Origin of the sequence: Winogradskyella psychrotolerans (assembly GCF_018860565.1) — a bacterium.
GTDB classification, from domain to species: Bacteria; Bacteroidota; Bacteroidia; order Flavobacteriales; family Flavobacteriaceae; genus Winogradskyella; species Winogradskyella damuponensis.
Genome location: NZ_JAHKPS010000028.1, coordinates 288,356 through 346,026 on the forward strand (window position 1 = coordinate 288,356; position 57,671 = coordinate 346,026).

48 protein-coding genes (2 of these 48 running past the window's edge) are annotated in these 57,671 nt (G+C 33.2%); 28 read left to right on the forward strand and 20 right to left on the reverse strand.

Annotated features, from left to right (window positions below; translation table 11 throughout):
* The 6 genes from KO504_RS15035 to KO504_RS15060 all read right to left on the reverse strand — a co-directional run.
* Positions 1–723: the 5' portion of a VWA domain-containing protein gene (locus KO504_RS15035; protein WP_215928185.1), read on the reverse strand. 318 nt of this gene lie to the left of the window's left edge; only the first 723 of its 1,041 coding nucleotides appear in the window; it begins with the start codon at positions 721–723; its stop codon lies beyond the left edge, outside the window.
* The gene (locus KO504_RS15040; protein ID WP_215928301.1) at positions 716–1,720 is read right to left on the reverse strand and encodes a vWA domain-containing protein; all 1,005 of its coding nucleotides are present in this window, start codon (positions 1,718–1,720) and stop codon (positions 716–718) included. The genes KO504_RS15035 and KO504_RS15040 overlap by 8 nt, the downstream gene beginning before the upstream one ends.
* Before the next feature lie 2 nt (positions 1,721–1,722).
* Positions 1,723–3,372, reverse strand: coding sequence for a hypothetical protein (locus KO504_RS15045; RefSeq protein ID WP_436840200.1), 1,650 nt, complete (start codon positions 3,370–3,372; stop codon positions 1,723–1,725).
* Positions 3,373–3,464: 92 nt separating this feature from the next.
* The gene (locus tag KO504_RS15050; protein WP_215928187.1) at positions 3,465–4,331 is read right to left on the reverse strand and encodes a DUF58 domain-containing protein; all 867 of its coding nucleotides are present in this window, start codon (positions 4,329–4,331) and stop codon (positions 3,465–3,467) included.
* A gap of 98 nt (positions 4,332–4,429) precedes the next feature.
* Positions 4,430–5,431, reverse strand: coding sequence for an AAA family ATPase (locus KO504_RS15055; RefSeq protein WP_215928189.1), 1,002 nt, complete (start codon positions 5,429–5,431; stop codon positions 4,430–4,432).
* Between the two features lie 195 nt (positions 5,432–5,626).
* Positions 5,627–6,184 carry a DUF4382 domain-containing protein gene (locus KO504_RS15060; RefSeq protein ID WP_215928191.1) on the reverse strand — a complete coding sequence of 186 codons (558 nt, stop codon included), beginning with the start codon at positions 6,182–6,184 and terminating at the stop codon, positions 5,627–5,629.
* A 104-nt stretch (positions 6,185–6,288) separates the two neighbouring features.
* Between KO504_RS15060 and KO504_RS15065 the strand changes: the two genes are divergently transcribed.
* The 4 genes from KO504_RS15065 to KO504_RS15080 all read left to right on the forward strand — a co-directional run bounded on the left by KO504_RS15065 (position 6,289) and on the right by KO504_RS15080 (position 9,776).
* Complete coding sequence (locus tag KO504_RS15065; protein ID WP_354667405.1) at positions 6,289–7,152, forward strand: aldo/keto reductase; 864 nt, start codon at positions 6,289–6,291, stop codon at positions 7,150–7,152.
* 89 nt (positions 7,153–7,241) lie between these two features.
* The gene (locus KO504_RS15070; protein ID WP_215928197.1) at positions 7,242–7,994 is read left to right on the forward strand and encodes an SDR family NAD(P)-dependent oxidoreductase; all 753 of its coding nucleotides are present in this window, start codon (positions 7,242–7,244) and stop codon (positions 7,992–7,994) included.
* Positions 7,991–8,608 carry an HD domain-containing protein gene (locus KO504_RS15075; RefSeq protein WP_215928199.1) on the forward strand — a complete coding sequence of 206 codons (618 nt, stop codon included), beginning with the start codon at positions 7,991–7,993 and terminating at the stop codon, positions 8,606–8,608. The genes KO504_RS15070 and KO504_RS15075 overlap by 4 nt, the downstream gene beginning before the upstream one ends.
* Positions 8,609–8,642: 34 nt before the next feature.
* Entirely contained in the window at positions 8,643–9,776 is a 1,134-nt protein-coding gene (locus KO504_RS15080) for an ATP-binding protein (protein ID WP_215928200.1), read from the forward strand.
* 215 nt (positions 9,777–9,991) lie between these two features.
* Here KO504_RS15080 and KO504_RS15085 read toward each other — a convergent pair whose 3' ends face one another.
* The 3 genes from KO504_RS15085 to amaB all read right to left on the reverse strand — a co-directional run bounded on the left by KO504_RS15085 (position 9,992) and on the right by amaB (position 14,212).
* The gene (locus tag KO504_RS15085; protein ID WP_215928202.1) at positions 9,992–11,179 is read right to left on the reverse strand and encodes a DUF1501 domain-containing protein; all 1,188 of its coding nucleotides are present in this window, start codon (positions 11,177–11,179) and stop codon (positions 9,992–9,994) included.
* A gap of 2 nt (positions 11,180–11,181) precedes the next feature.
* Positions 11,182–12,543, reverse strand: coding sequence for a DUF1800 domain-containing protein (locus KO504_RS15090; RefSeq protein ID WP_215928203.1), 1,362 nt, complete (start codon positions 12,541–12,543; stop codon positions 11,182–11,184).
* Between the two features lie 115 nt (positions 12,544–12,658).
* Positions 12,659–14,212: an L-piperidine-6-carboxylate dehydrogenase gene (amaB, locus tag KO504_RS15095; protein WP_215928205.1), complete on the reverse strand. Its 1,554-nt coding sequence runs from the start codon at positions 14,210–14,212 to the stop codon at positions 12,659–12,661.
* A gap of 431 nt (positions 14,213–14,643) precedes the next feature.
* Here amaB and KO504_RS15100 point away from each other — a divergent pair, with 431 nt between their 5' ends.
* The 12 genes from KO504_RS15100 to KO504_RS15155 all read left to right on the forward strand — a co-directional run bounded on the left by KO504_RS15100 (position 14,644) and on the right by KO504_RS15155 (position 30,686).
* Positions 14,644–14,979 (forward strand): hypothetical protein, encoded by a 336-nt coding sequence (locus tag KO504_RS15100; protein ID WP_215928206.1) that lies wholly within the window; start codon positions 14,644–14,646, stop codon positions 14,977–14,979.
* 87 nt (positions 14,980–15,066) lie between these two features.
* Entirely contained in the window at positions 15,067–15,813 is a 747-nt protein-coding gene (locus tag KO504_RS15105; protein WP_215928311.1) for a DUF6090 family protein, read from the forward strand.
* A gap of 102 nt (positions 15,814–15,915) precedes the next feature.
* Entirely contained in the window at positions 15,916–16,626 is a 711-nt protein-coding gene (locus tag KO504_RS15110) for a DUF6090 family protein (RefSeq protein WP_215928313.1), read from the forward strand.
* A 223-nt stretch (positions 16,627–16,849) separates the two neighbouring features.
* The gene (locus KO504_RS15115) at positions 16,850–17,557 is read left to right on the forward strand and encodes a DUF6090 family protein (protein ID WP_215928314.1); all 708 of its coding nucleotides are present in this window, start codon (positions 16,850–16,852) and stop codon (positions 17,555–17,557) included.
* Between the two features lie 22 nt (positions 17,558–17,579).
* Complete coding sequence (locus KO504_RS15120; RefSeq protein ID WP_215928208.1) at positions 17,580–18,287, forward strand: DUF6090 family protein; 708 nt, start codon at positions 17,580–17,582, stop codon at positions 18,285–18,287.
* 88 nt (positions 18,288–18,375) lie between these two features.
* The gene (locus KO504_RS15125; RefSeq protein ID WP_215928316.1) at positions 18,376–18,774 is read left to right on the forward strand and encodes a DUF6090 family protein; all 399 of its coding nucleotides are present in this window, start codon (positions 18,376–18,378) and stop codon (positions 18,772–18,774) included.
* 287 nt (positions 18,775–19,061) lie between these two features.
* Positions 19,062–19,796, forward strand: coding sequence for a DUF6090 family protein (locus KO504_RS15130; protein WP_436840201.1), 735 nt, complete (start codon positions 19,062–19,064; stop codon positions 19,794–19,796).
* 31 nt (positions 19,797–19,827) lie between these two features.
* Positions 19,828–20,526: a DUF6090 family protein gene (locus KO504_RS15135; protein WP_215928212.1), complete on the forward strand. Its 699-nt coding sequence runs from the start codon at positions 19,828–19,830 to the stop codon at positions 20,524–20,526.
* A 466-nt stretch (positions 20,527–20,992) separates the two neighbouring features.
* On the forward strand, positions 20,993–26,566 hold the full coding sequence (locus tag KO504_RS15140) for an Ig-like domain-containing alpha-2-macroglobulin family protein (protein WP_215928214.1): 5,574 nt from the start codon (positions 20,993–20,995) through the stop codon (positions 26,564–26,566).
* A gap of 222 nt (positions 26,567–26,788) precedes the next feature.
* The gene (locus KO504_RS15145) at positions 26,789–27,640 is read left to right on the forward strand and encodes an SH3 domain-containing protein (RefSeq protein ID WP_215928215.1); all 852 of its coding nucleotides are present in this window, start codon (positions 26,789–26,791) and stop codon (positions 27,638–27,640) included.
* A 204-nt stretch (positions 27,641–27,844) separates the two neighbouring features.
* Positions 27,845–30,196 (forward strand): penicillin-binding protein 1C, encoded by a 2,352-nt coding sequence (pbpC, locus tag KO504_RS15150; RefSeq protein ID WP_215928217.1) that lies wholly within the window; start codon positions 27,845–27,847, stop codon positions 30,194–30,196.
* 49 nt (positions 30,197–30,245) lie between these two features.
* Positions 30,246–30,686, forward strand: coding sequence for a hypothetical protein (locus KO504_RS15155; protein WP_215928307.1), 441 nt, complete (start codon positions 30,246–30,248; stop codon positions 30,684–30,686).
* Positions 30,687–30,757: 71 nt separating this feature from the next.
* Here KO504_RS15155 and KO504_RS15160 read toward each other — a convergent pair whose 3' ends face one another.
* Positions 30,758–31,813 carry an endonuclease/exonuclease/phosphatase family protein gene (locus tag KO504_RS15160; protein ID WP_215928219.1) on the reverse strand — a complete coding sequence of 352 codons (1,056 nt, stop codon included), beginning with the start codon at positions 31,811–31,813 and terminating at the stop codon, positions 30,758–30,760.
* Between the two features lie 137 nt (positions 31,814–31,950).
* Between KO504_RS15160 and KO504_RS15165 the strand changes: the two genes are divergently transcribed.
* The 3 genes from KO504_RS15165 to KO504_RS15175 all read left to right on the forward strand — a co-directional run bounded on the left by KO504_RS15165 (position 31,951) and on the right by KO504_RS15175 (position 36,760).
* Positions 31,951–34,725 carry a TonB-dependent receptor gene (locus tag KO504_RS15165; protein ID WP_215928221.1) on the forward strand — a complete coding sequence of 925 codons (2,775 nt, stop codon included), beginning with the start codon at positions 31,951–31,953 and terminating at the stop codon, positions 34,723–34,725.
* A gap of 109 nt (positions 34,726–34,834) precedes the next feature.
* Positions 34,835–36,226 (forward strand): DUF5689 domain-containing protein, encoded by a 1,392-nt coding sequence (locus KO504_RS15170; protein ID WP_252723711.1) that lies wholly within the window; start codon positions 34,835–34,837, stop codon positions 36,224–36,226.
* A gap of 171 nt (positions 36,227–36,397) precedes the next feature.
* Positions 36,398–36,760, forward strand: coding sequence for a hypothetical protein (locus tag KO504_RS15175; protein WP_215928225.1), 363 nt, complete (start codon positions 36,398–36,400; stop codon positions 36,758–36,760).
* A gap of 57 nt (positions 36,761–36,817) precedes the next feature.
* On the opposite strand, the gene KO504_RS15180 is transcribed toward KO504_RS15175, so the two are convergent.
* Positions 36,818–37,333 (reverse strand): cation transporter, encoded by a 516-nt coding sequence (locus tag KO504_RS15180; protein WP_215928227.1) that lies wholly within the window; start codon positions 37,331–37,333, stop codon positions 36,818–36,820.
* Positions 37,334–37,429: 96 nt separating this feature from the next.
* On the opposite strand from KO504_RS15180, the gene KO504_RS15185 reads away from it, so the two are divergent.
* Complete coding sequence (locus KO504_RS15185) at positions 37,430–38,308, forward strand: DMT family transporter (RefSeq protein ID WP_215928232.1); 879 nt, start codon at positions 37,430–37,432, stop codon at positions 38,306–38,308.
* A 53-nt stretch (positions 38,309–38,361) separates the two neighbouring features.
* On the opposite strand, the gene KO504_RS15190 is transcribed toward KO504_RS15185, so the two are convergent.
* Positions 38,362–40,413 (reverse strand): M16 family metallopeptidase, encoded by a 2,052-nt coding sequence (locus KO504_RS15190; RefSeq protein WP_215928233.1) that lies wholly within the window; start codon positions 40,411–40,413, stop codon positions 38,362–38,364.
* Positions 40,414–40,432: 19 nt separating this feature from the next.
* Positions 40,433–41,749, reverse strand: coding sequence for a M16 family metallopeptidase (locus KO504_RS15195; protein ID WP_215928235.1), 1,317 nt, complete (start codon positions 41,747–41,749; stop codon positions 40,433–40,435).
* Positions 41,750–42,048: 299 nt separating this feature from the next.
* On the opposite strand from KO504_RS15195, the gene rplU reads away from it, so the two are divergent.
* Positions 42,049–42,687, forward strand: a complete 639-nt coding sequence (rplU, locus tag KO504_RS15200) for a 50S ribosomal protein L21 (RefSeq protein ID WP_215928236.1) — start codon at positions 42,049–42,051, stop codon at positions 42,685–42,687.
* 41 nt (positions 42,688–42,728) lie between these two features.
* Positions 42,729–42,989, forward strand: coding sequence for a 50S ribosomal protein L27 (rpmA, locus tag KO504_RS15205; protein ID WP_179337340.1), 261 nt, complete (start codon positions 42,729–42,731; stop codon positions 42,987–42,989).
* Between the two features lie 174 nt (positions 42,990–43,163).
* On the opposite strand, the gene KO504_RS15210 is transcribed toward rpmA, so the two are convergent.
* The 4 genes from KO504_RS15210 to KO504_RS15225 all read right to left on the reverse strand — a co-directional run bounded on the left by KO504_RS15210 (position 43,164) and on the right by KO504_RS15225 (position 48,483).
* On the reverse strand, positions 43,164–44,948 hold the full coding sequence (locus KO504_RS15210; protein ID WP_215928237.1) for a MutS-related protein: 1,785 nt from the start codon (positions 44,946–44,948) through the stop codon (positions 43,164–43,166).
* Between the two features lie 80 nt (positions 44,949–45,028).
* Positions 45,029–45,775, reverse strand: coding sequence for a succinate dehydrogenase/fumarate reductase iron-sulfur subunit (locus KO504_RS15215; protein ID WP_215928238.1), 747 nt, complete (start codon positions 45,773–45,775; stop codon positions 45,029–45,031).
* A gap of 7 nt (positions 45,776–45,782) precedes the next feature.
* On the reverse strand, positions 45,783–47,795 hold the full coding sequence (locus tag KO504_RS15220; RefSeq protein ID WP_215928239.1) for a fumarate reductase/succinate dehydrogenase flavoprotein subunit: 2,013 nt from the start codon (positions 47,793–47,795) through the stop codon (positions 45,783–45,785).
* Between the two features lie 13 nt (positions 47,796–47,808).
* Positions 47,809–48,483, reverse strand: coding sequence for a succinate dehydrogenase cytochrome b subunit (locus KO504_RS15225; RefSeq protein ID WP_215928240.1), 675 nt, complete (start codon positions 48,481–48,483; stop codon positions 47,809–47,811).
* A 424-nt stretch (positions 48,484–48,907) separates the two neighbouring features.
* Between KO504_RS15225 and KO504_RS15230 the strand changes: the two genes are divergently transcribed.
* A complete protein-coding gene (locus KO504_RS15230; protein WP_215928241.1) occupies positions 48,908–50,200 on the forward strand; it encodes an aminopeptidase P family protein in 1,293 nt (430 codons plus the stop codon).
* A 66-nt stretch (positions 50,201–50,266) separates the two neighbouring features.
* Here KO504_RS15230 and KO504_RS15235 read toward each other — a convergent pair whose 3' ends face one another.
* A complete protein-coding gene (locus KO504_RS15235; RefSeq protein ID WP_215928242.1) occupies positions 50,267–50,971 on the reverse strand; it encodes a DNA adenine methylase in 705 nt (234 codons plus the stop codon).
* Positions 50,972–50,978: 7 nt separating this feature from the next.
* Positions 50,979–52,529 carry a serine hydrolase gene (locus KO504_RS15240; RefSeq protein ID WP_215928243.1) on the reverse strand — a complete coding sequence of 517 codons (1,551 nt, stop codon included), beginning with the start codon at positions 52,527–52,529 and terminating at the stop codon, positions 50,979–50,981.
* A gap of 94 nt (positions 52,530–52,623) precedes the next feature.
* Here KO504_RS15240 and KO504_RS15245 point away from each other — a divergent pair, with 94 nt between their 5' ends.
* The 3 genes from KO504_RS15245 to KO504_RS15255 all read left to right on the forward strand — a co-directional run bounded on the left by KO504_RS15245 (position 52,624) and on the right by KO504_RS15255 (position 54,033).
* Entirely contained in the window at positions 52,624–53,400 is a 777-nt protein-coding gene (locus KO504_RS15245) for an alpha/beta fold hydrolase (RefSeq protein ID WP_215928244.1), read from the forward strand.
* 78 nt (positions 53,401–53,478) lie between these two features.
* Positions 53,479–53,721, forward strand: coding sequence for a hypothetical protein (locus KO504_RS15250; protein ID WP_215928245.1), 243 nt, complete (start codon positions 53,479–53,481; stop codon positions 53,719–53,721).
* Positions 53,722–53,802: 81 nt separating this feature from the next.
* Complete coding sequence (locus KO504_RS15255; protein ID WP_215928246.1) at positions 53,803–54,033, forward strand: hypothetical protein; 231 nt, start codon at positions 53,803–53,805, stop codon at positions 54,031–54,033.
* Here the strand turns inward: KO504_RS15255 and thiL are convergent.
* Positions 54,017–55,069, reverse strand: coding sequence for a thiamine-phosphate kinase (gene thiL / locus KO504_RS15260; protein ID WP_215928248.1), 1,053 nt, complete (start codon positions 55,067–55,069; stop codon positions 54,017–54,019). The genes KO504_RS15255 and thiL overlap by 17 nt on opposite strands.
* Before the next feature lie 97 nt (positions 55,070–55,166).
* On the opposite strand from thiL, the gene KO504_RS15265 reads away from it, so the two are divergent.
* Together KO504_RS15265 and KO504_RS15270 are read left to right on the forward strand one after the other, a co-directional pair.
* On the forward strand, positions 55,167–56,384 hold the full coding sequence (locus KO504_RS15265; protein WP_252723712.1) for a choice-of-anchor B family protein: 1,218 nt from the start codon (positions 55,167–55,169) through the stop codon (positions 56,382–56,384).
* 1 nt (position 56,385) lies between these two features.
* Positions 56,386–57,671 carry the 5' portion of a hypothetical protein gene (locus KO504_RS15270; protein WP_215928250.1) on the forward strand. Its footprint extends 49 nt past the window's final position, so the window shows 1,286 of its 1,335 coding nt (coding positions 1–1,286); it begins with the start codon at positions 56,386–56,388; its stop codon lies off the right edge, out of view.

A 57,671-nucleotide genomic window follows, 5' to 3' on the forward strand; every position in this document is an offset into this window, starting at 1 on the left:
AATGACTCCATTTCGTTTTATAGGAATTGGACCTCCTTTAGTGTTACCAACACCAACCGTTAATATTCTTATCCCTTGCTCACTAGCTTCTTCTGCAACGTCCAACGCTTCTCCATCGTGATCTTCCCCATCTGAAATAATAATGAGTACACGATTAGATTGCTCTTCGTTATCGTAATATGTTTTTGCCAATTGAATGGCTTCACTGATTGCTGTACCTTGTGAAGACAACATATCTGTATTCATGTTTTGCAAAAACATTTTTGCTGAAGCATAATCTGTTGTGATTGGTAATTGCGGAAATGCTTTGCCTGCATAAGCGATAATACCAACACGATCACTTGCTAGACTATTAATAATTTGCGTGACCAATTGCTTAGATTTTTCTAAACGATTTGGTGCAATATCTTCTGCAAGCATACTTTTAGACACATCTACTGCAAACACAATATCTACACCTTGACTACGCACAGTTTCTAGTTTTGTTCCTATTTTTGGATTAACTAATGCTAAAGATAAACAAGCAAAAGCACCACAAAGTACAAACACTTTTAAAACACTTTTAAACAAAGATTGATTAGGGCTTAAGCGGCTTAATAAATTAGAATCTGCAAATTTTTTCTGCGCAGAACGCCTCCAAATTTGAAGTAATACAAACAGCAGAATAATTACCGGAATAACCAGTAATGTCCAAAACCATATTTTTTCATCGAGTTTAAACAAAGCTTCTAAATATTGTATTTCTTAATAATAATTCTATCAATAATAATAATCCTGCAAATAAGACTAAAGGTCTATATTTTTCTTCGTAATTGTAATATTTCTTTTCTTCAACTTCTGTTTTTTCTAGCTTATTAATCTCCTTATAGATTTCAGCTAATTTCTTATTATTTGTAGCTCTAAAGTACTTTCCTCCTGTAACTTCTGCAATTTCTTTTAATAAGGGTTCGTCAATTTCTACCTGTTGACGACCATATCTAAACGAACCATTGGGATTTATAGCAATAGGTGATAACGCCATGCCATTCGTTCCTAATCCAATAGCATAAACTTTAATACCATATTCCAAAGCCAAAACACTAGCTGTTTTTGGATCTACTGCTCCACTCGTATTAACACCATCTGTAAGCAATATAATGACTTTACTTTTAGCTCTACTGTCTTTTAAACGATTAACAGCAGTTCCTAATCCCATACCTATTGCCGTTCCTCCCTCTATAATAGTATTGTATTTAATATCTCTAAGTGAACGTTGTACAATAGATTTATCGCTAGTAATTGGTGTTTTTGTATAAGCTTCTCCTGCGTACTCTACTAAACCTATTCGATCATTAGGACGACCATCAATAAAATCTGCAGCCACTTCTTTTAAGGCTTCTAAGCGGTTAGGCCGTAAATCTTTTGCTAGCATACTTGCCGAGACATCAATTGCCATAACGATATCTATACCACGAGTAGTCTTCGTTTTTGTGGAAACATCTACAGTTCTTGGTCTTGCTAAAGCTGTAATTAACAATGCAAGCGCAATTAAACGCAAAGCAAAAAGTAGGTGTTTAAATTTTGACCAAAATGTAGACGATCCTTTAAATCCTTTTATACTGGACATTTTTAGCTCAGCCGTTTGTTGGCTATGTTTTAAAACATACCAAACTACAGCTATTGGCAAAAGCAATAACAGCCAGAATAATTCTTTATTTAAAAATTCTATATTATCAAACATCATTATTTCTCTTCTTCTGTCTCTTCCGCTTTAAGTTCTATGGAATCAATAATACGCTCAGCCATTTCATCTGCATAAACATCTTCTTTTGGCCAAGTAATAATAATTTGTTGCAATACGTTTTCATTTGAAAAGCACAATAACATATATTCTGCTTCTACAATATTGTTAGTATTAAGAATATTGATACTCATTGTACCAAATGTTTTTAACCCCTCTGCTCCGTTAGGTGTTACATATTGATCTTGCTTAACTGTAATATTAGTTGCTCCTTTGGCTTCAAAACCTTTAATGCTTTGCTCTGCAACTTTTAACAAATCAAATGTTGGGTTTTCTGTATCTTTTGTTTGTGGTGTTTGTTTTGGCACTTTAAGTGTTGTTGTATTTACGGCAACACTAAACACATCTAACATTGTTCCATAAACAAAAGTGGTCATTGTTAACTTATCCTTGGCCTCATCTGGAATGGGTGAATCTACACGCTTTAAGACCTTAGGCGTCTCTATAAAAACAGGAGGAAAACCATAAGCACTCTCAACCCAATTACCTTCTAATAACTCTTTGCTTTCATGGCCAATAATAGTGTCTTTAACATAGCCAAAGCCATATTTTATACCAAAACCAATAAAAGTAGTAATGATTAGGAATACTGAAATACCAATGGTAATCCAGATTTTTCGGCGTTTCTTTTTACGCTCTTGTGCTTCTTTATATTTTTGATCTAATAGTTTTTCTTCTTCCGAAGGTTCTGGTAAACTTTCTTTTACATGATCTATAGCCTTGTCTATGGTTATTTTATCCATTTCGGCAAGTGCCGTATCAGGTGCAGACTTTGCAAATTTCACTAAATCGGCACGTTTTAAAATGGACTCTATATGTAAAATAGTTTCTTTTGAAAGCGGAATTTGGTTTCCATCTTTCAATAAGTTTAATCTATTAATAAGCTCTGCCGTTGTACTCTCCAAAGCTCTATCATAAACTTTTTCATCTAAATATTTTCTAATGATGAAAGTTAATTCTGAATAATATTCTTTGACTTCAGAACGCATTAAATATTGGCTTTCATCGAGTTTAGACAATGCTAATTTTGCACGATCGTAAGGTGGTAATAACGCTATTTCTTCTGCTTCGGTTAATGGCTTTTTTCTCCAAATAAACCAATATAACAAAAATGCAATTAGAGCAATTGTCACCAATATTCCTAAGATTAATTGCCAACGATTACTTCCGCTTTCCTCAACTTCTATAATTGGTTTTATATCGTAGAGTTTTTGCTTAGTGGTATCTATCTCTATAGTGTTAACATCTATCTTTAAAGAATCTGTAAAGAACGGTTTTTCATCAATAATTATTTTTTGTCTAGGAATGGTATAAACTCCAGAATCAAACTGTGTAAGCTTATAAATTCTAGACAATAAAAACTTAGCGTCTCTTTTAATTGTATCTATTTTTAAGGCTTCAACATTTTCTAAAGGCATAAATGTTTGTCCTTCAGGAAACACAACCAGTGCTAATGAATCTGCCTCAACCTTAATTTTATAATTAATTTGTTCTCCTATTCTGATTTTTGTAGTGTCAATTTCAGAAGTAACTTGTGCTGAAGAGAAAAAAGAACATAGAAAAAATAACATAAAACACGACGCTTGAAACATAAAGCTTGTGGTCTTGTTATCTAAATCTACTATTATTTTATTTCTGTTTTTCATGTTTAATATAACTTCCAACTTCTTAAGCCTTACACTCATTATCCTCTTCGTTTGAAATAACCTAATAATTTCTTAACGTAGCTTTCATCAACTCGACAATCAATAACACCTGCTCCAGATTTTGCAAACGCATCTTTAAAATAGTTTACTTTTTCGTTATAGAACTCACCATAATTAAGTCTTACTTTTTTTGAAGCGGTATTGACCAACATTAATTCACCAGTTTCTTCATCTTCCATTTGCACCATTCCTATATTAGGAATTTCTTCTTCGTGTCTATCGTAAACTCTAATACCTGTAATATCGTGTCTACCTGCTGCTATTTTTAAGGTTTGCTTATAATCATCTGCAATAAAATCAGACAACACAAAAACAATCGCTTTTTTCTTCATAACGTTAGACAAAAACTTAAAAGCTTCTGCAACGTTTGTTTGTTTGCTTTTGGGTTGAAATTCTAATAATTCGCGAATAATTCTAAGCACATGAGAACGTCCTTTTTTTGGTGGAATATAAAGTTCAATATCACCTGAAAATAAAATTAAACCAATTTTATCATTATTCTGAGTAGCTGAAAACGCTAGTGTCGCTGCAATTTCCGTAACAATTTCATCTTTAAACTGATTTTTGGTCCCAAAAAGCGCACTACCAGAAACATCTGCCATGAGCATCATAGTTAACTCTCGTTCTTCTTCAAAAACCTTGATATGTGGCTGATTGGTTCTTGCCGTAACATTCCAATCTATATTTCTAACATCGTCTCCAAATTGGTATTGGCGCACTTCAGAAAACGTCATACCACGACCTTTGAAAGTCGAGTGATATTCGCCTCCAAATATATGATCAGACAAACGACGTGTCTTAATCTCTATTTTTCGTACTTTTTTGAGTAATTCCTTAGTATCCATTTTGTCAGTTTGCAATATGCAGTCTTCAGTTAGTAGTTATTTCAAATCAGAATTTAGATGCGTTATTCCCAACTAAATACTGGTTTGGTGTCTACTATTTATGGCACCTCAATCTCATTTACAATCTTATTAATAATGTCCTCAGAAGTGACATTTTCGGCTTCAGCTTCGTAAGTAATTCCAATTCTATGACGTAAAATATCGTGAACAACAGCACGTACATCTTCTGGTATTACATAACCTCTTCGCTTTATAAAAGCATAACATTTGGCTGCAGTAGCTAAATTAATACTTCCACGAGGCGAAGCGCCAAAAGAAATTAATGGTTTTAAATCCGCTAATCTATATTTTTCAGGATAACGTGTAGCAAAGATGATATCGAGAATGTATTTTTCAATTTTTTCATCCATATAAACTTCTCTAACCGCTTTTTGTGCACTTAGAATTTGAGCTATAGAAACCACAGGATTTACTTTTTCGTAAGCACCTTTTAAGTTGGCTCTTACAATTTGCTGTTCGTCTTCAATTGTAGGATAATCAATAACCGTTTTTAGCATAAAACGATCCACTTGCGCTTCAGGTAAGGCATAAGTTCCTTCTTGCTCAACAGGGTTCATGGTTGCCATTACTAAAAATGGTTTATCTAAAACAAACGTTTCGTCTCCAATAGTAACTTGTTTTTCCTGCATGGCTTCTAGTAAAGCCGATTGCACTTTTGCAGGTGCTCTGTTAATTTCATCTGCTAAAACAAAATTAGCGAAGATTGGTCCTTTTTTAATGGTGAAGTCGTTTTCCTTCATGTTAAAGATTAACGTACCAACCACATCTGCAGGTAATAAATCTGGTGTAAACTGAATTCTACTAAAACTAGCATCAATTGCTTTTGACAAGGTATTAATCGCTAATGTTTTTGCCAAACCAGGAACACCTTCTAATAGTATATGACCCTGACCTAATAAACCGATGAGCAAACGTTCTACCATGTGTTTTTGCCCAACTATAACCTTATTCATTTCTAAGGTTAACAAGTCTACAAATGCACTTTCTCTTTCTATCTTTTCGTTAATTGATTTAATATCAACTGTACTCGTTTCTTCCATTATTTAAGGGTTTAAGAACAAAACTATTTTTATGCCATTTTTAAAATTACACAGAAAAATGGTTTCTTAATATTTTAGAGGATGCAAAGTGTTAAAATTTTTCGTTAGATGCTGTTAACAATTGGTTAAAAAAAATGAGTAATACCGAAGTACTACTCATTTTAAGAATTAATTATGGATTAGAGTTAATTAATACTAAATTTTTCTTATTTCTGTATATAGTTTTGGGTTGAGAATCATCATGTTTTCGTCTTCATTGAATTGAATAGAGTTATCAACATCTATATCTATAACGACTTGGTAAATATGATTTTTTTCAAATTCTCTTTCTATTAAATTTGAAGCCGTCGCATTTTCTGCAATGTCTAAACTTATTAAAGTTTCGTTGCTGTTTATAAAATTATTATTACCAAGAACCAATCTTATTTCATGAATAAATGTTGATTTAATTTCAAAATGATCTACTAGTAATAATTCTGATTCTGTTTTTAAGTCTGAAACATTATGTGTTCCTGCGTTTATTGCATTTAAACTTATCCAAGCATTTGGCAAACTGCCATCCTCCTTTACCCTTACTTGCACATCTTCAATCTCAAGAAAAACATTATTTTGCGCATTAGAATTACTTATAAGACTTACTGTAATTGCTGCCTTTTGCCCATCTATACCCATATCATCTTTAGTACAGCTTGTAAAATTGACTAAGATAATAAGTGATAAAACGATTAATTTAATAGACTGTGAATACTTCATAATTTGGGATATTGAATAATTACACTTCAATAATATCGTATTCTTTATGTTTTCAGTATTTTTATACACCAATTACATAAAAACCACTATAAACTGAAAACTAAGTGACATATTCTCGATTAATTGCAGGAACCATGACTTGGGGAAGTTGGGGAAAACAACTCTCTAAAAAAGAAATGGCAGTCTTAATGAATTTCTGCGTTTCTAACCATATTACAACCTTTGACCATGCCGATATTTATGGCGCTTACACTACTGAAGCAGATTTTGGAAAGGCTTTTGCCGATTCTGGATTACAACGTGAAGCTATTCAGCTGATTTCTAAATGCGGCATTCAATATATAAGTGACAACCGAAACAATAAGGTTAAACACTACAACTACAGCAAAAAATATATTATTTCTTCGGTTGAAGACTCCCTTAAACATCTTAAGACTGACTATTTAGACCTATTACTTTTACACAGACCTAGCCCTTTAATGGTTGCTGAAGAAATAGCAGAAGCAATTAGCCTATTAAAAAAAGACGGAAAAATTAGAGACTTTGGCGTGTCTAATTTTACTCCATCTCAAATGGACTTGATTGGTTTACGTATGGATATAGACGTCAATCAAATTGAATTCTCGCTAACTGAACACACAGCAATGCATGACGGAACTTTAGATTTTATGATGACTAATGGCATAAAACCAATGGCATGGTCTCCTTTAGGTTCTGTGTTTAAAGAAGATAATGAACAATCCAGACGCATCCATAAACAATTAGGTGCATTATTAGACAAATACAATGCAACAGAAGACCAATTATTATTGGCTTGGCTAATGAGACATCCTTCAGGAATTCATCCAGTTATTGGGACTACCACTAAAGAACGTATAAAATTAGCTGTTGAAGCTACTAAAATCGAATTGGAATTAGAAGATTGGTTTTTAATATTAGTGGCTGCTCAAGGACATAAAGTTCCCTAATTAGTTCTCAGTCGCAATAGACAGTAGCCAACTCAAACCGATGACACTATAACTAATAAAGATTGCTACTTTTGCAGGAATAACAGACTATGAAAAAAACAGCGTTAATAACAGGAGCAACAAGCGGAATTGGCAGAGCAACAGCGCACGAATTTGCTAAACACGGCATTAATTTAGTGCTTTGTGGCCGTAGACAAGATCGCTTAGACAGTGTACAAAAAGCCTTATCTAAACAAACTATTGTGCACACATTAAACTTTGATGTACGTGATAAAACACAAACATTTGAAGCCATTGCATCCTCACCTAAAGCATTTCAAAACATAGATATTCTTATTAATAATGCAGGAAATGCCCATGGATTAGACCCCATTCAGACAGGAAATATAGACGATTGGGATGCTATGATGGATATTAATGTAAAAGGACTGCTCTATGTGAGTAAAGCAATCATTCCCGGAATGACCGAACGTAAATCTGGACATATTATTAATATAGGCTCTTCTGCTGGCAAAGAAGTTTATCCAAACGGAAATGTATATTGTGGTAGTAAGCATGCTGTATTAGCCATCACAGAAGGCATGAGAATTGATTTAAATCCTTTCGGAATTAAAGTTGGAGCCATTAATCCTGGTTTGGTGGAAACAGAATTTTCTAAAGTTCGCTTTAAAGGTGGTGCAGCAGCAGATAATGTCTATAAAGGCTATAAAGCTCTACAGCCAGAAGATGTTGCTGATGTCATTTATTTCGCCGTTTCAAGACCTGCTCATGTAAATATTGCAGACGTCCTAATGTTTTGCACTGCGCAAGCGAGTTCTACTATTGTGAAAAAGGAATTATGATAAAGTGGCTAGAAGATAACTGGCAAAATTTATCTTCAGACTATGCTAATGACAGCATAACAAATGCTCTTTGGCAAACTATTAAATTGCAATACACTTCCAAAAACAGATATTACCACAATCTTGCGCACCTCCACAATATGTTTCTTCAATTAGAAGATATTGCAACAGCAATTAACGATTTAGACAGTCTTAAATTTGCTATTTGGTATCACGATATTGCATACAAATCTACCAACAAAGACAACGAAGAACAAAGCGCTCTTTTTGCTGAAAAAGCTTTAAATTATGACGTTTTTAAAGTAGAAAAAGTTAGAAACTTTATTATTTCAACTAAAAATCACGAATTACTACTAGCTAAAAGTAACGATAATGCTTATCTTTTGGATTTAGATTTATCAATCTTAGGGACTAATTGGGAAACTTATAAAGTATACATTCAAAATATTAGAAAGGAATACAAAATCTATCCAAACATGCTATACAAGCCTGGTCGAAAAAAAGTACTCAAACACTTTCTCGAAAGAGACTCACTATTCTTTACAGAAGAATTCAAAACTAAATTTGAAAACCAAGCTAGAGAGAATTTAAAAAAAGAAATAAAAATGCTTTAACTCATAAAATTTTCAAAATTCGTTTTAAGTAATCATGATTAATAAACGTCTTCTCATAAAAAATTTACTCGCTCATAATGACGAGAACAGTTTCTATGACAAAAAGCTTAAAATCAATATTGGTCATAAAGAAGGAAAGGCTAAATTTTTAAAACATGTTTGTGCACTATCTAATAGCAATCCTAAAAACAACTCTTATATAGTAATTGGCGTTAAAGACGAAGACAACAAAATTGTAGGTGTCGATTTTTTTGATGATAGTAAAATTCAGAATCTCATTAATGCCTATCTCACAAATCCACCCATTGTACAATATGAAAACATTCCGTTTCCACATCTACCAGACGACAAAGTAATTGGCTTAGTTACGATTAGACCCATTGACTCGATCACCTCACTAAAAAAAAATATTTGGAAATATTATGGTGGCTCTGTGTTTTTTAGAGACGGAAGCATAAGTATGCCTAAAGTTTTTGATATAGAAATTAAAGATGTTAATTCTAAAATTGTGGCTGCCATAGAAAACCATGCACAAAATAATATTGAATTAACCCTAGAAGGTGTTTTTGATTTTATGAACAAACGCCAAGATTACAATCCGCAATACAAAGTGTTTAAAGAATACTTTGTTTTATGCTGGTCTGGCGCCAAAAAAGTAGTAAAAAACGAAATCTTCTATTCTAGAGTTGATATTGAAATGATAAACGAACAAGTGCGTTTGTTTTATTCTACTTTAGACGAAGTATCCATTTCTTATTCTGAAAACTCGTTTAAAATAGTTGAATATGTAAGATTAGGCTTAAACAAATCTTATAAATACTATAAGCTTGAAGAAAAAACAATTCAGTTTAATGACAATGCTAATTATTCCATTGATGCAAATCTTATTTTTGAACCACCTCAATTTGACAAAAAAGTTTTGCATCATATTTATAATGCTAATAATGCCATTTTAGAAAAGCTTGAAAAAAAACAAGAATTGTCTCAAAATGAAACCGAAGATTTAAAAAATTTAGCGGCAAGCTATCTCATCTGTTACCTCAATGGATTTGAAAATGCCTTATCAAAATTAGAAATTATAAAGCCACACATAAAGAACTATAATTCAAAACTCTATAGCTCTTACAAAGATACCATGCGTATTTTAAGAAAAGTAAGATATAGCTAATTCATCGGAAATAATGAATTTTTCATCCTTATTTTTTGCGTCTTGTCGGAATAAGATTATAAACACGACTGATTATACATTTTTTTTAACCATTCATCAAAAAATTTGCTAACCATTCAATATATTACACATCTTTGTATTGCTATTAATCAATTACTAAACCTTGTTTCTATAAAGCCAAAAGCTCTAATTGAAACAAGGTTTTTTTTATGCGCTTAAATAAAGTTCAATTGTTTTTGTTGACTCGGAATAATTTCTTCTACAGAAACATCCATCCACTTCGAAAGTATTGTAGCGTAAACGGATCTAAAATCTACATTGTATTTTAAATCGCCATTAGTATCCAAATCATTTAAACTCGCCAAATCATTATAAAACCCAGCCTGCTTTAAACCCTTACCAATTACAAATACATTATTAGCAGCTCCATGATCAGTACCATTAGCTGCATTTTGTTTAACGCGTCTTCCAAATTCAGAAAAGGTTAAAATCAGCGTATCTTTAAACGTATCATTTCGTTTTAAATCGTTTACAAATGCCGCTACACTTCCTGCATATTGTGACAACAATTTTGTTTGCTTATTATTTTGATTGGCATGCGTATCAAATCCTCCAAGAGACGCATAAAACACCTTCGTATCTAAATCTGAATTAATAAATTGGGCCACATTTTTGAGTTGTTTTGCAAATGCATTTTGAGGATAGGTTTCTTGTGATGTTTTTACATCTGTATGTTCAAAAATATAATTGGCAGAGGACTTGGCTTCAATCATGGTTTGATACAAATACCCTAAGTTATGCTCACTTAAATGGGCATCGTTATAATGACTTAATACATTTTTGAAATAGGGATCTTTTGCCGAATTATACAATACCCTAAAATCATTAGTGGCAATGCCATTAAAGTGTTCACCTTTCATGGCCAAACTAAGCTGCTCATCAATTTCTATGGCATTGTAGGGTTGTTTTCCATGCTGATCTAAATAACGACCTAACCAACCACTTTGCAGGTATTCATCTGAGCCACTTGCTGTTTGCCAAATATCCATAGACCTAAAATGTGATCGCACAGGATTTGGATAACCGACATTATTAATGATAGATAATTCACCGTTATCAAACAACGCACGTAAAGGACTTAAACTTGGATGAAACCCTAAATCGTCATTTAGTTTTATTATATCTTTAGTAATCGCCAATTTTGGCCTTGCGTTGTAATACAGATCATTGTTGTGCGGAATTATAGTATTTAGTCCATCATTTCCTCCTGCCAATTGCACAATAACCAAACGCTTATATCCCAAACGTTCTGAAGCTACAGATTCAAAGGCTTTTACAAAATTAGGAACAAAAAATAAGCTGCTCGCTAGTGCGGAATTCTTAAGAAATTTTCGTCTATCCATAATTAACACATTTGATATTCTGGTAATGACATGAGCTGAACACAATACGCTTGTTTAGACACTTTTCTTAGTGTTTTTAAATAGTCAGAAGTCCCTTTATTAATAGTGCCTTGCAACATATAATCTTGAAGATCTTTGGTTTCAACAGCTTCAAAATTCTCTAAAAAAGCAGTCCAATTGGGTTGGGTTTTAAACGGTAATTTACCCTTATGCTTTTTCATGAATTTCTTTTTAAATTCATCATGTTCCCCTGAAGCAATTACAGCATTATTCAAAATTACAGAAGGCAATTTTAAACGCACCATAATGGTATTGGCATCAATCCAAGCTTTATCGCCTTTCCAACCTGCCACATTTGGTGGATCTAACAGGGTTTGTCCTAGTAATTTTTGAATCTTAATAAGATCTCTTTCTTTTTCAAATGTAACAGGCACTGTATTAGTTAGGCCTACTAAATATTCTATAGGTGATTTAATTTTTGAGCCAATATTTGATTCATCATAAAACCAGTCTGACAGAAACACAAATCGCATTAAGTTTTCAATATTATAATCTTTAAAAAACACCTCAGCCATAGCCTGGATATGCTTTTTATTCGGCTTTGGATTTACAAAATAACGGTAGATTTTATCTGAAATAAACACCGCACATTGTTTATTTTCGAGAATTATATCGACAATATCATCTCCTGAAAAATTCCCCGTTTTGCCGAAAAAGGTTTTTAGTCCTTCATCATGCTGTTTATTTTTAAAATTGAAATTCCCTTCAAAATCATGATTATACCCTGTAAAGGCACGAGCACTTTCTTTAATAGCTGTTTCAGAATAGTGTCCTTCACCTAATGTAAACAACTCCATTAATTCGCGGGCAAAATTCTCATTTGGTTTTGCTTTTCTATTTTGATTACCATTTAAGTATTTAAGCATGGCTGCCTCTTTTGAAATGGCTTTCACAAACGCTTTAAAATCACCGAGAGCATGCACTCTTAATGTATTATTGAATTGCTGAGCAAAAACCACATTATTAGACTTACATACAAAATGATTCGCCCAAAACAAGGTCATTTTCTCTCTTAAAAGTTCTTTAGGTTGTGCTAATTGATGTATCCAAGCGTAATTAAGATCTCTAAGTTTTTTTCTGCTTTTGTCTCTTATATCTTTAGCAAATTCAGGATTGTCTTTTATTTTTTTTATCGTCACACCTTCCATAAAAGATAAATCTAATTGTAGTGGTGTTGATGATTTGGAGTCGGCAAAAAGTTGCTCAACGACATCGTTTCTTCTTTTAGGCAAAGCATGCATGGTTTCAGGATGAATTCCAAAACCTGCTCGCCAATATAAATGCTGTAATTCTTTTAGTGCCATATTACTTTAGACTCTTATAATTATAAAACGTTTAAAACTAAAATTGATTGTTGTATTAAACAAAAAAAGCCATATCTCACGATACGGCTTTCTTTTAACAATTATAAATTTAATTTTATAAATCAAACTTAATGCCTTGTGCTAATGGCAATTCGTCTGAGTAGTTAACCGTATTGGTTTGTCTTCTCATATACACTTTCCATGCATCAGAACCAGACTCACGTCCACCTCCAGTTTCTTTTTCACCACCGAATGCACCTCCAATCTCAGCACCAGACGTTCCGATGTTGACGTTAGCAATTCCACAGTCAGAACCAGCATAAGATAAGAACTTCTCTGCTTCTTTCATCTCGTTAGTCATAATCGCTGATGACAACCCTTGAGCCACACCGTTTTGTTTCTCTATCGCATTTTCTACGTCTCCAGAATATTTCATTAAGTATAATATTGGAGCAAATGTTTCGTGTTGTACAATTTCAAAATGATTTTCAGCTTCGATGATTGCTGGTTTAACGTAGCAACCACTTTCGTAACCTTCACCTTCTAAAACTCCACCTTCAACTAAAACGTTTCCGCCTTCTGCTTTTGCTTTTTCAATCGCCGCTAAATAGGTATTTACAGACTCTTTATCGATTAATGGTCCAACATGATTATTTTCATCTAACGGATTACCAATTTTAATCTGTCCGTAAGCACCAACAATGGCATCGCGTACTTTATCGTAAACTGATTCGTGAATAATTAATCGGCGTGTCGATGTACAACGTTGTCCACAAGTACCCACAGCACCGAATACAGCACCAGGAACCACCACTTTTAAATCGGCAGTTGGTGTAATAATAATAGCATTATTTCCACCTAATTCTAATAACGACTTACCAAAACGTTCTGCCACTGTTTTACCAACAATACGTCCCATTCTTGTAGAACCTGTAGCAGATACTAAAGGAATTCTATGGTCTGTAGTCATCATTTCACCTACTTTGTAGTCTCCATTAATGATACAAGAAATACCTTCTGGTAAGTTATTTTCTTTTAGAATATCCGCAATAATATTCTGACAAGCTATTGAACACAACAATGATTTTTCAGAGGCTTTCCAAACACAAACATCACCACAAATCCAAGCTAAAGCAGTATTCCAAGCCCAAACAGCCACTGGAAAGTTAAATGCCGAAATAATACCAACCACACCAATTGGGTGCCATTGTTCTCTCATCACGTGACCAGGACGTTCTGAAGGAATGGTTTGTCCGTTTAATTGACGTGATAAACCAACAGCAAAATCACAGATATCAATCATTTCTTGAACCTCACCGTAACCTTCTTGCAAGGATTTACCCATTTCATAAGACACTAATTTCCCTAAAGGTTCTTTTAGGTCTCTTAATTTATTACCAAACTGACGTACAATTTCGCCACGTTGTGGTGCTGGTACATCTCTCCACGTTTTAAATGCGCTAGTGGCAGCATCCATAACTTTGTCGTAGTCTGCTCTTGTGGTTGTTTTTACTTTTCCTATTAATTTGCCATCTACAGGAGAGTAAGACTCTATAATATCTCCATTAGAAAAATTATTTGAACCTGTAGAAGATCCTTCATTTATATCTTTTACGCCTAATTGTTTTAAGGCTTCTTTAATTCCGAAATCGGTAGCTACTGCTTCCATATTTGCTTATTTTTTATGAATTATTAAAATTTTATGCGAAGTTACTAATAAAATGTCAGCTTTTCTCATAGCAACCATGTCAAAAAAGAGAACACTAAAGCGCTTTAAAATTTTATCTCTTAAAAGTGTACGCTACTTTAAATAAAGCCAAGTACTCCTATTTTTTAAAGATTAAAATCAAATGTAAAGACATTATTTGTAACAATTTAATATATTTAAACACAAATAGTTACTCAACCTCAACTACAACCATCAACCTAATTTATTTTCAACCTAAAGAAAATAAATGATTACATTGTTTTGCTCAATTAGGCTATTCATCCTCCCCGAGATTTTTTTCGAAATATTTTCCTATACCATAAACCAAACTCTCCCTATAGTTATCGGTATTATCATAACATATCCAACAAATAGATTATAACCAAAACAGTATGAAAAACAAAAAACCTAACTGGACCAAAACCGAATTACAAATCTACATTATGCTACTCTGTGCTAATGCCGATAAAACCGAAACTGAAGAAGAGTTAGAAATGATACAAAACAAAACATCCAAGAAAACTTTTCTTAAAATGCATAAAAAATTCCATAAGCATTCTGAAAAAAAACGCTTTAAAAAAATAGACAACGTTATCCATAATCATGATTACAGCCAAATGGAACTCGCAGCCTTTAGAAGAGAGATGTATAAAATTTTCTTCTCAGACTCTAGTTTTAGCATGTTAGAAGAGCGACTAGATATAACCTTGGATAATATTCTTTACTAAAAATCAAATAAGATTCCCACTTTCTCAAGAAGTTAAAAGATAAAATAAACAATGATTAAGTTTTTTAGAAAAATAAGATACAACCTTATGGAAACAGGTAAAACAAGCAAGTACTTTAAATACGCAATAGGAGAAATTGTCCTTGTAGTGATTGGTATTCTCATAGCTCTTCAAATTAATAATTGGAACGAAAACAGAAAGAATACCCAATACGAACAAAACTATCTACAAAGAATTCTAAAGGATTTAAACAAAGACCAAGTAGAACTTGAGATGCATTTCAATACAGACACCCTAAAACTAGATGCATTTACCGAGATAATGCGTATACAAAGGACTAATTCAATTACATCAAATCAACAAGCTTACTTAACGGCTCTAAGTAAAGTTCAAGGGACCAACTGGTTTGAAGGCAACGACGTAGTATTTAATGAAATGAAATTTTCTGGTAAGCTAGCGCTAATCGCTTCAGAGGAATTAAGAGAAAGTATACAAAACTATTATAAGCAAGTAGAAGAAGTTATAAAACAAGAAAACATCTACATTGCCTTACAGACAAGTGCATATTACAGGATAAATGATTATACAGACAATGCATTTATAAGAGAGGCTTCAATGGCACCGAGATGGAATTCAAATACTAACGCGGTAACTTATGAAGATATCATTCATTTTTACGATAATTTAAATGAAGTTCAAGAGAAAGAACTACTAAAAGATTTAACAATACTAAAAGAGAATATTTTGTACTGTAACAGAGTTAGAACTACCCTCTACGAAAAAGGTAAAGCAACAATTAAACTCATAAATGACTATTTAGAAAAGAAGACATAATAAAAGTAAAATCTCGTTGACCATTAGTTGAGATAACCGCTTGCGGAAAACATAAAAGTTAAAAACATGATTAAGTTTTTTAGAAAAATACGATACGACCTTATGGAAAAAAACAAAATAGGGAAGTACCTTAAATATGCCATTGGCGAAATTGTGCTTGTGGTTATTGGGATTTTAATTGCATTACAATTAAACAATCTCAATGATGAACGGAAGACTGAAAATTTAAGGCAAGTATATTATAAACAATTACTGCAAGATTTTGAGAACGACAAAGCATATATAAAAGAGCATTCTTCAAAAATAGATTCTAATATGGTAAAATTTAGAGCCTTTAAAGACATCTATAATCAACCAAACTTACCAATAACCAAAATAATTTCTAAAGTTAGAAATTTAGCTTGGCCACTTTATAATGTTCAATTCAAATCTAACACGATACATACTTTGCAGAATACTGGTGACATCAAATTAATGCCACCTATCATTAGAGAACAATTAATCAGTTTAGAAAAATATATAGAAGAAACAGAAAGAGTTTCTAAATACAACAATGATAAATCTGGTAAAGGGACATCTGCGGCAGCTAATAAATTTGGAAGTGAAGAATTTGCCTTTAAAAATATACAAAATCAGCCCAAACTATTGGAATATGTATTTGAAGAAAAAAACTTAATAGAGCTTCTTATTAAATTAGAGTTTAGTCAATATATGAAGGTGGAATCGGAACAAGGAAGTCTTATAAGATTCAAGAAAATTCTAGCTGATATGGAAGAAATTGAAATTCTTATTAATAAGGAATTAAATAAATAATGAAAGCACAACAATGTTTCTACTTCATTATAACCAACAATTAATCAATAAGATTCCCGCTTTCTCGGGAAATGACTATGATAAAATTCTTTAGGTTATCGAAACACAATTTTGCAAAAGCAAAATCAAAGGTCTAGCAGACCTTTGGTGAAGATAGCCGCTTGCGGAAAAAATAGAAACTAAAAATATGATTAAATTTTTCAGATATATTAGAAAAGACCTCATGGAACAAAACAAAACATCCAAATACTTTAAATACGCCATTGGCGAAATTGTGCTTGTGGTTATTGGGATTTTGATTGCACTCTCTATTAACAACTGGAATCAGTCACGGAAAGAAAACATATTAGCGAAAAATTACTACAATCGACTTTTATCAGATTTAAAAGCTGATAAAGCGTATGCCAATAGATATATCTCAAGAGTTGATTCTTCTCTGGTATTATACGATAACTATAGAAAAAGCTATAATAAACCGAATTTAAGCCTTGCAGAAATTATTCAAAATTTAGGGACAAACGACGTTAACACATTTCATATAGAATACAAAACAAAAACTATAGAAACCTTAATTAATACGGGTGATTTACAAATATTAACCCCAAAGATAATAGATGTAATAACTGAATATAATGGTAGTAAAAACCAGATTGAAATACTTGCTAGGGACAACAATGAAGATGTTAATGATTTGTTGAAAAATCTTGCTCTCAAAGGTGGAGTCCTACTTAATATTAAGAACTATCCTAATCAGCCAGAATTATTTAAAAAATTAGATTTTGATGATAGAATTCCAGATATGATAATAGCATTTGAATCCTACGTTATTTGGAAACAAGCTGTGAATAGAACTAGTATTAAAGAGCTTACTAAAATCAATAAAACCGCAGATTCCATTATTGAAATTATTAAACTAGAATTAAAAAAATAATGAAAGTACAAACCATTAACCAATGATAAAATTCTTTAGACACATTAGACAGCAATTACTTTCTGAAAACAAGTTCAGTAAATATTTACTCTATGCCATTGGCGAAATAGTGCTGGTAATAATAGGTATTCTAATTGCATTAGCTATTGACGAAAATGCAAAAGACAAAAACAACTTAGAATTACGCGATTTATATATCATTCAGTTAGAAGATGAAGCCAACCGCAACCTAAATCGATTAAATGAGCTTAAGGAGTTTACAATTGAAATGCTTAATGAAGTTGATACTTTAGGTTACATATTATACACCAAAGATTTCGATAACCCCAAATTGCCACCAAAAGCCTTTAGGCTCATGGATACAGACTACTTTAATCCATCAACGGTAACCTACGAAAATTTGAAGTTTTCTGGAGACCTGAAATTGTTTGATGATTTAAACTTACGTAACGCTATTTCTGAACCTTACGAAACTTTTAATGATATAAAAGTCGTTGAAGATTTGGATTTTGATGGGTTTAATAATTATTATCATGATTTTTTAATTAAAAATGTAAGCTTTTTTGAAATGCAACTAACTGCAAAAAGTTATGCAAAAGAAATCCATTTTCAGAATTATATTCTAGCAAGGAAAACATCTTTAAATTTTAATAAAGAGGCCTATGAGCGATCCATTGAATCCTTAAATCAACTAAAGACCATTTTTGCAGAATTAAAAAAAGACAATTAAACAACTAATATTTAAACCGTTGCACTTTATGACCACCAACCGCTAACCCATGATAAAATTCTTCCGAAAAATCCGTCAAAACCTCATAATGAAAAATAAAACAGGCAAATACTTTAAATATGCCATTGGCGAAATTATACTAGTGGTAATTGGAATTCTCATTGCACTACAAATAAATAATTGGAACGAGAATAGAAAACAAGCTATAGCAGAAAAAGAATTTTATAAAGGCATAAAAAACGATTTAAAGCAAGACTTAGAATTTATAAGTTATGTACAAGGGTATATAGAACCCAAAATGGATGCTTATAATCTTTTAAACAGTAAATATTCCAAAGATTATGTTAGCAACAAAACAGAAATAGATTCTTTATTGTCCATTTATCTCTTTTCTGGACAACGTACATTTTATCCTGTTTCTGGGGCATTTAAATCTGCTGTCGCAGGAAATGAAATTAACAATTACAAACAAAAAAAGTTAATTTAAAATATTATAAAACTATATGGCTCTAATTATGATAGGATAATAGACAACGGTAAAATTGTAGATGATAGATGGAGTACTGTAGGTGAAAAATACATTCATCATAGAAGAACTAATACTTTTGAAACTATTAACAATGAGGTATATATTAAAATGTTAGACGATTTTCACTTTCACTTCATTCAATTAAACTGGTACAATAAGTTATTAGATGAAGCAGAAATAGAAGTTAACGAATTGTTGAAAAAATTAAAATGATAAAATTCTTCCGTCATATCCGCCAAAACCTCATTATGGAAAACAAAACATCCAAGTACTTTAAATACGCCATTGGCGAAATTGTGCTTGTGGTTATTGGTATCCTCATCGCATTACAGATTAACAATTGGAATGAAAATAGAAAACAATACATACAAGAGGAAAAATTATTAGTATCATTAAAATCCGACTTTTTAGAATCTAAAGATCGTTTACAACAAACGATGTACATGCAAAAAAATGTGATTAGAAAAAGTAGTGAACTTATTAAAATGTATGAAGGTAAAATACCTCGTGCAAGTAACGACTCTATAAAGAATTTTATTATTTATGGTGCTCAAAGCTGGTATCGTGCCGAATTTTTAACAGGAGCTTACGATGCCTATATTAGTACCGGAAACGCCGAGTTATTGCGTAATAACCAACTTAGAAAAATGCTTGCCGAGTATTTTTCAATTGTAAAATTAGGATTTGAAGATCAAGACAACAGTATGAATCTTCTAAATAATATGCAAAATATAAGTGCTCCAGTCAGTGCGCATCTAGAATTACCTGTTGCCAGGAAACAAATTGGATTAGACACCCTAAGAAGTCCTAAAGAAGATATGGCTATTGACTTTATTTTTAATCAAGACGCCTATTTTGGCCATCTCATGAATAGAGTTGCTGTTGAACATCTCAGATACGATATACAAAAAGAAATGCTCGATAAGATATCTCAAATATTAGCAATCCTAAACGATGAAATAGAACTGCAAAATGATTAAAATCTTTCGAAAAATTCGTCAAAACCTAATTATGGAAAATAAAACATCCAAATACTTTAAATACGCCATTGGCGAAATTATACTTGTGGTTATTGGTATTCTTATTGCACTTCAGATTAATAATTGGAATGAAGGTAAAAAAGCTAAAGAAAAAGAACATCAAGTATTAACTGAAATTATTTCAGACTTAGACTTTACGCTTCAAGATTTAGACAGAGTTCTCAATAAAAGAACCAACAACTTAAATAGAACCATAAATTCAATTAATACCATAATTGATGTGCTTAAAACCGATAAACCTTATCATGATTCTTTGGCATATCATTTTAGGGCCGTTCACGCTTACGATGAGATAGATTTTAAAACCAGTGGTTATCAATCCTTAGTGTCTATTGGCACTGACCTCGTTGAAAACCCTAAGATTCGTTCAGCGATTGGTAAGTTTCACACCTCTTCTATTAACGATACTCAAGGTAGTTTTGAAGAAGTACATATGGATTTTTATAGCTATATGATGGATTATTACAGAAAGTACTTTACAACAGTTATTATTAGTAATTCTATTGACAAGATGGTTCCTAATGATTTTGAAGGACTAAAAAATGACAGCGAATATATACAATCATTAAATGCCTTTTTAGGTGTTAATATCGCTTACTTCGAAACTTTAAATCAAGTCAATGATGAAGCAGAGCAATTAAAAAAAGATATAGAAAATTATATAGAATAGTAACTTGTCATTCCGAACTTGATGAGGTATCCACAGTGAGCTGAAAGCGTTATTCCGTGTACGAAGGTATGACAAGACAAAACCAAATTTCGTCAGTTCTAGTGAAGTTGCCGGAGCAATTTTGTATCGAGAGACTGTAGAAAATGTAGGTCCAGAACTTCTCGATAAAATTTCAATAAATAGAATCCTCTCAAAGCGGCATTTCTCAACTTAAAGAACAATTTAACAACAACAAAAAGTCTAAACACCTTTTGTCATTCCTGCGAAGGCAGGAATGACAAAACAGAACTATTTATTCATTACAAAAAGAATCCCAATTTCTTTAACTCAATCACTAACAATTCTTAACTTTAAGACCAATTTAACAATTTACCTACGTCTAAAACTAAAAACACAACCGTACTTATTTAACAAGAAAGCACTTACCTTTGCTTGTAAATCAAAACTTTTACTTAAATCCATCATCATGAACATCAAAAAGCACCTCCTCCTACTCTTAATTCTCGCATTTGTAAGTTCTTGTAAAAAGAAACCTGTTGAAACGGATAACATTTTTAAATTTAGAGACTATATTAGTTACACCACTTCTGGATTGGTATCTGTTGCAGATCCTATAAAAATTACGCTTTCAGATACAGTAAGCGGATGGGAAATAGATAAAACACTACCAACTGACCTTATCAAATTAACACCTCACGTTCAAGGCCAATTAAAAGCCATGAACAATCATACACTTTTGTTTACGCCAGATGAATCTTTAGAACCTGCTACAGAATATACTGTAAACGTTAAATTGGGTGAAATTTATAACACCATACCAAAGGATTTTGAAGATTATACGTTTCAATTTAAAACCATTACACCAAGTTTTAATATCACCACCCAAAACCTACAATCGTATAGTAAAGAATGGCAGTATATGTTTGCGCAATTACGATCGGCTGATGTAATTTCACTTAATGAGGCTAAAAAATTAGTCACTGCTGCTCAGAACTCAAAGCCTTTACATTTAGTATGGAATGAAGCTAATGAAACTTCAAAATTCTTCGAGTTTAAAATAGATAGTATCAACCGTTTAGTTGAAGATAGCAAAATTGATATCGCATGGGATGGCTCTGCCATAAAAGCGGAAAATAAAGGTGAAAATTTTATTACTATTCCTGGAAAAAATAATTTTACGATTGTAACGACAGAAGTTGTTCAGAGTCCAGAACAATTCTTATCACTTAACTTTTCAGACCCTTTAGTAAAGCAGCAAAATTTCGCCGGATTGGTATCACTCCAAGGCGTTAAAAATCCTAAATATATTGTTGATGGCAATGTATTGCGTGTGTATCCAGATTCTAAATTGGTTGGGGACATCCAAGTTGATGTCTTTAAAGGCATTAAAAACACCGATGGTTTCAAATTAAAAACACCGTTTTCAGAACTGGTAACTTTTGAAGAATTAAAACCTGAAGTCCGACTTATTAGCAACGGAAGTATTCTTCCAAATTCAAAAGAATTAAAATTCAATTTTGAAGCGGTTAACTTGAGTAAAGTCGATGTCAGAATCATTAAAATATTTGAAGATAACGTCCTTCAATTTTTACAAGATTACAACCTTAATAGTGGAGACCAATATGCTATTAAAAAAGTAGGTAGACGTATTGCAAAGGAGACTATCACTTTAATTCAAGAAGAAAATCAAAACACCGGAAAATGGAAAGCTTACAGTATTGATTTATCAAAATATCTTAAAGCTGATCCTGGTGCGATTTACAGAGTGGAGTTAAGCTTTAAAAAGGAGTATTCGCTTTACAATTGTACCTCGAACGCTGAAACAACAACCATTGATGAAGATGATTACTACGATGATTATTACGAGGAAGATTACTACGCTTCTGAGGAGCTTTCTGAAGAAGAAGAAAACTTGCGCGAAGAACGCTACTGGGACAATTTAACCTATAGCTACAGAAACACCAATTACCGTTGGAGAGATAGAGACAACCCTTGTACAGATTCTTATTATAATTACGGCAATCGTGTGGTGTCTCAGAATTTAATCAGTTCAGATCTTGGTATAATTGCGAAGCAAGGTGCCGATAACACGTACTTATTTGCGGTGACTAATATTTTAACGACTAGTCCAGAAAGCGCTACAAAAATCACCTTATATAATTACCAACAACAAGAATTAGCAAATGGCATTACCAATAAAGACGGTATTATAAAAATCGATGCTAAACACAGAGCCGCTTTTGCCATTGCAACTAAAGGGAGCAACGTGAGCTATATCAAACTACACGATGGTATGTCTTTATCGTTGAGTAAATTCGATGTATCTGGTAACCGATTACAACGTGGTCTAAAAGGGTACATCTATGCAGAACGTGGCGTTTGGCGACCTGGAGACAGTTTGTTTTTAACCTTTATGTTGAATGATGTTGCGAATAAACTACCAAAACGTCATCCTGTAAAATTAGAAATCACAGATCCTGTTGGAAAATTGGTATATAGAAAAATATCGATAGACAACCTTAATAATTTCTATGATTTCACTGTACCAACCTCAACCGATTACAAAACCGGAAATTATAACGCAAAGGTTTCTGTTGGAGGAGCTACATTTTCAAAAGGCTTAAAAATTGAAACCGTAAAACCAAACCGATTAAAAATAAAAATAGATTTTGAAAATGATATTTTAACCAATGACAAACCGCTTCAAGGTGACTTAAACGTGACGTGGTTACACGGCGCACCAGCAAAAAATTTAAAAGCTGAAATAAAAGCAAAATTCACCTCGAGCTACACCAGTTTTAAAGGGTATAAAAACTATGTATTTAACGATCCTACACGCACATTCAATTCTGAAGAAACCAATGTTTTTGAAGGTAATTTAGATGAAGAAGGCCATGCTACAATTGACTCGAAATTAAATATCGGTAAAAATGCTCCTGGTATGTTAACGGCTCAATTTTTAGTGCGAGCGTTTGAAAACGGAGGTGATTTTTCACTAGATGCTTTTACCATGCCTTATGCACCTTACGAGAGTTTTGTTGGATTACAATCACCAAAAGGCAATAACTACGGTTCCTATTTTACAGATGAAAATCACACCTTTGATGTAGCAACCGTAACGGCTAAAGGGAAACCTATTAAAAGAGAAAAGCTAGAAGTAAAAGTTTATAAAGTCGAATGGCGTTGGTGGTGGAATTCCTCTTACGATAACTTATCGAGTTACGTATCGAGCAATTACCACAGACCTGTTCAGTCCTTTTTAGTGAATACAGATGCCAATGGAAAAGCGAATTTCAAATTGAAGATTCCAGAAGATGAACGCGGACGCTACTTAATTAGAGTGGTGGATCCTGTAAGTGGTCATGCTACAGGTAGAACGGCGTATTTCTATAAAAACTGGTGGTCTACAAATCCTTCAAACGATAAGGAAGCGGCTAAAATGTTAGTATTTTCAACCGATAAAGAAAACTATAATGTTGGCGATACGGCAAAATTAACCTTCCCTTCAGGTTCAGAAGGCAGAGCTTTAGTGAGTATAGAAAATGGTTCAGAAGTGCTACAACACCAATGGGTAAAAACCAAGCCAGGTGAAACCACTATTGATATTCCTGTAACTTCCGAAATGGCACCAAACGTGTTTATTAATATCTCGTTATTACAACCGCATGCTATTACCTCTAACGATTTACCAATTCGTTTGTATGGTGTGATTCCTATGATGGTTGAGGATCCTTCAACAAAATTAGAGCCGCAAATTAAAATGCCAGATGTGATTCAGCCAGAGCAATCATACGAGATAAAAGTATCTGAAAAGCATAACAAAGCCATGACCTATACTATTGCTGTTGTAGAAGAAGGCTTGTTAGATTTAACGCGTTTTAAAACCCCAAATGCTTGGGATAGCTTTTATGCACGTGAAGCTTTAGGCGTAAAAACTTGGGACATTTTTGATGATGTTATTGGAGCGTATTCAGGAAGTATTGATCAAGTCTTCGCTATTGGTGGAGATGGCAGTGCTGCTGGTGGAAAAAACAAGAAAGCCAACCGTTTTAAACCTGTGGTGACCTATTTAGGACCTTTCCTTTTAGACAAAGGACAAACAAAAACGCATCAGCTAAAAATGCCAAATTATATTGGTGCGGTTAGAGCCATGGTTGTAGCAGGTAATAATGCCACAGAAGCTTATGGAAGTGCTGAGAAATCGGTTCAAGTTAAAAAACCATTAATGGTGTTAGCAACTTTACCACGCAAATTGAGTCCTGGTGAAAAAGTAACACTTCCTGTAACCGTTTTTGCCATGGAAGACAAAGTGAAGAACGTCAACCTATCCTTAAAATTAAGTGATGGTATTGTCGTAAAAGGCGACGCTTCACAATCATTAAAATTCGATAAACCAGATGAAAAAATGGTCTATTTTGAGTTGGATGTTACCAAAGCAAAAGGCATCAATACCATTGAAGTCATCGCTACAGGAAACGGTGAAAAATCAACCTATAAAGTTGAAATTGATGTAGAGAATCCTAATCCGTATACATCGCGTGTTATTGATAATGAATTAGAGGCAAATGCCAAACAAACAATAGATATCACAACCTTTGGTGTTGCAGGAACAAACTCGGCAACAGTAGAATTTTCAACTTTACCACCAATGGACTTTACGGGTAGATTACAATATTTAATCCGCTATCCACATGGTTGTTTAGAACAAACCACATCTGGTGTGTTCCCACAACTATTCTTAGCTGATATATTTGATTTAACTCCTCAGAAGAAAAAAGAAGTGCAAAGTAATATTGAAAGTGGTATTAAACGTTTAGGTAATTTCCAACAACCTAATGGCGGCATGAGCTATTGGATGGGAGAAAACACGGCTAATGATTGGAGTACAAGTTATGCTGGTCACTTTATGATTGAAGCTGAGAAAAAAGGCTTTGTATTGCCATTAACGTTCAAGAGCAACTGGATTGCGTACCAAAAACAAGCCTCTAGAAACTGGAGACCTAGCTATCGTGTTTATCATTCCGATTTGGCACAAGCCTATCGTTTATACACCTTAGCGTTAGCTGGTAGCCCAGATTTAGCAAGCATGAATAGATTGCGTGAGTTTGAAGAACTATCTAACGAAGCCAAATGGAGATTAGCAGCAGCTTATGCTTTAGCAGGACAACAAGAAGCGAGTGATGCCATTGCCAAAACAGCAAATATTAATTTTCAGCCACCAAAATCTAATTATTACACTTACGGTTCAGTAGATCGAAATAGAGCCATGGCTTTAGAAACCATGATTATTACTGGTAATCCAAAGGCTAAAGAACTTGCAAAAACCATTGCTAAAGATTTGTCTAGTAATCGATGGATGAGCACGCAAACCACTGCTTACAGTTTGTTAGCAATGGGAAAAATGGTGATTAAAAATGGAGGTAAAGATTTAAAACTTAGTTATACCATCAATGGAAAATCCGAAACTATAGACACTAAAAATGCTATTGCGCAACGACAGCTTCCTATAAAAGATGGTAGTAATCAAATTACGATTAACAACGCCAAAGACAATTTGGTTTATGTACGTGTTTTAAACTCAGGCAAATTAAAACTAGGCGAAGAATTATCAGAACAACGTGGCTTTACTATTTCAACAGTATACAAAGATTTACAAGGCAACAAAATTGATGTTAAAACGCTTCAACAAGGACAAGATTTTGTAGCCACAGTAAGTATTTCCAACTTAACTAATGACTATGTACACGATGTGGCCTTAACTCAAATTTTCCCTTCGGGTTGGGATATTGTCAATACAAGATTTACAGCCTTTGGAGATACCACAGTAAGTCAAGCGAGATACACAGATATTAGAGATGACAGAGTGAATTTCTATTTCGATATGAATCCTAAAGGCAAACATGGTACCAAAACGTTTACCGTATTGCTGAATGCCTCTTACCTAGGCACCTATTATTTACCAGGCTCACAAGCTGAAGCTATGTATGATAATGATTATTTGGTGAGAAACAAAGGAGAATGGATTACTGTTGAGAAGTAACACAACAAATTCCTGCGCAGACAGGAATCTCATTCCAGACCTGCAAGGTTTCAAAAATCTTGTAGGTCTAATTAACCTATAAAATTAATACCTACAAGGTCAAAAAAAAAAAAAAAAAAAAGACCTTGCAGGATGAGTAAATAAACTAAATACTCGCCGTCCGGAAGGCAAGAATCCTAGAAACAAAACCGCTAAAAATGTTTAACCTTAAATCACAAAATTATGAGAAATTTAAAGCAGATTTTAGCGATCGGAATGCTCTTCACTGTCGCATTAGTAACAGCACAACAAAATGCTTACGTAGCAGCAGAAAGCGGATTATCTCTTAGAGACCAGCCCGATGTAAGCGGCAAAATGCTAAGCAAATTAGCCTATGGCGAGGCCATTGGAGTCCTTGAAAAAACAGATAAAAAATTAGTCGTGCTCGATGGCGGAAAAAAAGTAAGTGGAGAATGGGTAAAAGTTGAAACTCGAAACCATATTGGTTATGTATTTAATGGCTACTTATCTTCAACAAAAATTTCTAAAACTATTCGATTAGATTTAGACCTATTGAATGTTGAAATAAAGAATTTAGCGACTAGCGATTATAAAAGACTTCACAATTTAAAACAAACCGACTCCACAACAATCCATGTCGATTTAGGGGCGTCACCTGAAAAAAAACAAATTGTTTTAGTTGATAATGATTATAAGCATGTGAGTATTTTTCAACGTTACGAAAATAGCATTTCATTTATGAGTGCAGATGCTCAATGTGACTCAAAGGATTGGAAACATTTTGATTCGGAATGGAAACCATTAAAACAAAATAGATCTAATACGTTTGAAACTTTAGCGTATACAGAAAACGATTGGAAACACTTTATTGACACCTCCGTTGAGGATTTAAAAACTGAAGTTATTGACCAATGTGGAGCAGATTGGTTGGACTATTTTAAGACGATAAAAACGCTAAAAGATTATCCAATTGGTGTCACTACAAATCGTGTTTTTCTTAAAATCATCTTGACCGATTTTGAAGATAATATCACTGAAAAAATCATAGAATTTGATATACCAAATGGCTGCTAGTTTGATATAAATAAGACTTGATAGGTTTAAGATCTGTCAAGTCTTATTTACATTTACTTCACTTTAATTAAAACGTAACATGAATTTACTTTTAGTTTAAGTTGCGTCATAAATATTTCAAAAGTCCAAGAAAACATTTAACAGCTTTAAATATATAGATAACTTTGTTTGACAAGTTTTAAGTAAGCGTTCGGTAAATCATTTATGCATAGATTAATTCATGTTTTTAAGCGAAATAAAATAAAATCCTTAGTGGTTTTAATACTTTTAGGTGCTTATTATTTTTGTTTACCAAAGACATTATTTAAAGCCCCAACAGCAACAGTTATTACAAGTCGATCAAATGAACTATTAGGAGCATTAATTGCAGAAGATGGTCAATGGCGATTTCCGGCAAACGATAGTGTTCCAGAAAAATTTAAAATTTGTATTCTTCAGTTTGAAGATGAATATTTTTACAAACATCCTGGATTTAATCCAGTTTCAATTTTTAAAGCTTTAAAAAGTAATTTAAGTTCTGGTGAAGTTAAACGCGGAGGAAGCACATTAACACAACAAGTCATTCGATTATCTCGACAAGGACAATCGCGCACTTATTTTGAAAAATTTAAAGAACTTATTTTGGCGACACGTTTAGAATTTAGATTGTCTAAAGACGACATTTTAAACCTTTATGCTAGCTATGCTCCTTTTGGTGGAAATGTAGTAGGTATTGATGCCGCTTCTTGGCGTTACTTTAATCGAAATGCTTCAAATTTATCTTGGGCAGAAAGTGCCACTTTAGCGGTTTTACCAAATGCACCAAGTTTAATTTATCCTGGTAAAAATCAGAAACTATTATTAGATAAGCGTAATCGCTTGTTGAAAAAACTATTTAAAAATGGAACCATAGATAAATTAACTTACGAACTATCTATAGCAGAAGACTTACCAGAAAAGCCATATCCTTTGCCACAAATCGCACCACATCTACTTCAAAAAGTAACTAAAACTAACAGAGGCGAACGTATAAAAACGACAATTAACACTGACCTTCAAGAACAGACTAACACCATTGTAAAGCAGCACTATAACCGTTTAAAACAAAATGAAATTTATAACCTTTCGGTGTTAGTCCTAGACGTAAGAACAAGAGAAGTTTTGACTTATATTGGAAATTCCCCAACAGATAAGGAGCACCAAAATAGTGTAGATATTATTGATAAGCCAAGAAGCACAGGTAGTATTTTAAAACCTTTTCTGTATGCTGCTATGCTAGATGCAGGTGATATATTGCCAAATACTTTAGTTGCCGATGTCCCAACACAATTTGGAAGTTATCATCCAGAAAACTACAACCAAACATACGACGGCGCAGTACATGCTAACGAGGCTCTATCACGCTCATTGAATGTTCCTGTGGTACGAATGCTTCAAGAATTTGGTTTAGACCGATTTTACCATTACCTCAAAGCTCTCCAACTAAAAGATTTAACCTACAATGCCAATCATTATGGTTTGTCTTTAATACTTGGAGGTGCAGAAAGTAATCTTTGGGATTTGTGTAAAAGTTATGCTGCTATGTCTTCGACTTTAAATCATTTTAATGCCAATTCTAGTCAATATTTCTCAAATGAATTTTGTCAACCCATTTACAATTCAAAACAACCTGTTGATTTCGGAAAATTATCTACAGAAAAAGAAGTCTTTGATGCCGCTTCCATTTATCTCACCTATGAAAGCATGAAACAAGTTAACCGACCACAAAGTGATGAAAGCTGGGAATACTATGATTCTTCTCAGGAAATTGCCTGGAAAACAGGAACAAGTTTTGGTTTTAGAGATGCTTGGGCAATTGGAACCACCAAAGACTATGTGGTTGGCGTTTGGGTTGGTAATGCCGATGGAGAAGGACGGCCTGGTTTAGTTGGAGTGCAAGCAGCTGCACCTATTTTGTTTGAAGTTTTTGACTTACTACCAAAAAGCGACTGGTTTGCAATGCCATATGACGAAATTTTAGAAGTTAATATCTGTAAAAAAAGTGGGTATCGTGCATCATCTATTTGCGATGAAACCGAAATGCGTTATATACAAGCAAGCGGAAAGAAAACCGAGCCTTGTCCTTATCATAAATTAGTTCATTTAGATGCTTCTGAACAGTTTCAGGTAAACACTTCATGTGAAGCCATTTCAAACATTAAAAATAAATCTTGGTTTATTTTGCCTCCTTTACAAGCCTATTATTTTAAAACTAAAAACCCGTTTTACAAACCGTTACCACCTTACAGAGCAGATTGCACTGAATCCATTGGAACTCCCATGGAGTTTATTTACCCAAATCAACAAAGCACTATTTATTTGCCAAAAGATTTTGACGGTAATATTAATGAGTTAATCTTAAAAGTAGCGCATTCTAAACCTGAACTAGAATTGTATTGGTACGTTGATAGTGAATATATTGGACGCACAAAAGACATTCACGACATGGCTATTCTTCCAAGTTCTGGAAATCATATCATCACCGTTATAGACGAATTAGGAAACGAGCTAAAACATAAAATTACAATTTCAGAGTAATTACATTCACCCTTAAATCCTTATTTTTACAGAAATTAATCAACTTATTATTATGGAAACTGTACAGTTTATACATTCAACATGGGCTTATTTAGTACTTCTTGTATTAGTACTTGCTACATTTAATGCACTTATTAAATTTTTTGGCGACAAGGAATTTGATGCAAAAGATTTTAGAATTTCATTATTTGCACTAATAACAATGCACATTCAGTTGCTCATTGGTATTGTATTGTTTTTTATGAAAGATTATTTTTCAGTAATAGAACAAGCTGGAGGTATGGGAGAAGTAATGGGAAACAAAGCTTTAAGAAATCTCATTGTAGAACACCCACTAACTATGATAATTGCAATAGCGTTATTAACTATAGGCTATTCAAAGCACAAAAAGAAATTAACATCTAAACCAAAATTTAAAATGCTGGCTATTTTTTATACCTTAGCTTTAGTTTTAGTCTTGGCTAAAATTCCGTGGAACCTTTGGTTTTAAACCTCAACTTATTACATATAAAAAAAGCGTCTAAATAGTATTTAGACGCTTTTTTTAGTTTTACAATTCGCTTATTCTAATTCTTTAACTAAGTATATATACACAGGGAAATGATCGCTATAACCACCCGAAAGTCCGGCATCAACCATACGATAAGGATAGTCTTTATAACGTCCTTCTTTGTTAGTTAAGTACGATTTATTAAAAATTCCTGCTTTATAAAATCTAAATGAAGAATAGTCTTTTTCTAAAAATGGTTGCGTGAATAAAATCATATCAAACAAACTCCAAGAATCTCTATAACCAGTTGTTCCTAAACCTTTTTTCTTATATAAGTTTTCATAAGGGTTATAAACACCTTTTAACTTCACTCTAGCTTTGTCTGATTCCGTTTTTAACTCCTTTTTCATACTATCATTTATAGGGTTATCATTAAAATCGCCCATTGTAATAACTTTAGCATAAGGATCTATAGATTGTAAAGAGTCTATAATACGCTTGTTTAATTTCCCTGCTGCAACACGTTTAAATCTACTTCTTGCTTCACCTCCACTTCGCGATGGCCAGTGATTAACAATAATATGAATTAAATCTCCTTCTAATTCACCACTAACCAATAACTGATCTCTTGTATATACACGTTCTCTTGAAGAATCATCATAAATAAGTAACTCATGAGAGCTTGTTTCAACAGGCTTAAAAAGTGCTTTTTGATATAGTAAAGCGACATCAATTCCTCTCTTATCAGGAGAATCAAAATGAACAATACCATAATCTTTATTCAATAACTGATGGTCATTAACCAAATCTACAAGTACTTGTCTATTTTCAACTTCAGAAACTCCAATTATTGCAGGTGAGTTTTTAGTGTCTTTAAGACCTATATCAGCAACTACTTTTGCCATATTTTTAAGCTTCTTTTCATAAGCTTCTGCTCTTAGAGCTTGATTTAGCTCCATAATAGGACTTGCTTCATCATACTTAGTAGTATCATTTATAGTGTCAAATAAATTTTCTAAGTTATAAAAAGCAACCGTATGGATTTTATACTTTTTCTTTTCTTGTGCATTTGTACTTATAAACGCAAAAAGAAGCATTACTATTAAAGTGAGTTTTAAATTTTTCATTTAGTAGATGTTATGTTAACATTAATTACTTTACAAATCTTGAGCCAAAAGTAGATATTTATTATAAATAATGTAAATTTGCACGCCTTAAATAACTTTTATTTAATGTACAAAGATTAATAACTTTAAAATTAGGTATGAAAAAAAGTTTAATTATTTTATTATTTGGAATTTTTTCTTCCTTTACAATGATGGCGCAAAGCACCATTATTAAAGGTAGTGTAAAAGATGCTACATCCTCAGAACCAATCCCTGATGTAACTATTACTATTGAAGAAACTCAACAATCAACTTTAACAAATGGTTTCGGTGAATTTATTTTCTCTAGCAACGTACCATTAGGAGAACAGGTTTTAAAAATCTCAAAAACAGGTTACGAAACAAAACGTTATCCTATTATTGTTAACGAAGGACAAACCGTGAATATTACGGATATGACTTTAGACTTGGACGTTTCAGACGTGCAAGATATGTTTACAATTACACTTTCTGACGACGAGCTAAATGACGACACAAGTGGTGCAGATAATATTTCTGGATTACTATCTTCTTCATTAGATATTTTTCAAAGAACAGCTGCTTTTGAATTTAGTTCTTCATTCTTCAAAGTAAGAGGTTTAGATTCTGAAAACGGTTCAGTTTTAATGAACGGTATTGAGATGAATAAGCTTTATAACGGAAGACCACAATGGAGTAATTGGGGCGGATTAAATGATATGATGCGTAACCAAGTATTAACAACTGGTCTTACTCCTTCAGATTATAATTTTGGCGGTATTTTAGGATCATCTAATATTATTACAAGAGCATCTTCTTATAGAAAAGGTGGACGTATAACATATTCATCATCTAATAGAAGTTATACAAATCGTGCTATGGCTAGTTATGCTTCTGGTTTAGTTGAAGGAGGCTGGTCTTACGCTTTTATGATTGGAAGACGTTGGGGAGATGAAGGTTTTATAGACGGAACATTATATGATTCTAACTCATTTTTCGCTTCTATAGAAAAGAAAATAAACGACAAGCACAGTATTAACTTTACTTCGGTTTATACTCCTAATAGAAGAGGGAAATCTTCACCAAATACACAAGAAGTTTATGACCTAAAAGGCATTAAATACAATGAGTATTGGGGAAATTTAGATGGAGAACAACGTAATTCTCGTATTAAAGAAGTTGAAGAACCAATTTTTATGTTGAATCATTATTGGGACATTTCTTCTAAAACAAAATTAAATACCAATGTTGGTTACCAATTTGGTAAATTAGGAAACAGTAGATTAGATTACAGTGGTGGTGGTAACCCAAGTCCTGCTTATTACCAATTACTACCTAGCTATCACGAACAAAGAGATGATCTTGTAGGTGCTTATTTAGCACAACAGAAATTTGTTAATGATGGACAAATAGATTGGGAACGTATTCTAGATGCTAACGTAACCAACAACATTAATGACATTAGCTCTGCATATGCTTTATACGAAGACAGAGCAGATGATACTCAATTAACAGTTAACTCAATCTTCACTTCTGAAATTAATGATAACATCATTATAAATGGAGCCGTTAACTACAAAAACCTTAAATCAGAAAACTTTGGTGAAGTTTTAGACTTATTAGGATCTGAGGTAGGTTTATTAAACGTAGATTCTTTTGATGGTTTTGAGTACGATAATAAAAACCCTGGACGTTTAGTAGGCGAAGGAGATAAATACAGATATAACTATAACTTATATGCAGATGTGATCTCGGCTTATGCACAAGGGCAGTTTAAATACAATAAAGTAGATTTTTATGTTTCTGCTAATGTAACAAGCACAACATACCAAAGAGAAGGTTTATGGGAAAACAGTAGATTTGATGGCCTTGATGGACGACCAGAATCTTATGGTAAAGGGGAAGAACTTTCTTTTACTGGTGTAGGTGCAAAAGCAGGATTTACGTATAAAATTTCTGGGAAACACTTAATTGATGTTAATGGAGGTTACCTTACAAGAGCCCCTAACCTAAGAAACACATACTCTAACTCTAGAGAAAACCATAATATCGTAAAAAATATTAGTGAAGAAACCGTAACTTCATTTGATGCAAGTTATATTTTTAGATCTCCAATTGTTAACGCTAAAATTACAGGATTCTATTCTAAAATTGAAGATGCTAATGAAGTTGGATTCTATTATGCAGATGGTTTAAGTGGAGGAAATGATATTGAAGATAATGACACGTCTGCTTTTGTACAAGAAGTTTTACAAGGTATAGATAAAAAACACTTAGGTGTAGAATTAGGAATTGAAGCACAAGTAACACCAACCATTAAATTAAAAGGTGCTGCTTCTGTTGGTCAATATACTTATGACAACAATCCTGATTTATATTTAACCTCAGCTAGCTTTAATACAGCAGATGGTTCTATTCCTTATGGTAAAGCTAATCTAAAAGATTATAAACTTGCTGGAGGACCTCAAAGAGCTGCTTCTATTGGGTTTGAATATAGAGACCCTAATTTCTGGTGGTTTGGTGCAACAGCTAACTTTTTCTCTCATGCTTACATAGATGTAAATGCATTAACAAGAACAGAGAATTTTTATTTAGATTCAGACGGATTGCCTATTAATGATTATGATGAAGAATTAGCTACTGAATTACTAAAACAAGAAAAGATTAGCGACTATATGGTGGTAAACCTTGTTGGTGGTAAATCATGGAAAGTTGGTGATTATTACATCAGTCTTTTTGCTAGCGTTGGTAACATCTTAGACGAAGTTTATAAAACAGGTGGTTTTGAGCAAGGTAGAAATGCTAACTATAGAGAACTTAGAGATGATAATGCTGATGGCAACCCTAGGTTTGGCTCAAAATATTGGTATGGTCGTGGTGCTAATTATTTTGTTAACTTAAACGTACGATTCTAAAAAAAGAAAATTAATAAATAAAATTACTATTATGAAATGTTTAAATTTCATAAATTCAATAATTATAAATAAAAAAGTTATGAATAAAGCGATTAAATCTTTAAAATTAATGTTAATCCTAGTAGCTTCCGTAGCTATGACATCTTGTGTGCAAGATGACGATTATACTATTCCTAGTAGTTTAGGAGACGAAGAAAACAAAGCTCTTACATTATTGCTAGAGACTGGAAATGAATTATCGTTCGCAGAAGTCAAAGCATTATATCAAGGTGGAGAGTTCATTGACCCTGAAGATACTAATGTCTATGTAAAAGGATATGTGTCATCATCTGACCAAACTGGAAACTTCTTTAAAGAGTTTTTTATTCAAGATAGCCCAACAAACCCTACATCAGGTTTAAAAGTTATTTTAAATCAAGTTGATACATACAACCAATTCAATTTAGGAAGAGAAGTTTATATTAGCTTACAAGGTCTTTATATTGGTGAAGAACGTGTTGGAAACGGAGTAATTACTATTGGTGGTGGAACTGAAACTGATCAATACGGTACTACTGTAACAAGTTTAAATGAAATTCAAATAAGACAAAAAGTTTTAAGATCTTCAGTTACAGAAACTATTACACCTTTAAATATAGGTTTAACTGCAATTAATGGTGACCATGTTGGTTTATTAGTTAAAGTTGACAATGTAGAATTTGCTGATGATGAAGTTGGTTTAGCAAATGATCCAATTGGTTTAAATTATTTTGACCCAACTGAAACGTTTGATACAAAAAGAACATTACAAGATTGTAGCGGTTTTGAATACTCACAATTTATATTAGAAACGAGTAGTTTTGCAAGTTTTAAAAATGAAGAATTACCAGATAAAAATGGGTCAATTACAGCTGTAGTTAGTAAAACTTTTGATGGTGCTAGCTTAATATTAGCTCTTAACAGTACTGATGATGTAGATATGAAAAACCCGAGATGTACATTATTAGATATTGAAGATTTTGACGTTGTTTTTAACGAAGGCTTTGATAATGGTTTAGGAGACTGGGAAGTTATCAATACATTAGGTACACAGGAATGGTATGCTAGTAGTTATCAAGGAGAAGGTTATGTAAGAGGTTCTGCTTATGATGATGGTGACATTTTAGAAATGATTAGTTGGTTAATATCTCCTTCAATAGATTTTGATGCTAATGAAAATGAGCGTCTTATTCTACATGTTGCAGATGCTTTCAGTAACGGACAACCATTAAAAGCGTATTATTCTAATGATTATGTGTCAGGAACCAATCCTGATGATGCTACATGGATAGAAATAGGAGCTTCAGAAATTGCTACTTTACCTGAGAATACTGGTTTCTTCAACAATGTTTATGATGCTACTGGCCTAATTAATATTTCAATGATTGAGGGTGATGCTGTTTTAGCATTTGTTTATGACAGTGATGATGCTTCAATATCTTCTACTTTAGATTTAAGTAATGTGCAAATTTTAGCGCAATAGAAATTTTTATAAAAGGATAACGAAAAGACTGTCTGAAAAGACAGTCTTTTTTTTATGTAAATATTTGACTAAACACATCTGCCAAAGGTGTAACTATTATGTTTTATTTAATTAATAGTCATTTATTGTAAATCACTATATTTATAACCTTAAAAAAAGGATATCACCTATATGTTAGACACCATATATATTTCAATATTTAACCACTATAAGAAAGCTTTAGGAAAAAAAAGTATCCATATAGCCTTACTTTATATTTGTACTCTAGAGCTATCTATAGCACTTGCATTAGGTGCCTTTTTTATAGCTTTTGCTAGTCAGATGAAAATGCTAGTAATGTCTTCTACTAAGTTTTGGGTATTATTCTCATTAATCGCATTGTTTATCATTTCTAAAAACTGGATGCGCTATAATGGAAAGAAAAGAACGATACTTAACGCTAAGTCCAAGCGCAGTGATACATCTATCTATTTATTATGGCTTTTACCTTTAGGATGCTTCGCAATAGCTTTTATACTGCTTCAGGTGCAATAAAAAACGCCACCCATTCGGATAGCGTTGTTTTTTAATATAATTGATATAGAAAGTAACTTACTCTGCTTTCTTTTCTTTACTGCAACATTCTTTTTTACAATCTGCTTTACAAGCTTTTTTTTCAGCTTCAGATTTATTAACACAACAGCCCTTTTTGCAATCTGCATCACACGCCTTTTTTCCTAAACCAAAGTCTTCGACCTTATGTATATCTTTAACTTTGTAGATGTCTGCTACTTTGCTAACAGCTTCTTCTAAAGATTTAGGCGTTACTTTAGCTTCGTCATATTCTACCATTGCTAAACGTGAATCAAAATCTACTTTTGCAGATTTTACTCCTTCCATTTTAGCCATTTTCTTTTCAATGGTTTTAGCACAACCCATAGCACAAGTCATTCCTTCAATACCAAATTCTACTTTGACATAAGTTGCATTTGGATCTAAAGTATGAGCAACATCTTTTTCAGAAACTTCTACCTCTACAGTTTTAACTTCTGGTTGTGTTTCGTTTTTACAAGACGAGATTGTTATCGCTAATATTGAAACGAAAAATATATTCTTTAATGCCTTCATATATTTAAACTATTAAATTTTGTATAAATCTAATAAATATTGGTGTTTCTTGCGTAAGAATTAACGAATTTTGTGATTTAATAGCTGCAAATAAGTATGAAAGACCTTAATATTAAGTGGATTTACCTGTTAATACTTTCCATTATTTGGGGAAGCTCATTTATTTTAATCAAAAAATCACTTTTAGGTCTTACGGCTTATCAATTAGGCGCGCTCAGAACTATTATAACTGGTCTAATTCTTTTGACTTTTGGCTTTAATAAACTTAAAACGATACCAAAATCGAAGTGGAAATGGCTTCTCCTCTCTGGCCTCTTAGGTTCTTTTATTCCTGCTTTCTTTTTTGCCATTGCTGAAACTGAAATAGATAGTGCTGTGGCTTCTATATTAAACTCTTTAGTGCCTTTAAATACTATTTTGTTTGGGTTTGCTGTATTTAAAATTACCTCAACAAAACGACAGGTTTCAGGTGTTATCATTGGCTTTATTGGTACTGCTATCCTAATTTTAAAAGGTTCAGAATTAAATCCCAATCAAAATTATATATATGCTGGTTTTGTTATTGCATCCACAATAATGTATGCTGCCAATGTAAATATTATAAAACGCTATTTACAAGATATAAAACCATTAGCGATTGCAGCTGGTAATTATGCTTTTATAGTAATACCTGCATTAATTATTCTCGTTTTTAGCGACTTTTTCACCCCCAAAACCTTTGAGAATCCTGCTTTTATAAATGCCTTTATTTATGTTACCATTCTTTCTGTTTTTGGCACCGCAATAGCAAAAGTGCTATTTTTTAAGTTGGTACAAATTTCTACACCTGTATTTGCATCGTCAGTAACTTATATCATGCCTATTGTAGCCTTAATTTGGGGTATTATAGATGGCGAATCTTTTAGCTTTATTCAGGGACTTGCTGCTTTATTAATATTAGTGGGCGTTTATTTATCTCATGACCGTAAGGCATAAAAAAACCGAAGCTTTCGCTTCGGTTTAAATATATTATCTAAGACAATTTCTGATTAATTGAAATCAGCATCAGAAACACCTTCGTTTACTTTTATTTCTTTTACAATAAAATCAAATTTACGTGGTCCCATTGTTTGAGAAATTTTAAAAGGGAACATAATTCCATCAACTTCTTTATAATCTGCATAGAATGTAGATTGAGAACCCATTGGAGATGTTTTCTCTTCTTTAATTTTTAAGCCTGTTTCAACACTATAGAAAATAGACGTTATATCATCTACTTTTACTTTATAAGCATTTTCTCCATCAACTTTTTCTATCTTTTCTAAAGTAACACCACCACTTAAATAGTTAACTTCTGGAAAAGGAGATGATTCTGCTTTAGCATCTTTAAGTTCGTCTTCGCTCATATCTTTACGTTGACCTTGCATAACCATATAACCACCATCTACACCAACAACCGTTTTCATAACCGACTGTCCCATTGCTGTAATCTCTTGTGCAAACTGTTTTTTACTTGTTTTTTTCATTTCAAGATTCATCATTACACCTGGTTGTAACTCTGCTTCCGCCATCATTTTAACAGAATTCACACCATCTAAACGCTCTTTACCACCAATTTTAGCGATATATGCGTTTAAAACTTTAGTAACATCCATATCTGCTGGCATTGGAATGTCGTAAGTTGGTTTTTCTACTGAATTAGCGTATGCATCGTAATACTTAATTGGAATTCCTGTTTTTTCAAGGTTTTCTATGACATCACTTCCTTTACCAACAATAACAACTCTAGCATTTTCTGTCTTTAAATATTTATTAGCAACTCTTTGTACATCTTCTACACTAACATCATTAATTTTCTGTAAATATGTAGAATAGAAATCTTTAGGTAAATCATTCAACTTTATGTTTAAAGCGTAATTAGCAACTGTTTGAGGACTTTCTAACCCCATAATAAAATTACCAACATATTTTGCTTTAGCATCTTTAAGTATTTGTGGATCTACAGGTTCCGTTTTAATACGATTAATCTCTTTTAAAGCCTCAACAACAGCACTATCTGTAACCATATTTCTTACTTTAGCCGAAGCACTAAAACGTCCTGCACCATATCTGTTTGCTCTTAAGCTAGAATAGGCACCGTAAGTATAACCATGTTCTTCACGAAGGTTTTTGAATAAGTAACCTTCTCCTCCACCACCTAAGATGTTGTTTGTGATTAAAGCAGCATGGTAATCTTCATCATTCATCTTCAAATCTACATTGTTGGTAATAGATATGCTAGACTGCGTTGCTGTTGGCATATCAACAAAGTTAATTTGAGTGTATTGTGCATTAGGGTTAACTTTAGGAAGTGTTGTGGTTATATCAACAGATTTTTTCCAATTACCAAAGTGTTTTTTTATTTGCTTTTTAACTGTTTTAAAATCTACATCACCAATTACAACTAAATAGGCATTGTTTGGATTAAAATATTTCTCGTAAAATGCTAATGCATCACCAAATGATACATTGTTAATAGTTTCTTCTGTAACAAATTCTCCATAAGGGTGTTTTGTTCCATAAGATAAGGCATCACCTACACGACTACCAATAGCATCAATACTCTTTTCGTTTTGTTTTAAGCTTTCAATTAGCTTAGTCTTTTCTTTATCAAACTCTTCTTCAGTTAATAATGGGTTTAATGCTGCATCTGCCATTAATTCTAAAATACGATCAGAGTATTTAGTTAATGAACTTGCAAAACCACCACTAAAACCAAAATTAAGTCTAGCACCTAAGAAATCGATTTCTTCATTAAATTCATCTTTAGAAATTGACGTTGTTCCATTTCCTAACATGCTTCCAATTAAGCTTTCTACTCCAGCTTTTTTTCCTGTAGCAATAGGCTTATTATCTATTCTTAAAGAGTAAGATACTCTTGGCAACTTGTGGTTTTCAACAACTAATACTTTTAAGCCGTTTTTTAATTCAAATTCCTGAGGAACTTCTAATGTAATTTCAGGCTCTGGTCCAGCTTTTGGCTGTTTAGATCTATCTATTTGTGCATTAACACCTATAGTTACTAAAAACAATAGGATAAATGCAGATAATTTTGTTTTCATAATATATGTTGTTTTCATCTTACTGATCTTCTTTTTTAGGTAAATATTCTATTTCAACACGCTGATTTGGGCTTAAATACTTTTTAGCTACAGCTTGAATTTCTTCTCTTGTAATAGATCTGTAAATGTCTATTTCTTTGTTAATTAAATTTACATCGCCGTATAATAAGTAGTACGTTGCTAAAGAACCTGCAATACCTGCAATACTAGAGTTAGCGTTTACAAATTGATTTTCAAATTGATTTAATAATTTTTGATGATCACGTTCTGAGATTAATTCATTTTGCATTTTAGCAACTTCTACATCAATTTCAGATAACAATGTACTTAACTCTACCTCTCCTAAAGGAATAGCAAATAATGCAAATATGCTGTAATCCATTTGTGAAATGTTTACCGCTTGTACTGCTAACGCTTGTTTTTGTTGATCTACTAATTTCTTATACAAAACAGAACTTTTACCACCACTTAAGTAAGATGAAATCATGTCTAAAATATAAGCATCACGTGTTCCATGGCCTGGTGTTCTATAAGTTGCTATAATTGCAGGCACTTGAATGTTTTTATCAAAAGCTTGAGCTTTAATTGTCTCAGTAATAGGCTCTTCTTTTGGGAAGTTTCTAACCACTTCTGGTCTTTTCTTAACAGCGCTAAAATAATCTCTTACTAATTTCTTAGTTTCTTCAATATCTATATCTCCTGCAACTACTAAAACCGCATTATTAGGACCATAATATTTATCAAAATAGGCATTAAACTCTTCTAAAGTTGCTGCATCTAAATGCTCCATATACCCAATATTAGGATCTTTATAAGGGTGTACTTTAAAAAGATTAGAACCAATAGCTTCTAAAATACCACCATAAGGTGCATCATAACGCTGACGTTTTTCTTCTTTTACAACTTCATTTTGAGTATCTACACCAACTTGATCAATAACAGGGTGTAACATACGCTCTGACTCTAACCATAATCCTAATTCTAATTTATTAGAAGGAAAAATTTCGTAATAATACGTTCTGTCCTGAGACGTATTAGCATTAAACGTTCCTCCATTTGCTGGAATAATTTTCATGAATTCTCCACGTCCAATGTTTTCAGAACCTTCAAATAAAAGGTGTTCAAAAAAGTGAGCAAAACCCGTACGAGCTCTATCTCCATCTTTTCCTCCTACATCATACATTACAGAAGTAATAACCACTGGTGCTGTGTTATCTTGATGCAAGATTACATGTAATCCATTGTCTAAATCAAACTCTTCGAATTCTACTTGTTGCGCCGTTGAATTAAATCCAACCAACAACAAAATAGCTAGAGTAAATAAGCCTTTTTTCATTATTAAGTGTGTTTAAATTTAAATTGTTTTAAATATTTGTCTTTACTAAATGCTTTTTGTTACATGAAGTCTCACAAAAATAAGGAATGATTTGTCTTTTTAACATAATTAAGTGTAAAAACTCACTTAATAACTTTCTGCCGTTCTCTGTTTTTTTTAATAATTACATACGAGCTTATAAAAACAGCTTGAAAAGCCTTAAAACGTTTGTAGATTAATAATTTAGGAGTATATTTGCATCCGCTTTCTGAGAAGAAGGCTATTTTATTTAACAAACAAATTAATAAAAACGTTACGCTATGTACGCAATTGTAGAGATAGCAGGGCATCAATTTAAAGTTGAAAAAGACCAAAGAGTTTTTGTTAACCGTTTAGCAACAGAAGAAGGTTCGAAAGTAGATTTCGATAACGTTCTTTTAATTGGCGATGGTAACAATGTAACTTTAGGCGCCCCAGCTATAGACGGAGCACAAGTAAGTGCAAAAGTCTTAAAGCACCTTAAAGGTGATAAAGTAATCGTCTTCAAAAAGAAAAGACGTAAAGGTTACCGTGTTAAAAATGGACACAGACAATCTTTAACTGAAATCGTAATTGAAAGCATTACAGCTTCTGGAGCTAAAAAAGCTGCTCCTAAAAAAGAAGCAAAGAAAGCTGAACCAAAAGCAGAAGCGAAAGCTAAAAAAGCAACTGGTAAAGCTGATGATTTAAAGAAAATTGAAGGTATTGGTCCTAAAATAGCATCTACATTAGTAGAAGCAGGTATCGCTACTTACGCTGATTTAGCTAAAGCTAAGCCAGAAGCAATTTCTGAAATCATTGCAGATGTTCGTGGTAACCATGTTACTGATACTTGGCCAGCTCAAGCACAATTAGCTGCTGATGGTAAGTGGGACGAACTTAAAAAATGGCAAGACGAATTAGATGGTGGTAAAGCTTAATTGCCAAACCACTTAAGTATAACAATATAAAACCTTAGATCATGGCTCATAAAAAAGGAGTTGGTAGTTCGAAGAATGGTAGAGAATCAGAATCAAAACGTTTAGGCGTTAAGATATTTGGTGGACAAGCTGCTATTGCTGGAAACATCATTTTAAGACAACGTGGTAATACACATCACCCAGCTGAGAACGTATACCAAGGAAAAGATCATACTTTACATGCTAAAGTTGACGGTCTAGTAAAATTTACTAAGAAAAAAGATAACAAATCTTACGTTTCTATTGAACCTTTCGAGGCTTAAGAAACATATTTCTTTATAATTTATAAAAACCCTTTCTATTTTTAGAGAGGGTTTTTTATTTTACTCAAATACCTTTATAAAACACTTATAAGGTATCTTTTAAATACACAACGGGATTTAATAACTTATTTTTTTAATAGTAGAACCAAATACTAATCCGTTTGGCAAGGTTAATTATATAATCTCCATCTTTTTTAATAGGAAACTCGCATTCATATTTTGACAAACACCTTGTTTCAATTTATAGTCAAAAAAGAGTTCATCATTAATGATTTCTGCATCAAAGTAGTAATTTTTTATAGCTTCTAACTCGGTTTCAATTTCAGTAAGACTTAAATCGTGAGTAGCAATGATTCCTGTGGCATTTTGTTTTACCAGTTTCTCTACAAATTTTCGAGAGCCAATAGCCTTATCTGTACTGTTGGTTCCTTTTAAAATTTCATCTAAAATCACAAAATAATTTTTATCATTTTCAATGGTGTCAACCACAAATTTTAATCGCGTAAGCTCACTAAAGAAATACGAACTATCATCTGTTAACGAATCGGTTGTTCGCATACTTGTAATTAGCTTAATTGGCTTGTATTTGCTTTGTTTCGCACAAATAGGTAATCCAACATTGGCCATCACAATATGAAGCGCAACAGTTCTTAAAAACGTGCTTTTTCCTGCCATATTTGCTCCTGTTACAATAAAGAATTGTTCTTCTTCAAGCTTTAAATTACTATCTACTCGTTTTTCAGGATTTAATAGCGGATGCCCTAAACCCTCTGCTAAAATTGTCACAGGTTCTTCGGTTAATATTGGATAGGTAAATTTTTGATGATTAAAAGCATAGTTTCCAAAGCTATTAAAAGCATCAAAAAACGTCACCACTTCAAACCAATCACCAACCTTATGTCCATATTTACTAATCCATTGTTCTATCTTATAAGTTTGCCTTATGTCTAAAAGCAAAAGACCGTTACCAAATATCGCAGAGATTAAATTATTTCGATTGTCTAAAGCATCTAAAGCTTTTGAAAATTTAGAAAATATCTCAGAGGCTTTCATACCTTCAGATTGAATTTTCTGTTGTTGCTCATTGAGTAGCGGAGATTTAAATTCATTATTTTCAATTAACTCTAACAAAAAAGCATATTGTTTAAATGTATCCTTAGCCATTTCAGTATTCTGAGCAACTAAATTTATTTTCTTCAAATAAAATGCGGTTATTCCTAACCCTAAAATTAACCATCCCAACAATAAATAACCTGAACGCTCCATTGGAATAACCTCAAGAACACCTAAAGTTAAGATAAGCACTGAAATAACACTATAAGCAATTGTAAACCAATAATGAAAAAGATTTAAAAACGGTTTGTAATACTTAAGCCAATTTATAATTGATGTTGCAGAATGCTCTACCTCTACACCTTGGGAAACACCTGAATAATTTTGTCTCCATTTTGGTAACGATGCTAATTCTTGTATCGCTTTTTGTCTATTTTCAATATTAGAAATATCATTAGCAAGCAATTGCTGCATCAACTTTTCCGTTCCTTCTTTTATGGTTGTTCTATTTATAAATTGAAAGAAGGAACCTTTCCCAAATAAATCGATATCGAGACTAAAAAAATGCTTCGGATTTTGAAATTGAGAACCGTCTGGTCTCCCATCAAAATTCCCTTTGGCAATTTTTAATTCATCTTCATTTATTGTAATCAGCCGTTTGTGTAAATTTCTTTTCGACTTTAAATCTGTATATCTAGAAAGCAAAAAGAGAAAGAGCGCCATTCCCGCAACTCCAATCCCAACTGCAATTTTCCAATTTTGATAGGTAAAATAGATTCCTACTCCCGTAAGAATAAAAATAGAGAGTCTTAGTATACTATAAAGGCTAAGTTGCTTAAATATACGCTTAGACTCAGCTTTATTAATTTCTAATTGTTCTGTATAAAAAGAATTTGGGTTTTGCATAATGCTAAATTAAAAAATCCCAAGATAAGACTTTACCTTGGGATTCTGTATTTTGTAATTCCTGCTTTACCAGGGATTTATTAACCTTTTAATGTTGCCGATAAATACTCACGATTCATACGTGCAATATTTTCTAAAGAGATACCTTTAGGACATTCTACTTCACAAGCTCCAGTATTGGTACAGTTACCAAAACCTTCTTCGTCCATTTGTCTTACCATATTTAAAACTCGGTCAGTAGCTTCTACTTTACCTTGTGGTAATAATGCAAATTGAGACACTTTTGCTCCAACAAATAACATGGCGCTAGAATTTTTACAACTCGCTACACAAGCTCCACATCCAATACAAGTAGCCGCTTCAAAAGCTTTATCTGCATCGTGTTTGTTTACAGGTATTGAGTTAGCATCAATAGTATTTCCAGAAGTGTTTACAGAAATAAAACCTCCAGCATGCTGAATACGATCAAAAGATGTTCTATCTACAATTAAATCTTTTATAACAGGAAAAGCGGTTGCTCTAAATGGCTCAATTGTAATTGTATCACCGTCTTTAAACATTCTCATATGTAATTGACAAGTCGTAATACCACGATCTGGACCATGAGCTTCTCCATTAATGTATAAAGAACACATTCCACAGATTCCCTCACGACAATCATGATCAAAAGCAATTGGGCTTTCATCTTTATTAACTAACTGCTCGTTTAAAACATCTAGCATTTCTAGGAAAGACATGTCTGGAGAAATATCGTTGACTTTATAATCAACCATTTTTCCTTTATCACTAGCGTTTTTTTGACGCCAAATTTTTAGTGTTAAATTCATTGCTTTCTTATTTGTATGATCTTTGTTTTAATTCTATATCCTTGAACTCTAATTGTTCCTTGTGCAATACGGCATCACTTGGCTCTCCTTTATATTCCCAAGCTGCTACATAAGCAAAGTTTTCATCGTCACGTTTTGCTTCTCCTTTTTGCTCTCCATCTAACTCAACAGAATCTTCTCTAAAGTGTCCACCACAAGACTCTTCTCTGTTTAAAGCATCTTTAGCAAATAACTCTCCTAATTCCAAGAAGTCTGCCACACGACCAGCTTTTGCCAATTCTTCGTTGTATTCTTCGTTAGTTCCAGGCACTTTAACATCTTTCCAAAACTCTTCACGAAGTGCTTTAATTTCTGAAATAGCCTCTGTTAAACCTTTCACATTACGTGCCATTCCAACTTTGTTCCACATGATTTTCCCTAATTTCTTATGGAAATAATCTACAGAATGAGAACCGTTATTGTTAATTAAATGATCTATATTTTTTCTTACTTCAGCTTCAACTTCTTCAAATTCTTTGGTATCTGTAGAAATTGGTCCTGTCCTAATATCATTTGATAAATAATCGCCAATCGTATATGGTAATACAAAATAACCATCTGCTAAACCTTGCATTAAAGCCGAAGCTCCAAGTCTGTTTGCACCATGATCAGAGAAGTTAGCCTCTCCAATACAGTATAAACCAGGAACAGTTGTCATTAAGTTATAATCTACCCATATACCTCCCATTGTATAATGTACCGCAGGATAAATCATCATTGGTGTATTGTATGGATCTTGATCTACAATCTTCTCATACATTTGGAATAAGTTTCCGTATTTATTTTTGATGACTTCTTGACCTAACTTCTTAACAAGCGCTGCATCATTTTCATCTAAGCCTCTAACATGTGCCGTTTCTTTTCCGTAACGCTCTATTGCTGAAGCAAAATCTAAAAACACAGCTTCTCCTGTTGCATTAACACCATAACCAGCATCACAACGTTCTTTTGCTGCACGAGAGGCAACATCACGAGGTACTAAATTTCCGAAGGCTGGATAACGACGCTCTAAGTAGTAATCGCGATCTTCTTCTGCTAAATCTTTTGGTTTTAATGTTCCTGCTTTAATTGCCTCAACATCTTTTTTGTGTTTTGGCACCCAAATACGGCCATCGTTACGCAAAGACTCAGACATCAATGTTAATTTAGACTGATGGTCTCCAGAAACAGGAATACATGTTGGGTGAATTTGTGTGTAACAAGGGTTTGCAAAGAAAGCACCGCGTTTGTGAGCTTTCCAAGCAGCTGTTACATTACTTCCCATCGCGTTAGTTGATAAGAAGAAAACGTTACCATAACCACCAGTTCCTAGAACTACAGCGTGAGCTGAATGTCTTTCTATTTCACCAGTAATTAAGTTACGTGTTATAATACCTCGAGCTTTTCCATCAATTTTTACAATGTCAAGCATTTCATGACGGTTGTACATTTTGATTTTACCACGACCTATTTGACGATTCATGGCAGAATACGCTCCTAATAATAATTGTTGTCCTGTTTGTCCGGCTGCATAAAAAGTACGTGATACTAATACACCACCAAACGAACGGTTATCTAATAAGCCTCCATATTCACGTGCAAAAGGCACACCTTGAGCAACACATTGGTCAATAATATTTGCCGAAACCTCAGCCAAACGATATACGTTAGCTTCACGCGAACGATAATCCCCTCCTTTTACAGTATCGTAAAATAATCTGTATGTTGAATCACCATCTCCTTGATAGTTTTTTGCGGCATTTATTCCACCTTGAGCTGCAATAGAGTGTGCACGCCTAGGTGAATCTTGAAAACAAAATGCTTTTACATTATATCCTAGCTCTGCTAAAGTCGCAGCAGCAGATCCTCCAGCTAAACCTGTACCAACAATAATAACGTCTATGTTACGCTTGTTTGCAGGATTAACTAAATTTATGTGATTTTTATAATCTGTCCATTTATCTTTAATTGGACCTTTTGGTATTTTTGAGTCTAAAGCCATATTAAGCTATTTTTTAGTGTCCTGTTAAATGATGAAACAATGCAATGAAAATAAATCCTAAAGGAATACCTATAGCATAAATTTTACTGAAAGTCTTTAAGCCTTTTGTGTACTTATTATTTGCTCCAACTGATTGAAATGCCGAATTGAATCCATGTAATAAGTGCAAGGCTAAGAATACAAATGCTACAACATATGCTCCTACCCTAAGTGGACTATGAAATTTTTCAACTAATTCATGAAAATACCTATACTCACCATTGTGCATACCAGACATATCACCAACAATATATTTTGTGTTTATTTCTGGGATCCAAAAATCAATAAAGTGAAGTACTATAAACGCTAAAATTGCTAAACCGCTCCAAATCATATTCCTACTCATCCAAGTAGAATTTGCTGCTCCATTATTTTTAGCATAAGTAATTTGTCTTGCCTTGTTGTTTTTAATTTCTAATACAAATCCCATTACAAAATGGAAAATAACACCAAAAATTAATACAGGCTGCATCACATATTGAATTACCCAAAACGTCCCCATATAATGCGATACTTCGTTAAAAGTGTCTGCGCTAAATACAGATAATAAGTTAATTGCAAAATGTTGTAATAAGAAAATCATTAGGAAGAGTGCCGAAAGTGCCATGGCAAATTTTCTTCCAATCGAAGAATTTAAAATTCCGCTCATTGTATATGTAGTTGATTATTTGTCTAACAAAGATACAGCACAATTAACTTTCTCCCAACTACGCTGAGAGATAATTAATTTATTTAGAATGAATTTAATCTAGTTACACTAAATATTTTTGACTTAACTTGATAATTACTAGTTGCTGAGAAAAAACTCAAAATGAAAAAAACGCAGATTGAAACTTCATAAATGTCTCTTAAAATTTATCAGATTATGAGCTTTACCTTTTGCTAGCGGTTTTGTTTGTTTATTTTTGGATAATCAAGGAAAAACAATCAAATGTCAGCTTGAGTATTGTTGGCCTTAAAATATATTTTAAGCCAAAACAGCTCACAAAGCACGTTAAAAACCTCTGTTTATATTTTTCAAAAGAGCATTACAACAACACTCAATATGACAATTTTTAAAACTATTCTCTATTATGAAATACGATTTAATCGACAAGCAACTTTTTATAAAAAACCGCAAAAACTTTACGGCTCAAATGAAGCCAAACAGTTTAGCTGTTTTTAACTCTAACGACATTTATCCTATAAGCGCAGATAGCACTTTACCTTTTGCACAACATCGCGATATTTTTTACTTAAGCGGAGTAGACCAAGAAGAAAGTATCTTAGTTTTATTTCCAGATTGCCCAAAAGAAAACCATCGTGAAATTTTATTCTTAAAAGAAACTAACGAGCATATTGCTGTTTGGGAAGGCGAAAAACTCACTAAAGAAAAAGCATTTGAAACTTCTGGCATTACAACCGTATATTGGTTACAAGACATGGAGAAAGTAATGTTTGAATTAATGACGCAATGCGACACCATTTACATTAATACCAACGAACATTACAGAGCGAATGTAGAAACGGAAACCCGAGAGGATCGTTTTACCAAATGGTTAAAGGATAAATATCCTGCGCATAGTGTAGCTAAAAGCAACCCTATTCTACAGCGTTTACGTTCTGTAAAAGACCAAATAGAATTAGATTTAATTCAGCAAGCTTGTAATATTACCGAAAAAGGATTTAGACGTGTTTTAAAATTTACAAAACCTGGCGTTTGGGAATATAATTTAGAAGCAGAGTTTATGCACGAATTCCTAAACAACCGCTCTAAAGGATTTTCATACACACCTATTATTGGCTCAGGGAATAATGCTAACGTACTACATTATATTGAAAACAACCAACAATGCAAAGCTGGTGATTTAATCTTAATTGATGCTGGTGCAGAATACGCAAATTATTCTAGTGATATGACGCGTACAATTCCAGTCTCTGGCAAATTTAGCGACAGACAAAAAGCAGTTTATAATGCTGTAAATAGAGTTAAAAATGAAGCCACTAAAATGCTTGTTCCTGGAACATTATGGGAGCAATACCATATTGAAGTTGGTAAACTCATGACTTCAGAACTTTTAGGTTTAGGCCTTTTAGACAAAGCTGACGTACAAAACGAAAATAAAGATTGGCCAGCTTATAAAAAGTATTTTATGCACGGTACATCTCACCACATGGGCTTAGACACACATGATTATGGGATTTTAACAGAACCTATGCAAGCTAACATGGTGTTTACGGTTGAACCAGGAATTTATATTCCAGATGAAGGATTTGGCATTCGATTAGAAGATGATGTTGTAATTCAGGAGAAGGGTGAACCTTTCAACTTAATGCGCAATATTCCTATTGAAGTAGAAGAGATTGAAGATATTATGAATTCGTAAACTCAAAAACTATAAAAACAAAACCTACAAGTTAAAACAGCTTGTAGGTTTTTTTATCCCTCTATGTTAAGCTTCAAAAACAAACAGACGTTCAACACTTGTTTTAGGCGCTAAATTTTCAGCATGCCAAGAAAATGTTGTTTTTGCCGGCATTTCCCAAACAGATTTAAAATCTTTTGGAGCATTATATTCACTTACAAAAACCTGATGACCGGCCTTACTTTGCTGCCTACACCATTCCCAAAATTGTTCGTGATTAAAATCATCCCTATATTTTGTTGTGGAGGCATAAGGCGGATCACAATACACAATACTTTGTTTTGGAATATCTAATTCTAAATACGATTTACACGACAAAACAACTCCTTCTAGATTTGGAACTTGTTTTGTAATATTTCTATAATGTTCTCCCCAATAATCACGCTTACCTTGCTTATCTCTTCGGTATCCAGAAAACCATTTTCCACCAAAAGAATTAAAACCAACATAACCAACCAAATGTTTGGGATATTGATCTTGATGCGCTCTAATTTTACGATAATCTTCTTCAGTCACCGATTTTGGAGGGTCCCAATTATCATAAATTAAAGCTTGCCACATCGCCATTAATTCTTCATGTTGATCGTTAGCAATTCTCACACCTGTAACCTTATCAATCATATTCATACCTCCAGCAAACGGCTCAACATAAACTTGCTCAGAAACTCTGTTTTTAAGAAGTATTGGTAATAAATATTTGGCAAAACGCGCCTTGCTTCCCATGTATTTCATGGACTAATCATTGTTTTTTAAGTTCTAAATCATGAAAATCAAAACTAAAATCAGTAATAGGAGCTATGTACTTCATAGATGCAGAAACAGCGTCTCCTTTTTCATTAAAGGTAAATTGCACATAGACATCTGCGTCATAACTTCTATCATTCCATTTAGCAACAAACGTAGTGGCATTTAATGGTAATAATTCTCCAAAAAGTCTAGACGAACGCTTACTCTTTATAGTATACCCTTTTTTTGCTTCATGTAAAATATCTATATCACCAAACCAATCGTCTGTATACGTTCCAACAATTTGTTCTGGTTTTGGCAATGTTTTTAGCTTTTTCGCCTTTTCAACTTTAGAATAAACAGCGTTTTTTATACTGTCGTTATACTTAATATAATCTGCATTTCTTTTGCCATATTTTTCTAACCAATTTCTGTTTTCATATCCTAAATAAGAATCTTTAATTGTGTTAGTAATAGTACTAAAAGCAGCACCATTCATTTGATTGGTTAACACCACAATTCCCAAATCTAAATCCGGAATCATAGTAAATTGTGTAACTGTCCCTAATAAACCTCCTGTATGATAAACTTGTTTATATCCACCTTTAACATCTGAAACAAACCAACCTAAACCATACCCCTTAAAGTTAGAATTATAAGAATCATTAGGATATACATTTAAAGGAGTCTGTAATTGCCAAAGTTCATAAAACTGTTTTTCACTTAATAGACGTTCGCCATTCTTGGTAACAGCATTATTCATTAAAAATTCTGCCCAAGCCAACATATCTGGAACATTACTAACAATACCTCCTGCTGGATTTGCTATTTCACTCCAGTCATGTGGAATTTGAATAACCTCACCTTCAGTCATTGTATGCGCATCAATAATATTCGATTTATCTGTCACACGATTGTAAGATGCTTTACTATGCGTCATTCCAACCGGTTGCAATATTTTAGTTTCAATAAACGCTTCCCACGACAACCCACTTACACGCTTTAAAACTTCACCTGCAATAATGAACATATTATTATTGTACTGAAACTCACTTCTAAACGAGCTTTCTGGTTCCAAATAACGCACATTCGTAATCACATCATCCACACTAAAATCATTACCTTCAGGAAAAAACATTAAGTCTCCTGCTCCTAATCCTAAACCACTGCGATGTGTTACTAAGTCTCTCACTGTAAATTCTTGAGTCACCCAAGCATCATGCAACTGAAATTCAGGAATATGCTGGCGTACCTTATCGTCCCAATTTAATTTACCAGCATCAACCATCATAGCCAAAGCAAAACAGGTAAACCCTTTACTATTTGAAGCAACACCAACTAAAGTTTTGTCGTTCATCGCTTTTTTATTCACTAATGAACGAAGCCCATGACCTTTAGAATATACAATTTCCCCATCCTTATAAATACCCACAGAAATTCCAGGCACATCAAAGGTGGTTAAAGTTTCTTTTATGAGCTTATCGAGTTGTTGCTCTTCAATTTGAGCGTTTAATAAAAGCGCTGTAAAACATAAAACTGAGGCAAAAAATTGTTTTAAAAACATGAAATATTGAATTTAGTTTTGAATGTTTCCAAAGATACTAAAATGTTATAATGAATAATGGCATTGCATACTTTCAAAATATATCTTTGTAATCATGAATATAGATTACAAAAACAGCAAGATTTACTACAGCATTGAAGGCAAAGGCGACCCCATCATTTTGCTACACGGATTTCTTGAAACTGTTGCCATGTGGAATGATATAACTCCAGAATTATCAAAAACACATCAAGTTATAAGTATTGATTTACTTGGCCACGGACAAACGGATTGTTTGGGCTATATACATACTATGGAGGATATGGCAGAAGCGGTTATTGCGGTTTTAAAACATCACAATATTAAGAACGCTAATTTCATTGGACATTCTATGGGAGGCTATGTGGCTTTAGCACTTGCAGAGAAACAACCCGAATTAGTTAAAGGCTTATGTTTAATGAATTCTACGTTTGAAGCAGATGATGATGAAAAAAAACAATTACGAACACGAGCCAATGCCATGGCTAAAACAAATTTTCAAAATTTAGTACGCATGTCTTTTGTAAATCTATTTGCCCCTGAAAGCAAACTTAAATTTAAAAACAAGTTTAACAACGCTTTACAAATTGCTTTACAAACTCCGGTTCAAGGCTACATCGCTGCCTCAGAAGGCATGAAACTTAGACCCAATCGTTTTGAAGTTTTTAAAAACCTCAATGCGAACAAATTAATTATTATTGGCAAAAAAGACGGCTTGATAGACGGTGAGCAGCTTATTAATAAAATTACAGGTACAGATATTGAGTATATAGAATTTTCAGAAGGACATATGAGTCATATTGAAAATAAATCAGAATTAACCTACAATTTAATACACTTTGTCGAAAAATAAACCACTTAAACGTTTTGTTTGTCTTTTTTTTCTAAACTTGTATCATAGATTCAAAAATAAATTGTAAAACAAACCTGTATGAAACCTACTAAACTATACTGTGATTTATTTGGCCATAACTATCAAATAAGTAAAAAAGTAACCAATCATGTAAAAGAGTACACTTGTAAGTGCTGTAAAAAACAGTTAACAACAAACAGCAATGGAAGACTTACAGAATTAACAGCCAAACGTCAAGAAATAAATTCGGCACTAGAACGCATTTACAACAACAGAACGATGCGTTTAAAGCAAAAAATGCTCAGTTCATCGATTTGTTAATTGTTAATAACTTCTTCGTAACTAATTTTCTTATATTACAGTCCTTTACGAGATTACTAATCCCTATAAGAAAACTAGTTAATGAAAAACGTTTATTGCTCATTATTTGGTCATGACTACAAGGTCTCCAAAGAAGTGACTTACCATGTAAAAGAATACAAGTGCAAAAATTGTAAATCTGAAATGACCATTGATGGTAATGGAAAATTTATTCCTTTAACACCTAAGTTCAAAGAAATTAATTCTGTATTACATCGTGTACATACAAAACGCTTAGAAAAAAGCCAACGTTTTTTTATTCTTGATTTTTAAGAGCATTCCAACCTTTAGCAATTATCTGAATCTTTTCATCTGCTCTAGTTACCAAATGCATTCCTCTATCTTCTTCTGTTATATAACCTATAACCGTTAAGTTTGGATTACCTTTTATTTTAGGGAAATCTTCTTGGGAAATTGTCATTAATAATTCATAATCCTCACCACCATTTAAAGCAATAGTTGTGCTATCTAAATTGAATTCTTCACAAGTAGAAATCACCTGAGGATCTAATGGTATTTTTGTTTCATAAATATCTGCACCAACCTTACTTTGCTTACATAAATGAATGATTTCAGATGAAATTCCATCACTAACATCAATCATGCTCGTTGGTTTTACACCTAACTCCTTCAATAATTCAACTATATCCTTACGAGCTTCTGGTTTTAACTGACGCTCAACAATGTATGTATACATAGATAAATCGGGCTGATTATTAGGATTAACTTTAAAGACTTCTTTTTCACGCTCTAAAACCTGCAATCCCATAAAAGCGCCACCAACATCACCTGTTACCACAATTAAATCATTTGGTTTTGCTCCAGATCTTAAAACTTCATTACCTTTTTCAACCTCACCAATTGCAGTTACCGAAATAATTAATCCAGATGTGGAAGAGGTTGTATCTCCGCCAACGACATCGACATTATAAAATTTTGCCGCTAATGTAATTCCTGCATATAATTCTTCTAGTGCCTCTAAAGGAAAACGATTAGACACAGCAATAGAAACTGTAACCTGCGTTGCCGTAGCATTCATGGCATAAATATCTGAAAGGTTAACAACTATTGCTTTATAACCTAAATGCTTTAATGGAGCATAGCTTAAATCAAAATGTACTCCTTCAACCAATAAATCTGTTGAAACAACAATTTGCTTTTTTCCAAAATTTAGAACAGCAGCATCATCACCAACACCTTTGATGGTGGATTTCTGAGTCACTTTAAAGTGATCTGTTAAATGCTCAATAAGTTTAAATTCTCCTAATTCACTTAAAGGAGTTCGCTGTGGGTTCTTATCTTCAATCATAATGCAAAAATATTATGCTTTTCTGACATAGAAGTACATTATACTAAATGAATTTTATTTCAACACTAAAAATTCCTTAAATTGCTAAAAAAAGATTATGAAATTTAACACTTGGGCTTTTATGGCTTCTGTATTATTTATGCTAACCAATTGCTCTAACGACGACACTGCCAGAACAAGCGACCCTGTTACTGAAGCACAATTTCCTTGCGTCAATGGAATGGCTGGCACCTACCCTTGTGACGGTTTTGATTTAATGAGCCATATTTCTGTTGAAGAATTAGGAGGCGCTGGTGCCGAAGGCAATGATTCTTGGGGCTGGACAGACCCAGAAACAGGCAAAGAATACGCCTTAATTGGCACTACAACGAGTTCTGCTTTTGTTGATATGTCAGATCCTGCAAATCCCATCTTATTAGGAAGACTACCAACAGCCACCACTAATAGTCTATGGCGCGATATTAAAGTTTATAACAACCATGCCTTTATAGTAAGCGAAGCAGCAGGTCATGGCATGCAAGTCTTTGATTTAACCCGCCTAAGAAATGTAGAAAACCCTCCGCAAACCTTCACTGCAGATGCAAATTATAATGAATTTGGAAACGCACATAATATTGTAATTAATGAAGATAGTGGTTTTGCATATATTGTTGGATCTAATACATTTAATGGAGGACCACATTTTGTAAATATTCAAAACCCAACAAACCCTATAGCAGCGGGAGGACATGCAGACGATTCTTACTCTCACGACGCACAAGTAGTTACTTATAACGGGCCAGATACAGATTACACAGGCAAAGAAATACTAATAGGCAGCAATGAAAATGAAGTCGTTATTGTAGATGTAACAGATAAAAATGCCCCAACACAAATATCAACCATAGATTACAGCAACATAGGCTACACACATCAAGGTTGGTTTACGGAAGATATGACCTATTTTATATTAGGTGACGAATTAGATGAAATTAATTTTGGTTCAAACTCTAGAACTTTAGTCTTCGATTTTACAGATCTTGACAACCCGACTTTTCACATGGAATATTTAGGCCCAACAGCTGCTATAGACCATAATGTTTACGTGATTGACAACACCTTATATATTGCTAATTATTCCGCAGGTATTAGAGCTGTTGATATCTCTAATATTAATTCGGGAATAATGGTTGAAACAGGATACATAGATACGTTTCCTACAAATAACAATACAGCATTTAATGGTGCCTGGAATATCTATCCTTTTTTTGCAAGCGGAAATATTGTAGTAAGCGATATTGAAGGAGGCTTATTTATAGTTAGACTCACAGAATAAAATGCTACCTAAACCTAAATTCTTTATATTTTACATCTTAATTCTTCTCATTTTAGAGAGTTGCAGCAAGGATAACGCTATTACATTAACTCCCACTGTTAATGTGAGTTTTGTCAAAACCTTAGGAGGCACAAAAAACGATAGCGGACAATCTGTTGTTGCCACTACTGACGGTGGCTATGCCATACTAGGGTTTACCCAAAGCATGAATGGAGACATTACTGATAAAACCAATGAAAGCTTTGATTTTTGGGTATTAAAATACAATGCTTCAGGAGATTTACAATGGCAAAAAACATTTGGAGGCTCTGTAGATGAACGCGGGAGTTCAATCATACAAACTCAAGATGGTGGTTATGCTATTTTAGGCTTTAGTTTTAGTAACGATGGAGACCTTAATAATAACTCAGGATTACAAGATTACTGGGTAGCAAAACTAGATGCTAACGGCAATTTATCTTGGCAAAAATCATTTGGGTTTCAAGGAGCCGATTCAGGAATTTCAGTTATTCAAACCAATGATCAAGGCTATTTGCTTACCGGAATTTTAGACGTTACTGCTTCTGGCGGCGAAGGAAACACATCTAGAAACACAAACAGACATGCTGGTGGAGATTATTGGGCAATAAAGCTAAACACAACAGGCACAATAGAATGGAGTCAATACTTTGGCGGCAACTTTACAGACACACCTAATGATGTTATTCAAACCGAAGATAATGGATTTATAATAGTAGGAAGCTCGGATAGCGACGATACCGACATTTCTAATAACATTGGCACTTACGATTTTTGGATAGTAAAAATTTCAGCAGTAGGTAATTTGGTTTGGGAAAAATCTTTTGGCGGCACTCAAATTGACGAAGCCAGAGCCATAACTTCAACTAATGATGGCAATTATTTAATTGCTGGTGACACAAGAAGCTATGACAATGATATCTCTAACAATAAAGGAGCTGCAGATTTATGGTTAATCAAAATGTCACCAGAAGGCAACTTACTTTGGAAAAAAACAATAGGAGGTTCAAGTTTTGACGTGGCCCGTTCCATTGTTAAATCTCAAAATAACGGTTTTATTTTAGCAGGAAGTTCTCGAAGTAATGATTTAGATGTTTCTGAAAACAAAGGACAAAACGATGCTTGGATTTTAAAAGTAGATAACAACGGTAATTTGCAATGGGAAACTACTATTGGCGGTTCAAATATAGATTTTGCTTATAGTGTTGCAGAACTTAATGACGGCTCAACTATTGCCGTAGGAGATAGCACAAGCAATGATGGAGATAT

What these genes read in the sequence shown, in the direction of transcription:
- KO504_RS15100 (WP_215928206.1), top strand. Translation starts at nt 14,644, where the DNA reads ATGAAAAACAAAAAACCTAACTGGACCAAAACCGAATTACAAATCTAC.
- KO504_RS15255 (WP_215928246.1), top strand. Translation starts at nt 53,803, where the DNA reads ATGAAAAACGTTTATTGCTCATTATTTGGTCATGACTACAAGGTCTCC.
- KO504_RS15265 (WP_252723712.1), top strand. Translation starts at nt 55,167, where the DNA reads ATGAAATTTAACACTTGGGCTTTTATGGCTTCTGTATTATTTATGCTA.
- KO504_RS15125 (WP_215928316.1), top strand. Translation starts at nt 18,376, where the DNA reads ATGAAAAATAAAACAGGCAAATACTTTAAATATGCCATTGGCGAAATT.
- KO504_RS15225 (WP_215928240.1), bottom strand. Translation starts at nt 48,483, where the DNA reads ATGAGCGGAATTTTAAATTCTTCGATTGGAAGAAAATTTGCCATGGCA.
- KO504_RS15240 (WP_215928243.1), bottom strand. Translation starts at nt 52,529, where the DNA reads ATGTTTTTAAAACAATTTTTTGCCTCAGTTTTATGTTTTACAGCGCTT.
- KO504_RS15060 (WP_215928191.1), bottom strand. Translation starts at nt 6,184, where the DNA reads ATGAAGTATTCACAGTCTATTAAATTAATCGTTTTATCACTTATTATC.
- KO504_RS15180 (WP_215928227.1), bottom strand. Translation starts at nt 37,333, where the DNA reads ATGAAGGCATTAAAGAATATATTTTTCGTTTCAATATTAGCGATAACA.
- rpmA (WP_179337340.1), top strand. Translation starts at nt 42,729, where the DNA reads ATGGCTCATAAAAAAGGAGTTGGTAGTTCGAAGAATGGTAGAGAATCA.
- KO504_RS15045 (WP_436840200.1), bottom strand. Translation starts at nt 3,372, where the DNA reads ATGTTTCAAGCGTCGTGTTTTATGTTATTTTTTCTATGTTCTTTTTTC.
- KO504_RS15055 (WP_215928189.1), bottom strand. Translation starts at nt 5,431, where the DNA reads ATGGAAGAAACGAGTACAGTTGATATTAAATCAATTAACGAAAAGATA.
- KO504_RS15210 (WP_215928237.1), bottom strand. Translation starts at nt 44,948, where the DNA reads ATGCAAAACCCAAATTCTTTTTATACAGAACAATTAGAAATTAATAAA.
- KO504_RS15050 (WP_215928187.1), bottom strand. Translation starts at nt 4,331, where the DNA reads ATGGATACTAAGGAATTACTCAAAAAAGTACGAAAAATAGAGATTAAG.
- KO504_RS15110 (WP_215928313.1), top strand. Translation starts at nt 15,916, where the DNA reads ATGGAAAAAAACAAAATAGGGAAGTACCTTAAATATGCCATTGGCGAA.
- KO504_RS15075 (WP_215928199.1), top strand. Translation starts at nt 7,991, where the DNA reads ATGATAAAGTGGCTAGAAGATAACTGGCAAAATTTATCTTCAGACTAT.
- KO504_RS15230 (WP_215928241.1), top strand. Translation starts at nt 48,908, where the DNA reads ATGAAATACGATTTAATCGACAAGCAACTTTTTATAAAAAACCGCAAA.
- KO504_RS15145 (WP_215928215.1), top strand. Translation starts at nt 26,789, where the DNA reads ATGAGAAATTTAAAGCAGATTTTAGCGATCGGAATGCTCTTCACTGTC.
- KO504_RS15195 (WP_215928235.1), bottom strand. Translation starts at nt 41,749, where the DNA reads ATGAAAAAAGGCTTATTTACTCTAGCTATTTTGTTGTTGGTTGGATTT.
- KO504_RS15170 (WP_252723711.1), top strand. Translation starts at nt 34,835, where the DNA reads ATGTTAATCCTAGTAGCTTCCGTAGCTATGACATCTTGTGTGCAAGAT.
- thiL (WP_215928248.1), bottom strand. Translation starts at nt 55,069, where the DNA reads ATGATTGAAGATAAGAACCCACAGCGAACTCCTTTAAGTGAATTAGGA.
- KO504_RS15120 (WP_215928208.1), top strand. Translation starts at nt 17,580, where the DNA reads ATGATAAAATTCTTTAGACACATTAGACAGCAATTACTTTCTGAAAAC.
- KO504_RS15175 (WP_215928225.1), top strand. Translation starts at nt 36,398, where the DNA reads ATGTTAGACACCATATATATTTCAATATTTAACCACTATAAGAAAGCT.
- KO504_RS15105 (WP_215928311.1), top strand. Translation starts at nt 15,067, where the DNA reads ATGGAAACAGGTAAAACAAGCAAGTACTTTAAATACGCAATAGGAGAA.
- KO504_RS15220 (WP_215928239.1), bottom strand. Translation starts at nt 47,795, where the DNA reads ATGGCTTTAGACTCAAAAATACCAAAAGGTCCAATTAAAGATAAATGG.
- KO504_RS15185 (WP_215928232.1), top strand. Translation starts at nt 37,430, where the DNA reads ATGAAAGACCTTAATATTAAGTGGATTTACCTGTTAATACTTTCCATT.
- KO504_RS15190 (WP_215928233.1), bottom strand. Translation starts at nt 40,413, where the DNA reads ATGAAAACAAAATTATCTGCATTTATCCTATTGTTTTTAGTAACTATA.
- pbpC (WP_215928217.1), top strand. Translation starts at nt 27,845, where the DNA reads ATGCATAGATTAATTCATGTTTTTAAGCGAAATAAAATAAAATCCTTA.
- KO504_RS15160 (WP_215928219.1), bottom strand. Translation starts at nt 31,813, where the DNA reads ATGAAAAATTTAAAACTCACTTTAATAGTAATGCTTCTTTTTGCGTTT.
- KO504_RS15215 (WP_215928238.1), bottom strand. Translation starts at nt 45,775, where the DNA reads ATGAATTTAACACTAAAAATTTGGCGTCAAAAAAACGCTAGTGATAAA.
- KO504_RS15165 (WP_215928221.1), top strand. Translation starts at nt 31,951, where the DNA reads ATGAAAAAAAGTTTAATTATTTTATTATTTGGAATTTTTTCTTCCTTT.
- KO504_RS15115 (WP_215928314.1), top strand. Translation starts at nt 16,850, where the DNA reads ATGGAACAAAACAAAACATCCAAATACTTTAAATACGCCATTGGCGAA.
- KO504_RS15140 (WP_215928214.1), top strand. Translation starts at nt 20,993, where the DNA reads ATGAACATCAAAAAGCACCTCCTCCTACTCTTAATTCTCGCATTTGTA.
- KO504_RS15235 (WP_215928242.1), bottom strand. Translation starts at nt 50,971, where the DNA reads ATGAAATACATGGGAAGCAAGGCGCGTTTTGCCAAATATTTATTACCA.
- KO504_RS15040 (WP_215928301.1), bottom strand. Translation starts at nt 1,720, where the DNA reads ATGTTTGATAATATAGAATTTTTAAATAAAGAATTATTCTGGCTGTTA.
- KO504_RS15250 (WP_215928245.1), top strand. Translation starts at nt 53,479, where the DNA reads ATGAAACCTACTAAACTATACTGTGATTTATTTGGCCATAACTATCAA.
- KO504_RS15245 (WP_215928244.1), top strand. Translation starts at nt 52,624, where the DNA reads ATGAATATAGATTACAAAAACAGCAAGATTTACTACAGCATTGAAGGC.
- KO504_RS15070 (WP_215928197.1), top strand. Translation starts at nt 7,242, where the DNA reads ATGAAAAAAACAGCGTTAATAACAGGAGCAACAAGCGGAATTGGCAGA.
- KO504_RS15090 (WP_215928203.1), bottom strand. Translation starts at nt 12,543, where the DNA reads ATGGCACTAAAAGAATTACAGCATTTATATTGGCGAGCAGGTTTTGGA.
- amaB (WP_215928205.1), bottom strand. Translation starts at nt 14,212, where the DNA reads ATGGAAGCAGTAGCTACCGATTTCGGAATTAAAGAAGCCTTAAAACAA.
- KO504_RS15135 (WP_215928212.1), top strand. Translation starts at nt 19,828, where the DNA reads ATGGAAAATAAAACATCCAAATACTTTAAATACGCCATTGGCGAAATT.
- KO504_RS15080 (WP_215928200.1), top strand. Translation starts at nt 8,643, where the DNA reads ATGATTAATAAACGTCTTCTCATAAAAAATTTACTCGCTCATAATGAC.
- KO504_RS15085 (WP_215928202.1), bottom strand. Translation starts at nt 11,179, where the DNA reads ATGGATAGACGAAAATTTCTTAAGAATTCCGCACTAGCGAGCAGCTTA.
- rplU (WP_215928236.1), top strand. Translation starts at nt 42,049, where the DNA reads ATGTACGCAATTGTAGAGATAGCAGGGCATCAATTTAAAGTTGAAAAA.